49 protein-coding genes, 1 tRNA gene, 3 rRNA genes and 1 pseudogene (2 of these 54 cut by a window edge) are annotated in these 57,671 nt (G+C 72.0%); 20 read left to right on the forward strand and 34 right to left on the reverse strand.

Going from position 1 to position 57,671, the window contains the following annotated elements; translation table 11 throughout:
• The 5 genes from IG63_RS0111445 to IG63_RS21535 all read left to right on the forward strand — a co-directional run.
• A protein-coding gene (locus IG63_RS0111445; protein ID WP_051706625.1) for a GAF and ANTAR domain-containing protein crosses the window boundary here: on the forward strand, positions 1-641 show its 3' portion. Its footprint begins 70 nt before the window's first position; 641 of the gene's 711 nt are visible here — the last part of the coding sequence; its start codon lies beyond the left edge, outside the window; it ends in the stop codon at positions 639-641.
• A gap of 103 nt (positions 642-744) precedes the next feature.
• Complete coding sequence (locus IG63_RS0111450; protein ID WP_051706627.1) at positions 745-1,476, forward strand: GAF and ANTAR domain-containing protein; 732 nt, start codon at positions 745-747, stop codon at positions 1,474-1,476.
• A 76-nt stretch (positions 1,477-1,552) separates the two neighbouring features.
• Entirely contained in the window at positions 1,553-2,218 is a 666-nt protein-coding gene (locus tag IG63_RS0111455; protein ID WP_030484505.1) for an endonuclease, read from the forward strand.
• Positions 2,215-2,901 (forward strand): HAD family hydrolase, encoded by a 687-nt coding sequence (locus IG63_RS0111460; RefSeq protein WP_030484506.1) that lies wholly within the window; start codon positions 2,215-2,217, stop codon positions 2,899-2,901. Before IG63_RS0111455 ends, IG63_RS0111460 begins: the two co-directional genes overlap by 4 nt.
• Positions 2,902-3,130: 229 nt before the next feature.
• Positions 3,131-4,144, forward strand: a complete 1,014-nt coding sequence (locus IG63_RS21535) for an aromatic acid exporter family protein (protein WP_051706629.1) — start codon at positions 3,131-3,133, stop codon at positions 4,142-4,144.
• Between the two features lie 47 nt (positions 4,145-4,191).
• On the opposite strand, the gene IG63_RS0111470 is transcribed toward IG63_RS21535, so the two are convergent.
• Positions 4,192-4,464, reverse strand: a complete 273-nt coding sequence (locus tag IG63_RS0111470) for a DUF7218 family protein (protein ID WP_030484508.1) — start codon at positions 4,462-4,464, stop codon at positions 4,192-4,194.
• Between the two features lie 70 nt (positions 4,465-4,534).
• Positions 4,535-4,945 carry a BLUF domain-containing protein gene (locus tag IG63_RS0111475; protein ID WP_169741789.1) on the reverse strand — a complete coding sequence of 137 codons (411 nt, stop codon included), beginning with the start codon at positions 4,943-4,945 and terminating at the stop codon, positions 4,535-4,537.
• A 551-nt stretch (positions 4,946-5,496) separates the two neighbouring features.
• On the opposite strand from IG63_RS0111475, the gene IG63_RS0111480 reads away from it, so the two are divergent.
• The 7 genes and pseudogenes from IG63_RS0111480 to IG63_RS0111505 all read left to right on the forward strand — a co-directional run bounded on the left by IG63_RS0111480 (position 5,497) and on the right by IG63_RS0111505 (position 12,941).
• Positions 5,497-5,570 (forward strand) — tRNA-Pro (locus IG63_RS0111480).
• Between the two features lie 896 nt (positions 5,571-6,466).
• A pseudogene (locus IG63_RS23840) lies at positions 6,467-6,736 on the forward strand (GAF domain-containing protein); the annotation flags it as partial.
• A 141-nt stretch (positions 6,737-6,877) separates the two neighbouring features.
• Positions 6,878-7,888, forward strand: coding sequence for a sensor histidine kinase (locus tag IG63_RS23845; RefSeq protein WP_342665958.1), 1,011 nt, complete (start codon positions 6,878-6,880; stop codon positions 7,886-7,888).
• A 157-nt stretch (positions 7,889-8,045) separates the two neighbouring features.
• Entirely contained in the window at positions 8,046-9,791 is a 1,746-nt protein-coding gene (locus IG63_RS21540; RefSeq protein WP_157210140.1) for a sensor histidine kinase, read from the forward strand.
• A 128-nt stretch (positions 9,792-9,919) separates the two neighbouring features.
• Positions 9,920-11,269, forward strand: a complete 1,350-nt coding sequence (locus tag IG63_RS0111495) for an ABC transporter substrate-binding protein (RefSeq protein WP_051706632.1) — start codon at positions 9,920-9,922, stop codon at positions 11,267-11,269.
• Positions 11,266-12,135: a carbohydrate ABC transporter permease gene (locus IG63_RS0111500; protein WP_036195269.1), complete on the forward strand. Its 870-nt coding sequence runs from the start codon at positions 11,266-11,268 to the stop codon at positions 12,133-12,135. Before IG63_RS0111495 ends, IG63_RS0111500 begins: the two co-directional genes overlap by 4 nt.
• Positions 12,135-12,941, forward strand: coding sequence for a carbohydrate ABC transporter permease (locus IG63_RS0111505; RefSeq protein ID WP_030484514.1), 807 nt, complete (start codon positions 12,135-12,137; stop codon positions 12,939-12,941). Before IG63_RS0111500 ends, IG63_RS0111505 begins: the two co-directional genes overlap by 1 nt.
• Before the next feature lie 12 nt (positions 12,942-12,953).
• On the opposite strand, the gene IG63_RS0111510 is transcribed toward IG63_RS0111505, so the two are convergent.
• Positions 12,954-13,406 (reverse strand): MarR family winged helix-turn-helix transcriptional regulator, encoded by a 453-nt coding sequence (locus IG63_RS0111510; protein WP_030484515.1) that lies wholly within the window; start codon positions 13,404-13,406, stop codon positions 12,954-12,956.
• A 52-nt stretch (positions 13,407-13,458) separates the two neighbouring features.
• Between IG63_RS0111510 and IG63_RS0111515 the strand changes: the two genes are divergently transcribed.
• Entirely contained in the window at positions 13,459-15,543 is a 2,085-nt protein-coding gene (locus IG63_RS0111515; RefSeq protein WP_051706634.1) for an MMPL family transporter, read from the forward strand.
• Here the strand turns inward: IG63_RS0111515 and IG63_RS0111520 are convergent.
• The 26 genes from IG63_RS0111520 to tyrS all read right to left on the reverse strand — a co-directional run bounded on the left by IG63_RS0111520 (position 15,530) and on the right by tyrS (position 42,786).
• On the reverse strand, positions 15,530-15,817 hold the full coding sequence (locus IG63_RS0111520; protein WP_030484517.1) for a DUF1905 domain-containing protein: 288 nt from the start codon (positions 15,815-15,817) through the stop codon (positions 15,530-15,532). The two genes, IG63_RS0111515 and IG63_RS0111520, sit on opposite strands and share 14 nt — an antisense overlap.
• Positions 15,818-15,855: 38 nt before the next feature.
• A complete protein-coding gene (der, locus tag IG63_RS0111525) occupies positions 15,856-17,229 on the reverse strand; it encodes a ribosome biogenesis GTPase Der (protein ID WP_030484518.1) in 1,374 nt (457 codons plus the stop codon).
• Between the two features lie 2 nt (positions 17,230-17,231).
• Entirely contained in the window at positions 17,232-17,957 is a 726-nt protein-coding gene (locus IG63_RS0111530; protein WP_051706636.1) for a lysophospholipid acyltransferase family protein, read from the reverse strand.
• Positions 17,954-18,628 carry a (d)CMP kinase gene (gene cmk / locus IG63_RS0111535; RefSeq protein ID WP_245604411.1) on the reverse strand — a complete coding sequence of 225 codons (675 nt, stop codon included), beginning with the start codon at positions 18,626-18,628 and terminating at the stop codon, positions 17,954-17,956. The genes IG63_RS0111530 and cmk overlap by 4 nt, the downstream gene beginning before the upstream one ends.
• Before the next feature lie 46 nt (positions 18,629-18,674).
• Positions 18,675-19,754, reverse strand: a complete 1,080-nt coding sequence (locus tag IG63_RS0111540) for a prephenate dehydrogenase (protein WP_051706638.1) — start codon at positions 19,752-19,754, stop codon at positions 18,675-18,677.
• A complete protein-coding gene (gene aroH / locus IG63_RS0111545) occupies positions 19,751-20,128 on the reverse strand; it encodes a chorismate mutase (RefSeq protein WP_245604412.1) in 378 nt (125 codons plus the stop codon). Before aroH ends, IG63_RS0111540 begins: the two co-directional genes overlap by 4 nt.
• Positions 20,129-20,184: 56 nt before the next feature.
• Positions 20,185-20,937 carry a pseudouridine synthase gene (locus IG63_RS0111550; RefSeq protein ID WP_030484523.1) on the reverse strand — a complete coding sequence of 251 codons (753 nt, stop codon included), beginning with the start codon at positions 20,935-20,937 and terminating at the stop codon, positions 20,185-20,187.
• Complete coding sequence (scpB, locus tag IG63_RS20680) at positions 20,934-21,758, reverse strand: SMC-Scp complex subunit ScpB (RefSeq protein ID WP_084597019.1); 825 nt, start codon at positions 21,756-21,758, stop codon at positions 20,934-20,936. The genes IG63_RS0111550 and scpB overlap by 4 nt, the downstream gene beginning before the upstream one ends.
• Positions 21,742-22,653, reverse strand: a complete 912-nt coding sequence (locus IG63_RS0111560; RefSeq protein WP_030484525.1) for a segregation and condensation protein A — start codon at positions 22,651-22,653, stop codon at positions 21,742-21,744. The genes scpB and IG63_RS0111560 overlap by 17 nt, the downstream gene beginning before the upstream one ends.
• An 18-nt stretch (positions 22,654-22,671) precedes the next feature.
• Positions 22,672-22,944, reverse strand: coding sequence for a hypothetical protein (locus IG63_RS23290; RefSeq protein WP_425411791.1), 273 nt, complete (start codon positions 22,942-22,944; stop codon positions 22,672-22,674).
• A gap of 68 nt (positions 22,945-23,012) precedes the next feature.
• Positions 23,013-23,849: a ParA family protein gene (locus tag IG63_RS0111570; protein WP_030484527.1), complete on the reverse strand. Its 837-nt coding sequence runs from the start codon at positions 23,847-23,849 to the stop codon at positions 23,013-23,015.
• Positions 23,850-24,421: 572 nt separating this feature from the next.
• The gene (locus IG63_RS0111575) at positions 24,422-25,384 is read right to left on the reverse strand and encodes a site-specific tyrosine recombinase XerD (RefSeq protein WP_051706640.1); all 963 of its coding nucleotides are present in this window, start codon (positions 25,382-25,384) and stop codon (positions 24,422-24,424) included.
• Positions 25,385-25,397: 13 nt separating this feature from the next.
• Positions 25,398-26,513: an alanine dehydrogenase gene (ald, locus tag IG63_RS0111580; protein ID WP_030484529.1), complete on the reverse strand. Its 1,116-nt coding sequence runs from the start codon at positions 26,511-26,513 to the stop codon at positions 25,398-25,400.
• Positions 26,514-26,579: 66 nt separating this feature from the next.
• Positions 26,580-27,701 (reverse strand): dipeptidase, encoded by a 1,122-nt coding sequence (locus IG63_RS0111585; RefSeq protein ID WP_030484530.1) that lies wholly within the window; start codon positions 27,699-27,701, stop codon positions 26,580-26,582.
• Positions 27,698-28,309, reverse strand: a complete 612-nt coding sequence (locus tag IG63_RS0111590) for an NUDIX domain-containing protein (RefSeq protein ID WP_036195272.1) — start codon at positions 28,307-28,309, stop codon at positions 27,698-27,700. Before IG63_RS0111590 ends, IG63_RS0111585 begins: the two co-directional genes overlap by 4 nt.
• Entirely contained in the window at positions 28,310-30,016 is a 1,707-nt protein-coding gene (locus IG63_RS0111595; protein ID WP_425411788.1) for a CTP synthase, read from the reverse strand. It lies immediately after the preceding gene.
• Between the two features lie 118 nt (positions 30,017-30,134).
• Positions 30,135-31,844: a DNA repair protein RecN gene (gene recN / locus IG63_RS0111600; protein ID WP_030484533.1), complete on the reverse strand. Its 1,710-nt coding sequence runs from the start codon at positions 31,842-31,844 to the stop codon at positions 30,135-30,137.
• Positions 31,841-32,806: an NAD kinase gene (locus IG63_RS0111605; RefSeq protein ID WP_084597056.1), complete on the reverse strand. Its 966-nt coding sequence runs from the start codon at positions 32,804-32,806 to the stop codon at positions 31,841-31,843. The genes recN and IG63_RS0111605 overlap by 4 nt, the downstream gene beginning before the upstream one ends.
• A 2-nt stretch (positions 32,807-32,808) precedes the next feature.
• Positions 32,809-33,642 (reverse strand): TlyA family RNA methyltransferase, encoded by an 834-nt coding sequence (locus IG63_RS0111610; RefSeq protein ID WP_030484535.1) that lies wholly within the window; start codon positions 33,640-33,642, stop codon positions 32,809-32,811.
• Between the two features lie 3 nt (positions 33,643-33,645).
• Positions 33,646-33,822, reverse strand: a complete 177-nt coding sequence (locus IG63_RS22670; protein WP_157210141.1) for a hypothetical protein — start codon at positions 33,820-33,822, stop codon at positions 33,646-33,648.
• Between the two features lie 9 nt (positions 33,823-33,831).
• Positions 33,832-34,836 (reverse strand): HAD-IIA family hydrolase, encoded by a 1,005-nt coding sequence (locus tag IG63_RS0111620; RefSeq protein ID WP_030484536.1) that lies wholly within the window; start codon positions 34,834-34,836, stop codon positions 33,832-33,834.
• Positions 34,833-35,714, reverse strand: coding sequence for a tetratricopeptide repeat protein (locus IG63_RS0111625; protein ID WP_157210142.1), 882 nt, complete (start codon positions 35,712-35,714; stop codon positions 34,833-34,835). The genes IG63_RS0111620 and IG63_RS0111625 overlap by 4 nt, the downstream gene beginning before the upstream one ends.
• 93 nt (positions 35,715-35,807) lie before the next feature.
• Positions 35,808-35,924: ribosomal RNA gene (rrf, locus tag IG63_RS0111630) — 5S ribosomal RNA — on the reverse strand.
• Positions 35,925-36,018: 94 nt separating this feature from the next.
• Positions 36,019-39,117 (reverse strand): 23S ribosomal RNA (locus tag IG63_RS0111635).
• A 347-nt stretch (positions 39,118-39,464) separates the two neighbouring features.
• Positions 39,465-40,983, reverse strand: a 16S ribosomal RNA gene (locus tag IG63_RS0111640).
• Together the 16S, 23S and 5S rRNA genes form the textbook arrangement of a ribosomal RNA operon.
• 555 nt (positions 40,984-41,538) lie before the next feature.
• Entirely contained in the window at positions 41,539-42,786 is a 1,248-nt protein-coding gene (gene tyrS, locus IG63_RS0111645) for a tyrosine--tRNA ligase (protein WP_030484538.1), read from the reverse strand.
• A 192-nt stretch (positions 42,787-42,978) separates the two neighbouring features.
• Between tyrS and IG63_RS0111650 the strand changes: the two genes are divergently transcribed.
• From IG63_RS0111650 to IG63_RS0111665, 4 genes are read left to right on the forward strand one after another with little or no spacing between them, the layout of a single operon-like run.
• The gene (locus tag IG63_RS0111650; protein WP_051706644.1) at positions 42,979-44,472 is read left to right on the forward strand and encodes a pyridoxal phosphate-dependent decarboxylase family protein; all 1,494 of its coding nucleotides are present in this window, start codon (positions 42,979-42,981) and stop codon (positions 44,470-44,472) included.
• The gene (locus tag IG63_RS0111655) at positions 44,469-45,821 is read left to right on the forward strand and encodes a lysine N(6)-hydroxylase/L-ornithine N(5)-oxygenase family protein (RefSeq protein WP_036195275.1); all 1,353 of its coding nucleotides are present in this window, start codon (positions 44,469-44,471) and stop codon (positions 45,819-45,821) included. Before IG63_RS0111650 ends, IG63_RS0111655 begins: the two co-directional genes overlap by 4 nt.
• Positions 45,818-46,357 carry a GNAT family N-acetyltransferase gene (locus tag IG63_RS23045; protein WP_030484541.1) on the forward strand — a complete coding sequence of 180 codons (540 nt, stop codon included), beginning with the start codon at positions 45,818-45,820 and terminating at the stop codon, positions 46,355-46,357. The genes IG63_RS0111655 and IG63_RS23045 overlap by 4 nt, the downstream gene beginning before the upstream one ends.
• The gene (locus IG63_RS0111665) at positions 46,354-48,189 is read left to right on the forward strand and encodes an IucA/IucC family protein (RefSeq protein ID WP_084597027.1); all 1,836 of its coding nucleotides are present in this window, start codon (positions 46,354-46,356) and stop codon (positions 48,187-48,189) included. Before IG63_RS23045 ends, IG63_RS0111665 begins: the two co-directional genes overlap by 4 nt.
• Here IG63_RS0111665 and IG63_RS0111670 read toward each other — a convergent pair.
• Positions 48,186-48,758, reverse strand: coding sequence for a TIGR03086 family metal-binding protein (locus tag IG63_RS0111670; protein ID WP_051706646.1), 573 nt, complete (start codon positions 48,756-48,758; stop codon positions 48,186-48,188). The genes IG63_RS0111665 and IG63_RS0111670 overlap by 4 nt on opposite strands.
• A 67-nt stretch (positions 48,759-48,825) precedes the next feature.
• Between IG63_RS0111670 and IG63_RS0111675 the strand changes: the two genes are divergently transcribed.
• Positions 48,826-50,307 (forward strand): M1 family metallopeptidase, encoded by a 1,482-nt coding sequence (locus IG63_RS0111675; protein ID WP_211249301.1) that lies wholly within the window; start codon positions 48,826-48,828, stop codon positions 50,305-50,307.
• Between the two features lie 11 nt (positions 50,308-50,318).
• Here IG63_RS0111675 and IG63_RS0111680 read toward each other — a convergent pair whose 3' ends face one another.
• From IG63_RS0111680 to IG63_RS0111690, 3 genes are all read right to left on the reverse strand, one after another.
• Positions 50,319-50,870 (reverse strand): DNA-3-methyladenine glycosylase, encoded by a 552-nt coding sequence (locus tag IG63_RS0111680; RefSeq protein WP_030484545.1) that lies wholly within the window; start codon positions 50,868-50,870, stop codon positions 50,319-50,321.
• The gene (gene argH / locus IG63_RS0111685; RefSeq protein WP_030484546.1) at positions 50,861-52,282 is read right to left on the reverse strand and encodes an argininosuccinate lyase; all 1,422 of its coding nucleotides are present in this window, start codon (positions 52,280-52,282) and stop codon (positions 50,861-50,863) included. Before argH ends, IG63_RS0111680 begins: the two co-directional genes overlap by 10 nt.
• 137 nt (positions 52,283-52,419) lie before the next feature.
• Positions 52,420-54,138: a glycerol-3-phosphate dehydrogenase/oxidase gene (locus IG63_RS0111690; protein WP_030484547.1), complete on the reverse strand. Its 1,719-nt coding sequence runs from the start codon at positions 54,136-54,138 to the stop codon at positions 52,420-52,422.
• Positions 54,139-54,302: 164 nt separating this feature from the next.
• Here IG63_RS0111690 and IG63_RS0111695 point away from each other — a divergent pair, with 164 nt between their 5' ends.
• Positions 54,303-55,022 (forward strand): MIP/aquaporin family protein, encoded by a 720-nt coding sequence (locus IG63_RS0111695; protein WP_030484548.1) that lies wholly within the window; start codon positions 54,303-54,305, stop codon positions 55,020-55,022.
• Positions 55,023-55,100: 78 nt separating this feature from the next.
• Complete coding sequence (glpK, locus tag IG63_RS0111700; RefSeq protein WP_030484549.1) at positions 55,101-56,615, forward strand: glycerol kinase GlpK; 1,515 nt, start codon at positions 55,101-55,103, stop codon at positions 56,613-56,615.
• A 325-nt stretch (positions 56,616-56,940) separates the two neighbouring features.
• On the opposite strand, the gene argG is transcribed toward glpK, so the two are convergent.
• Positions 56,941-57,671: the 3' portion of an argininosuccinate synthase gene (gene argG, locus IG63_RS0111710; RefSeq protein WP_030484550.1), read on the reverse strand. It continues 703 nt past the right edge of the window; only the last 731 of its 1,434 coding nucleotides appear in the window; its start codon lies beyond the right edge, outside the window; the stop codon is at positions 56,941-56,943.

Here is a 57,671-nt window from a genome sequence, read left to right on the forward strand (position 1 = left end):
CCGAGGCGGGCTCCGGGAAGTTCGACGCCGACACGCTCGTGGCCCAGACGCTCAGCGTCATCAGTGCCGCCGACCACGTCAGCCTCACCGTCCGCGACGGCAGTGGCTACCGCTCGCTGGCGGCGTCCTCCGACCTCGCCGCCGACGCCGACGCGCTCCAGTACGACCTGCGCGAGGGTCCCTGCCTCGAGGCGGCCGAGGAGGGCGACTGGTACGTCAGCGGCGACGTCGCCCAGGACCCGCGCTGGCCCCGGTGGGGACCGAGAGCGGCACAGGCGGGGGTGGGCTCCCTGCTCAGCGCCCGGCTGGTCTCCGACGGGAAGCCCTTCGGTGCGCTCAACATGTACGCCGACCGGCCCGGCGCCTTCAGCGACCGGGACGACGTCGACCTCGCGCTGGTCTGGACGACCCACGCGGCGTACACGCTGGCGGCGGCGCGCGAGGTCGAGGGGCTCGAGACCGCGCTGGCCTCGCGGCACACCATCGGCATGGCGCAGGGCATCCTGATGGAGCGCTACGGGCTCGACGAGACCGGCTCCTTCCTGCTGCTGCGCCGGCTCTCCTCGCACAGCAACACCAAGCTTCGCGACCTGGCCGCCACGCTCGTGTCGACCGGGACGCTGCCCGACGTACCTCGCTGATCCGCGTCCCGCCCACCCGCCTGCGGGCGCGCGCCGGCGCTGGGTAGCATCGCGTCCGCGGTCGAGCCGACGCCGCTTCGGACCCCGGACGAAGGCACTCCCCATGCCCCCCGCGGACGACGCGCCCCTGCTCGCCCACCTCGCCTCCGCGCTCCACCACGAGCGCGACCACCAGGCTGCCCTTCGCACGGTCGTGACGCAGGCGGTCGTGGTGCTCCCCGACGCCGAGCACGTCAGCGTGACCGTGCGCGAGGGGCGCGGCTGGCGCACCGCCGAGTCGACCTCCGAGCTCGCCCTGCGGGTCGACGAGCTGCAGTACGCGCTCGAGGAGGGGCCGTGCGTCGACTCCACGATCGCCGGGCCGTGGCGCCGCAGCGGGGACCTCGCGCGCGACGACCGGTGGCCGGCGTGGGCGCCCCGGGCGGCCGGGCTCGGCGTGGGGTCGCTCGTCAGCGTCGGGCTGAGCGACGGGAGGCGCCCCTTCGGCGCCGTCAACCTCTACGCCACCCGGACCGGGAGGTTCGTCGACCCGCGTCACGTGGAGCGCACCGCGCTGTGGGCCACCCACGTCTCCGCCGCGCTGTGCGCCGTGGAGGAGGTGTCCGGGCTGCGCGCGGCGATGGCCTCACGCCACGCCATCGGCGTCGCCCAGGGGCTGCTCATGGCGCGCTACGACCTCGACCAGGAGCAGGCCTTCCGCCTGCTGTGCCGGCTCTCGTCGCACCGCAACCAGAAGGTCCGCGACCTCGCGGTCCACATCGCCGCCACCCGTGAGCTCCCCGACTCCGACGAGTCGCTGGTGACGGCGCCACCGTCGCCGTCACCCGAGGACTGAGGGGCGTCACGCCCGCCGCCCGCACCTGCGGGCCGCGCCGAGGCCTCGACCACGCCCGGCTGGGTATCGGCTGACCATGGCGACGCGACGAGTCCAGACCGTGGTCGAGGTGGCGCTCCACCGGCACGGCCGCACGCTCGCCGAGGAGGCGGGCATCACCCTGCGGGACACCCCGGCACCGCTGTGGCAGCTGCTCGTGCTCAGCCTGCTGCTCTCGGCCCGGATCCGCTCCTCGATCGCCGTCACGACGGCCCGGGAGCTCTTCCGCGACGGCTGCCGCACCCCGGCGGGCACCGCCGGGACCACCTGGCAGCAACGGGTCGACGCCCTGGGCCGCGGGGGCTACCGCCGCTACGACGAGCGCACCTCCACCCAGCTCGGCGAGCTGGCGCAGCGCGTGCTGGGCGACCACGGCGGCGACCTGCGCCGGATGCGCGACCGGGCGGGCTCCGTGCGGAGCCTGGAGGAGTCGCTGCGGTCCTTCACCGGCATCGGGCCCGCCGGCGCCGCGATCTTCTGCCGGGAGGTGCAGGGGGTGTGGCCGCAGGTGGCGCCGTACGTCGACGACCTGGTCGCCGAGGGAGCCCGTCGGCTCGGGCTGCCCGACTCCCCCGCGGGGCTGAGCGGACTGGTGCCACCCGAGGACCTGCCCCGGCTCGCGGCGGCGTGCGTCCGAGCGGCGCGCGACGAGGCCGTGGTCGACGACGTGCGCACCGCCACGGCTGGTAGGAACGACGCGTGACCTCCTCCGAGACCGCCGTCCTGCTCGACATCGACGGCACGCTCGTCGACTCCACCTACCACCACGCGCTCGCCTGGCAGCGGGCCTTCGGCGGCGTCGGCCTCGACGTGCCGCTGTGGCGCATCCACCGCACGGTCGGCATGGGCGGCGACAAGCTCGTCGCCGCCGTGACCGGCGACGAGGTGGAGCGGCGCCACGGCGACGAGCTGCGCGACCGCTGGCGCGAGCTGTACGCCGAGATGCGCCACGAGGTCACCGCCCTGCCCGGCGCCGCCGACCTCGTCCGCGACCTCGACTCCCGCGGTCACGTCGTCGCGCTGGCGTCCTCCGGCGACCCGCAGTTCGCGCAGGAGGCGGTCGCGCTGCTCGGCGTCGAGGACCAGGTGCAGGCGCTGACCACGACCGACGACGCCGAGGAGTCCAAGCCGCACCCCTCACTCGTCGAGGAGACGCTGCGGCGGCTGCCTGGCACACGCCGCGCGGTGCTGGTCGGGGACACGCCGTACGACGTGGAGTCGGCGGCCCATGCCGGCCTGGCCTGCGTCGGCCTGCTCTGCGGCGGCTACAGCCGCGCCGAGCTCGAGGAGGCCGGCGCGGTCCTCGTCGTGGAGTCGCCGGGCGACCTCGTGGGGCTCGACTGGGACCAGCACCTGCGACCGGTCGGCGGCTCCTCCAACGGGTGAGCCCTCGCCCGCATGAACGACGCAGCGGCGGGCACACGAGTGGCACTCCGGGGGCCGAGCCGGCTCGGTACCCGGTCGAGGCCCCGGTTGTTCAGCCACGTGCGGCCGGGGCCGCCAGACCTACCGCACCTCTCGATCGCGCCCAGGAGGACGCGTGTCGGCTGCACCTCCCCGCGCGTTGCGGCGGCGCCTGCGGGACGCCCTGCCGCACCCGGGATGGCGTGGACCGGTGCTGCTGCGCGCGGTCGACGCCGCGCTCGCGGCGTCCATCGCCTGGCTGCTGGTCCAGCCCCTCGGGGGGCTGAGCGACCGGTACCCCTACCTCGCGCCTCTCGGAGCGGTCATCACCGTCTCGGAGTCGGTGGCGGCCTCGGCGCGGGAGGGCGCCGCCGTGATCCGCAACCTGGTGCTGGGGGCCCTGCTCGGGACGGCCGTGCTGCAAGCGGGCCTGCCGATGACGCTGGCGCTCGCCGTCGTGATCGGGGTCGGCACGCTGCTGCAGGGCTTCCGCCCGGTGGCACGGGGCTCCTCCTGGATCTCCTACAGCGCCGTCTTCGTCCTCGTGGTCGGGAGCGAGGATCCGCTCGGGTACGGCCTCGCCTACGCCGGCCTGACCTCGCTGGGCGCCCTGGTCGCCCTGGGCGTCATGACGGCGCTGCCGCCGCTGCTGGTCGGGTCGGGCTCCCAGGTCATCGCCGAGGCCGGCGACGTCCTGGGAGGTCAGCTCGACGACCTGGCCGAGGGACTGGCGCACGACGAGGCACTCACCGAGGATGAGTGGCTGCCCCGGCGGCACGCGCTCGCCCCGGAGTGGCGACACCTCAGCGACACGGTACAGGCGGCAGCGCTGGCGAGACGAGGCAACTGGCGGGCCGCCTGGTGGTCGTCACGGGCCGAGCAGCAGGAGCGGTTGGCGCACCTGGTCGAGGGCACCTTCCCGCTCGTGCAGCACCTGGTGCTGCTGCTCACTCACGACGAGCGGGCCGACCGTACCTCCCTCGCGCTCGGCCCGGAGCTGCGGCCCGTCACCGCCACCGTGCTCCGCGCCTGGGCCGACCTCGTCCGCGTGGCGACCAGGGGCGACGACCTGGGCGAGGCTACGGCCCATCTCTCCAGCTGCCTCGACCAGCTCGCCGAGCGGCTGCGGACGGCCCGTCGCTCGACGGACGCCGACACCTTCACCGCCGGCGCCGTCGTCAGCACCGTGCGCCGGGGTCTCGACCTGCTGACCGGTGCCGCCTGAGACGACTCCCCCGGGCTCGGGACGACGTGCGACTGCGCAGCAGGCCCTCAGCGGTCTCGCAGCGCCTCGACCAGCTCGTCCTTGGTCATGGTCGAGCGGCCCTCGACGTCGAGCTCGCGGGCCCGCTGCATCAGGTCCTGCTTGCTCCACTCGTCGTACGACGGCGACGAGCCGCCCTTGCGACCCACCGCGCTGCGCGAGCTGTTGGCGGCCGCGTTGGCGATCCTGGCGGCCTTCTCCTTGCTCGCTCCGTCGCGGCGCAGGGCCTCGTAGGTCTTGTCGTCCTTGACCGACGGTCCGGGCGTCTTCTTCTCGGGCACGGAGGGCTCCTCGACTGGCAGGGAGTGTCGCCGTGGACTTACCCGCGTCGACGCGCCGCCATGCGCGGGCTCACCGCATCCGGTCCCGGAAGACCCGGTGGAAGACACCCGCGCGGCCGAGGTGCTCGGCCAGCCGCTCACGCTCGGTCGGGGCTGCCAGGAAGTCGCTGTAGCCGGGCACCGCAGCCGCCTCGTCGCGGGTGAGCTCCTCGAAGCCCATCGACCAGTCGCCGAAGGCGCGCTCCTCCACCTCCTCGCGCAGCGCCACGATGACGTCGCGGTGGCGCGGGTCGGCGGAGATCCGCACGAAGGCGTGGTCCACGTCCGTGGCCGGCCCCTCGAGGGTCTGCACGAAGTGCCCGCCGGCGAAGAGCAGCATGCCGCTGAGCCCCTGCGCGTGGTTGTTGCGGCGCGACACCTCCAGCAGCTCCCGCAGCGCGGGCTCGTCGAAGTCGACGGTGGCGGTGCTCAGGTAGGTCAACGAGATCACAGGATCGCTCTCCCTCGGTGTGCGCGGCGATCCACTCGCGAGTACCCCGTCCGTCCCGGTCCACTAGCAGCGGCGCCCCCGGCTGGGCAGAGGGTCCGGCGAGCGGTCTAGTCGTCGCGACCGAGCGCCGTGAGATCGGCGCCGACACGTCCTACTCTTCTGCTCGACGCCCTCGCCCGGGGCGTCGGACACCACGGGGGATCTGCACATGCACTCGAGCCTGCCACCAGCACGACCTGCGGCCTTCGCGCTCCTGGCGCGCTCGGTGCTGCGGCTCCGCTAGGCGGTCCTCAACCACGAGACCTCCTCGCCGCAGGAGCGCCTCGGGCCACCTCAGACGGTGCCGGCACACGTCCCGTGCCCACCGTTGCTGGTCCGGAGCCACCGCGCAGCGGGGGGCAACGGGCCCGCGTCGCCATCCCCTCCACATGTGTGGCGGCGCGGGTCTCCGTGGTGCCCCGTCCGCACTCCCCCGGTGACAGCGGGCGCGGACGGTTGCGGTAGTCTCGCCGAGGCTCCGACGCCGAGAGGCACGGTGCCATCGGGCTGTGGCGCAGCTTGGTAGCGCACTTGACTGGGGGTCAAGGGGTCGCAGGTTCAAATCCTGTCAGCCCGACCGAGAAACCGCAGGTCAGAGGCCAGTTCACCGCTCGACGGTGACGGTCTCCGACCTGCGGTTAGTCATGTGACCACCAGTCCGACCACCACCTGGTCGTGATGGCGCGAGGGGGTGCACTCGCCCCAGGCCCTCGGTGACCACGTCCTGGAGGCGCTCGCGGCACGACGCAGCCGGCGGCCCGGCTCGCGACGACGATCAGCCCCGGTCGAGGAGCGCGGTGGCTGCAGCGTCGAACCGCGCAGGTGCCGTCCGAACGACGGGGGCGCAGCGTCACGCCGGGTCGGGCGAGCGGTAGGGGTGCAGGGCCTCCCCTCGTGCGAGGTCCTGCACTAGCCGAACAGCGCCGTCGCCTGGCCGATGTGCGCCGCGTCTCGACGAAGGAGAGTCGGCGCGCCCTGGTCACGGTCACACTCGGTCAGGGTGCTCGTCCCGACAGTCCGCGTGCCGCACAGGATGCGTCTCGCGAGTGCCCGAGGACCAAGCCCGGCGCTCTCGGAGCAGCGGGCTCCGAACCACCTGCGGAGGGGACCTGATGTCGGACGGTCGTTGGCAAGCCCTGAGGCACCTCGACGCCGCCTCCGTGCCCGACGAGGGCACGGTGCGGTTGCGGCACGGAGGTGGGGGCGCCACGGGCGCATCCTCCCTCGCCCTGGCAGGTGCACGGTGATCGCGGCTCCGCCGTCCTCCGACGGTGGTTCCTTTAGCTTCGAGGATCCCCAGCTCGCGTTGGCCGAGCCAGGACGGCTGGAGCTGCTGCGCAACACCGGGCTGCTGCAGGCCCGCCACCGCCCCGCGCTCGACGTGGTCACCCGGCTCGCCGCCAACCTCACCGGCGCGACGGCTGCCGTGGCGTTGGTCGAGGTCGACCGCCAGGTCTTCCCCAGCCTCCAGGGCCCCGAGGGCGGGCCACAGAACGCGCCGACTCGCCGATCTCGCACTCGCTGTGCCAGTACGTGGTCGCCAACGACGACGTGCTCGTGGTCGAGGACGCGCGGGCCCACCCGGTGCTCGCCTCCCACCTCGCGGTCACGCGGGACGACGTCGTCGCCTACGTCGGGATCCCGGTGCACGCCCCCACCGGGGAGACCCTGGGGGCGCTCTGCGTCTTCGACTCGGTCCCTCGCGAGTGGACCCGGGACCAGGTCGCCGCGCTGCAGGACCTGGCGACCTCCGTCGACACGAAGATCGCCCTCCGGTTGGCCATGCGCCAGACACACCTGGACCACGAGCGTCTCGGCCGGGTCCTGGACGGCGCGGCCAACACCCTCATCATCACCACGGACGCCGCGGGGGTCGTCACCACGATGAACCCGACTGCCCAGGAGGCCTGCACCTCGGTCGTCGCTCCGAGGTTCGGGACGCTGACGCTCGACGACCTCGGGCTGGACGTCACCGCCCATGCGCCTGGTGGCGGGCTCGGAGAGGCTCGCTACTGGGTGCTGCGCTCGTCGACCGGCGAGTCGCGGATCATCTCCGTGCGCGTGAGCGCACTGCACGACAACCAGGGACGGATGGACGGCTACGTCATCATCGGCGACGACGTCAGCGCCCGTCGCAGGTCCGAGGCCGCGACCCGGGACGCCCTGGAGAAGCGGGCCGAGGCGGTGCGCCGTCTCGAAGCCCTCGAAGCCCAACGGCAGGACTTCATCGCCACCGCCAGTCACGAGCTGCGGACGCCGGTCACCAGCATCGTCGGGTACGCCGAGCTGCTGCTGGACCACGAGGGAGACAATCTCGACCGCGTCCAGACAGATCTGGTCAGGAAGGTGGACCGCAACGGCCGACGACTGCTCAACCTGGTGGAGGACCTGCTGACCCTGACCCGCATCGAGTCCCGGGAGGTGACGCTGGTCCGTCGGCCCACCGACCTCACCGAGCTCGCCCAACGCGCCTTCTACGACCTCATCATCCTCACGGCCGGCCGTGACCTGGACCTCCTCCTGGATCTCCCGCCCGACCCGTGCGTGGTCCCGGCAGACCCGACGCAGCTCGACCGAGCGCTGCAGAACGTCCTGATGAACGCCGCGAAGTTCACCCCTGACGGGGGGACCGTGGCGTTGGCGCTCGCCCCGGGCGAGGGATCGGCCCTCCTCCAGGTCACCGACACCGGGCCTGGGATCGCCGAGAGCGAGCTCGAGGCCGTCCTCCAGCCGTTCTACCGCACGCAGGAGGCCCAGATGAACGCCGTTCCAGGGTCCGGCATCGGACTCACGGTCGCCGACCGCGTGCTGCGCGCCCACGGTGGGGACGTCCGGATCACCTCCACCCCGGGAAGCGGCACCACGGTGTCGCTGGCCGTCCCGCGGGAGCACTGACCCGTCGAGTCTCCACGCCCGCGCCCTGGCCACCGCGCCGGACGTCGGGCTGCCTCCGACGTGGTCGCCCACAGAGACCTGCACCGGTGCCGGAGCACCCGGGAGCGCGTTTCGCAAACTGGTCCAAAAGTGTCATCTGCGCCTTACCGTTGGCTGCGTGACCGCAGCGCCTCGCCCCGCGACCGCTGCGGCGACGCTGGTGGTCCTGGGGGCCGTGGTGCTCTACGCCACCACCGACGCGCCCCTCGTCGCCCACACCACCTACCTCGCCGTCCTGGTCGGGGCCAGTGTCGGCGCGTGGGTGGGAGCCGAGCGTGCTCCCCGGGGTCGGCGGATGCTCCCGCGACTCATCGCCCTGGGAGTGTCGCTCTCCGCCCTGGGTGACACGCTCTGGACGGCGCTGGACGTCGCCGGCGCCGCCACGGACGTGTCGGTGGCCGACCCACCGTGGTTCGCGAGCTACACCGTCCTGTGCGTGGCGCTGTGGCTCGCGCTGCGCCACTGCGGCGCCGTCGGGACCGGCTTCGTCATCGACGCCGCGACCATCGCCACCGTCAGCCTCCTCCTCTTCTGGCAGGTCTCGATCGAGTCCATCGTGGCCGACGACGGTCTCTCGCCCCTCGTGCGTGCCGTCTGGTCCGCCTACCCCGTCGCCGACGCCGTCCTGCTGGCCCTCATCGTGCGCATCGCCCTGACTCCCGCGGCGCGACGGTCGGTCGGTGGCTCCCTCGCCGTGGGCGTGTGCCTCTGGCTCGCCGCCGACATCACCTACCTCTACGCGCCCACCGACGAGACGGTGGTCGTCCTCATGGACGCCGCGTGGATGATCGCGCCGGTGTGGCTCGCGCGTGCCGCGTGGCGCGCCCATCGCGTGGGGGACGACGCCTCCCCCGCCGAGCCCGGTGGCGGACGGGCTGCGGAGCTGGCGATCGCCATCGGGCCGCTCCTGGTGCCCGCCGCCCTCGAGCTGGTCGCCGACGTCAGGGGCGACCCCGACCGACCCCTGCAGCTGCTCGTCGGCACCGCGGTGCTCGTCGCTCTCGCCCTGGTGCGGACCACACGACTGCTGCGCGTCGAGCAGCTGGCCCACCGCGAGCTCGCAGCGGCGCGCGACCTGGCGCTCGACGCCTCCCGCGCCAAGTCGATGTTCCTGGCCAACGTCAGTCACGAGATCCGGACCCCGCTCACGACCGTGCTGGCGACGGCCGAGCTGCTCGAGGACAGCGAGCTCGACGACACCCAGCGCATGCTGCTGACGAAGATGCAGCGCTCCGGGGGCATGCTCCGGTCCCTCGTCGAGCAGATCCTGGACTTCTCCCGCATCGAGGCCGGCGAGCTGGTCCTGAGCTCGGTCGACTTCGACCTGCACGCCGTCGTGGCGGAGGCAGCCGACGTGCACCGGTCGCGCGCGGTGCGCGCCGGGCTGCGCTTCCGGACGGAGGTCGACCCCCAGGTCCCGCGCGAGGTCGTCGGCGACCCGGGCAGGCTGTTCCAGGTCCTCTCCAACCTGCTGGACAACGCCGTCAAGTTCACCCACGAGGGCGAGGTGCTGCTCGCCGTGCGGCCCTCGGGCGACGACGAGCTGGAGTTCGTCGTCGTCGACACCGGCATCGGCATCCGTGCGCAGGACCAGCGCGTGGTCTTCGACTCCTTCCGGCAGGTCGACGGCTCGTCGACGAGGCGCTACGGCGGCAGTGGTCTGGGGCTCGCCATCTGTCGCGAGCTGACCGTGCTCATGGGTGGCTCGCTGAGCCTCCGCAGCGCACCGGGCGCGGGCAGCACCTTCGTGGCACGACTGCCCCTGCCGACGGCCCGGGCCTTGTCGCGACCGCCCCGGCCGGCTCTCGTCGCGGCCTCGACCGGGGCCTCGGTCGGGCCCCACCTGTCGCCGCACACGGGCTGACCCGCCTCCCGTGCGGCTCGACCCCGTGGTCGGGCCCGCGGCGGGAACCCGCCGCATGGGGCGATCGGAGCGGGGGCACCCCGGACCAGGACGTGCGGCGGGCGCCGAGTCCGTGAGGAGTCCGTGCCGTGCGCAGCCAGAGCCGGGGCAGCAGTCCCGGTCCCAGCCTGGGACGCCGGGCCCTGCTGGGCGCCGCCGCCGGCGTGCCGCTGCTGGCGGCGTGCGACGGACTGACCCGCCGGGTGTCGACCACGCGCGGCAGCCGCGACCGGTTGACGGTGCAGGTCTACGGCACCGCGGTGGAGACCGACTCCTACGACGCGCTCGCGCGGCGCTTCGAGTCCGAGCGCCGGGGCGTCACCATCGACCTGACGGTCGTGCCCTTCGCCGAGGCCTCCACCGGGGTCGACGCCGGGCTGGCCGCGGGCACGGCGCCCGACGTCTTCCGGGTCGACTACCCCACGATGGGCGTCTACGCCGCCACCGACCAGCTGCTCGACCTGACCGACCCCCTGGACGAGCTCGTCAACGACGTCGCCCCCGCCTTCCGCGAGGCCGTCGACCTCGACGGACGGGTCTACGGTGTGCCGCAGCACGTCGACACGACCGCGCTCGTCTACCGCCCCGACGTCCTGCGCGACGCGGGCGTGAGCTCGGTGCCCGACCGGCCGCAGGACGCGTGGAGCTGGGAGGAGTTCGGCGAGGTCGCCGACCGCCTGACCGACCGCGCCCCCGACGGCGGCGCGGCGTTCGCCGTCAACTGGCAGGCGCTCGGCGCCTTCCGCTGGCTCACCTGGCTCTTCGCCGCGGGTGGCCACGTCTACGACGAGGAGCTCGCGGCCGCCACGCTGGACTCCGAGCCCGGTCGTCGTGCGCTCGACTTCACCCGCTCCTTCTTCGAGCGCGGCTGGGTGCCGGCCTCGACCTCGCCGAAGGCCGCGACCTTCGCCGACTCGCTCTTCACCTCCGGACAGCTCGGCATGGTCTTCGCCGGCAACTTCCTGCTCCCCGCCTTCGCCGAGACCATCGCCGACCGCTTCGAGTACGCCGTCACCTTCCAGCCCCGCGACCGGCGCAGGGCGAGCGAGATCGGCGGCAACGCGCTGGTCGCCAGCCGCGAGGCGGCCAACCCCGAGCTCGCCGCCGACTTCCTCGACTTCATGGGACGTCCCCGGCAGATGGCCGACTTCTGCGCCGCCTCCGTGCTGCTCCCGACGCGCACGTCGCTCCTCGAGCGCGACCTCGACTTCGCCGTCGCCGCCGACCTCATGGGCGTGTACGCCGACCAGGTCACCACCATCGAGCCGCGCGACGTCGCCGACGTCACGACGCCGACCTTCGCCGAGGTCAACGACGCCCTCGCGGACGAGCTCGACCTGTGCTTCCTCGGCGGCCGTGGCACCCCCGAGACGCTGCGCGCCCTGGCCGACCAGATCGACGAGTCGGCCGCCCTCAACGCCGCGGGGAGCGGGTCGTGAGCAGCGCCCGCCGGGCCAACCCGGCGTACGCCCTGCTCGCCCCCAACCTGCTGCTGATCGTGGTCTTCCTGCTGGTGCCGCTGGTGTGGGCGCTGGTCATGTCGCTGCAGGCCAAGCGCTCCTTCGGTCCCGGCCGCTGGGTCGGCCTCGACAACTTCTCGCGCCTGCTGGGCGACGAGGTCTTCTGGCGCGCCTTGGCCAACACCGCGGCGTTCACCGTGCTCACGGTGCCGCTCAGCGTCGGCCTGGGGCTCGCCCTGGCCCTGCTGATGGACCGCGCGCTGCCCGGCCGCGCGGTCTTCCGCACCATCGTCTACCTCCCCATCGCCGTCAGCACGTTGGTCACCTCGCTCGTGGGGCTGCTGCTCTTCGACGAGTCCGTGGGCATCGTCAACGGCGTGCTGCGCGACCTGGGCGTGGGCCCGGTCTCCTGGCAGACCGACGGCACCCTGGCGATGCTCTCGGTGGCGGTGATGACCCTCTGGACGCGCGTCGGCTTCGGCATGCTGGTCTACCTCGCCGCCCTGCAGGACGTCGACCGTGACGTGCTCGCGGCGGCCGAGGTCGACGGTGCGGGCGCCTTTGCTCGGGTCCGCCACGTGATCGTGCCCTGGCTGCGCCCGACGACCTTCTTCCTCGTCGTGATCAACCTGATCTGGTCCTTCCAGGTCTTCGACGTGGTCTACGTGATGACCAACGGCGGCCCGGGCTACGCCACCACGATGCTCGTGACCTACGCCTACGACGAGGGCTTCGGCCCGGCTCGCAACTTCGGGTACGGCGCCACGGTGGGGCTGGTCCTCTTCGTGCTCACCCTGCTGGTCACCGTGGCGCAGCTGGTCGTGCAGCGACGGAGGGACGCCTGATGCCGCGCTGGGCCCGGCTGGTCGCCTGCGTGCTGGTCAGCGCCGTCTTCGTGCTGCCGCTGTGGGCCATGCTCGTCGTGGCGCTGACGCCGCGCGAGCTGCTCTTCGACGGCGGGGCGGGGCTGTGGCCCTCGGCGTGGACGCTGCAGAACTTCACCGACCTCGCCTCCAGCTTCCCGGTGTGGCGATGGTTCGGCAACGCGCTGCTCGTCGCGGGCCTGACCACGGTGCTCTCGGTGACGGTCAACCTCGCGGCCGGCTTCGCGCTGGCCAAGCTGCGCTTCCGCGGTCGCACCGTCGTCTTCGTGCTCGTGCTCAGCACCCTGATGGTGCCGACCCAGGCCGTGATGATCCCGCAGTTCGAGCTGGTCGCACGGCTGGGACTGGTCGGTCTCTTCTGGGCGGTGATCCTGCCCTCGGCCTCGACGGCGCTCGGCGTCTTCCTCGCGCGCCAGTTCTTCGTCTCGGTGCCCGACGAGCTGCTCGACGCCGCCCGCATCGACGGCTGCAGCACCCTCGCGACGCTGTGGCACGTGGTGCTGCCCCTCGCCCGCCCGCTCGTGGCGGTGATGTCGCTGCTCGCCTTCATGACGCAGTGGAACGACTTCCTCTGGCCGCTGATCGTGCTGCGCGACCCCGACCTCTACACCCTGCCGGTGGCGCTGCGCTTCCTGCAGGGGCAGTTCGACACCGACTACGGCGGCCTGATGGCCATGGCGCTGCTCGCGAGCGTGCCGCTGCTGGTGGTCTTCGTGGCGCTGCAGCGCTTCTTCGTGGCGGGCTTCGCGCGCTCCGGGGTCAAGTGAGCGGGCGCCTCCTCAGGTGACCGTGCCGATCGCCTCGATGGCCCCCCGCAGGTAGCGCGTCACGACGGCCCGCTCGTCGTCGGTCAGGCCCGCGTCGAGCTCGGCGAGCGCCCGGAACATCGGCATCAGGTGCCCGACCACCTCCTCGCGTCCCGAGTCGCTGATGGTGACCGACGTACGCCGCCCGTCGTGCTCGTCGCTGACCCGCGTGGCGTGACCGCGGCGCTCGAGCCGGTCGATGATGCCCGACGACGCGGCGGAGCTGACGCCGAGCAGCCGGCCGAGCTCGCCCGGGCCGACGGGACGGTCGACCAGGTGCTCCAGGGTGCGCAGCTCGTTGTGGGTGAGACCGGCGCGGTTGGCGACCGCGGGAGCCACCTGCTCGCCACGGCGCAGCAGCTCGCGCAGCGCCAGGAGCGAGGACGTCTGCTCCCAGTCGTCGGTCCACCTGCTATGTTCGCTCAATTAGTTACTCACCTACTTAGCAAAGTTGCTGAGACGACAGGAGCATACGACCGTGCACCACCTGACCCGGCTGCTCGTCAGCCGCGCCTCCTTCGCCCTCGGTCTGGTGCTGCTGCTCCTCGGGGGTCTCAGCATCGTCGGCTGGGGGCAGGCGACCCGTGACGCCCAGGTCGACGACGCCCTCCCCCGCGGCGTCGACAGCACGCGGGCGGCGCAGCTGCTCGCCGAGCTGCCCCAGGCCGACGGGTCGACCGCGCTGGTCCTGGTCACCCGCGACGACGACGGCGAGCTGGGCGAGCGCGCACTGGCCCAGGCCGCGCAGGCGGTGCAGGGCCTCGACGTGCCCGACGTCGGCGCTCCCGCTGGTCCCCCGCTGCTCCCGAGCGACGACGGCACCGCGGCGATCTCGGTCCTGCCGGTGACGGCCAGCTCCTCCAGCGACAACGCCGAGGCGGTGACCGGCCTGCGCGAGCAGCTCGACGCCGCCCTCCCGGACGACCTCGTGGCCCAGGTGACCGGACCGGCCGGCATCGAGGCCGACCTCGCCGCCGTCTTCGAGGGCGCCGACGTGCGGCTGCTGGCCGTGACCGCCACCGTCGTGGCCATCCTGCTCGTGGTGACCTACCGCAGCCCGGTGCTGTGGCTGGTGCCGCTGCTCGTCGTCGCCGTGGCCGACCGCACGGCGGTCACCGTGGCCACGCGCGTGCTCGAGCGCGTCGGCGTGCCGTGGGACGAGTCGACGACGGGCATTCTCTCCGTGCTCGTCTTCGGGGCCGGCACCAACTACGCCCTGCTGCTCATCTCCCGCTACCGCGACGAGCTGCGGCTGCAGGAGGACCGCTACGAGGCCATGCGGCTCGCCCTCGGACGCGCCGCCGAGGCGGTGGTCGCCAGCGCCGTCACGGTCTTCGTGGGGGTGATGTGCCTCGCGCTCTCCCTCGTGCCGACCACGCGCGGCCTCGGCATCGCCTGCGCCGTCGGGGTCCTGGTCGCGATGGCCTTCGTGCTGCTCGCCCTGCCCGGGCTGCTCGTCAGCCTCGGCCGCTGGGTCTTCTGGCCGCGCGTCCCTCGCGCCGGCGGCAGCACGCCGAGCGAGACCCGCTCGGTCTGGCGTCGGGTCGGCGACACGGTCGCCCGTCGTCCGGCCACGTGGGCCGGGGTGGTGCTCGCCGCCCTCGCCGTGCTGGCGGTCGGGCTGGTCCCCACCAGGCTCGGCCTCCCCACCGCCGAGCAGTTCCTCGAGCAGCCCGAGGCCATCGCCGCGAGCGAGCGTCTGGCCGAGTCCTTCCCCGCGGGCAGCAACCAGCCCGCCTCGGTGCTGACCCGCGACGCCGAGGGAGCCGCCCGCGCTCTGGACGGGCTCGACGGCGTCGCCGAGGTGCGCGAGGGCGCCCGCGGCGACGACTGGGCCGAGCTCCAGGTCGTGCTGGCCGACGACCCCGACTCCGGGGCCGCCACGTCGACGGTGGAGCGCATGCGCGCCGCGCTCGACGACGCCGGACTCGGCAGCGCCGACGACGCGTCGTACGTCGGTGGCGCCACGGCCGAGTCCCTCGACCTCGCCGACGCGTCGGCCCGTGACCGGCTGGTGATCTTCCCGCTCGTCTTCGCGCTCGTGCTCGGTGCGCTGGTCCTGCTGCTGCGCTCGCTGGTGGCGCCGCTGCTCCTGGTGCTGACGGTGCTCGGCACGTACGTCGCCGCGCTCGGCGCGAGCTGGTGGCTCTTCACCGGCGTCTTCGGCTTCTCCGCCCTCGACGAGTCGGTGCCGCTGCTGTCGTTCCTCTTCCTCGTCGCGCTGGGCGTCGACTACAACATCTTCCTGGTCACCCGCACCCGCGAGGAGGCGACGGAGCACGGGCCCCGGGAGGGGATGCTCCGGGCGCTGGCCGCGACCGGCGGGGTCATCACCAGCGCGGGCATCCTGCTCGCCGCGGTCTTCGCCGTGCTCGGCGTGCTGCCCCTGGTGGTGCTCGCCCAGGTCGGCACGGTCATCTGCCTCGGCGTGCTGCTCGACACGCTCGTGGTGCGCACGGTGCTGGTGCCGGCGCTCGCCCTGCGCCTGGGTCCGGCCTTCTGGTGGCCGCGGCGGGTGGGCGCCGAGGAGACCGCACCGGAGCGCGTGCTCACTCCTCGATGAGGAGCCGCAGCGGCACCTCCTCGCCCACCTCGAGCCCCTCCGAGCGCCGCACGGCGTCCTTCACGGGCACGTAGTAGCCGCCGTCCTTGGGCCACATCGCCGTGGTGAAGCGGGTCTCCCCCACCCAGCCGACGACGGGGATCATGCCCCAGCCGTAGGTGAGGTGGCCGGCCTCCGCCTTGACGTCGTCGGCCAGGTCGTCGGGCAGCGCGACGAAGTGGAAGGGCGCCGGCCCGCGCCAGGTGAACATGACTCCGCTGAACTCCAGCTCCACGCCGGCACCGTACGCCGCGACGCCGACAGCGGGCAGGCTCAGCGCCGCTTGCGCTTCTCCCGCGGCCGCTGGGTGAGGTGGATCGGGGTGCCGACGAAGCCGTAGTCCTCGCGCAGCCGCCGCTCGACGTAGCGCAGGTAGCCGTCGTCGAGCTTGCCGGAGGTGAAGAGCACGAAGGTCGGCGGGCCGACGGCGGTCTGGGTGCCGAAGAGGATCTTGGGCTGCTTGCCGCCCCGCACCGGGTGCGGGTGCTCGGCGACGAGCCGGCCGAGGAAGTTGTTGAGCTGGCCGGTCCCGACACGGGTCTCCCAGCCCTCCAGCGCCCGCTCCAGGGCAGGCACCAGCCGGTCGACGTGGCGACCGGTGCGCGCGGTCAGGTTGACCCTCGGGGCCCACTGCAGCTGCACCAGGTCGCGCTCGATCTCGCGCTCCAGGTAGTACTGCCGCTCCTCGTCGACGAGGTCCCACTTGTTGTAGCCGATCACCAGGGCGCGTCCGGAGTCGCGGATCACCTGGATCAGGCGGAGGTCCTGGTCGCTGACCGACTGGGAGGCGTCGACCATGAGGACCACCACCTCGGCCCGCTCGATCGCGGTCTCGGTGCGCAGGGAGGCGTAGTACTCGTGCCCGGAGGCCTGCTTGACCCGCTTGCGGATCCCGGCCGTGTCGACGAAGCGCCACGGCTTGCCCCCGAGCGTGACGAGCTCGTCGACGGGGTCGACCGTGGTGCCCGAGGCGTCGTCGACGACCACCCGCTCCTCGCCGGCCAGCCGGTTGAGCAGCGAGGACTTGCCCACGTTGGGGCGACCCACGATCGCCACGCGGCGCGGGCCGCGCACCTCCTCGAAGCGCTCCGCCGGCGTCTCGGGGAGCGCCTCCAGCACGGCGTCGAGCAGGTCGCCGGAGCCGCGGCCGTGCAGCGCCGAGACGGGCATCGGCTCGCCGAGCCCGAGGTTCCACAGCGCGTAGGCCTCGGCCTCGGCCCGCTCGTCGTCGACCTTGTTGGCCGCCAACACCACCGGTCGTCCGGAGGCGCGGAGGATCCGCACCACGGCCTCGTCGGCGTCGGTGATGCCGACGCCGGCGTCGACCACGAAGAGCACGGCGTCGGCCGCCGTGACCGCGATCTCCGCCTGGGCGGCGATGCGCTCGGCCAGGCCCCGCGCGTCGGGGTCCCAGCCGCCGGTGTCGACGACGGTGAAGGCGCGACCGTTCCACACCGCGTCGTAGGAGACCCGGTCGCGGGTCACCCCGGGCCGGTCCTCCACGACCGCCTCGCGGCGGCCGATGATGCGGTTGACCAGGGTCGACTTGCCCACGTTGGGGCGGCCCACGACCGCCAGCACCGGGGTGCGGACGCCCTCGGCTGTGCCGTCCAGGGGCCCGTCGGGGCTCGCTGTGTCTTCGCTCATGCTCACTTCTCGTCTGGTCGGGGGGCGGGCGGCCCGGGGAGCCGCAGGCCGGTGCGGCGCTCGGCCGCGCCGATGGTCTGGAGGATCGCGGCGGTGACCAGTGCGGCCGACTGTGCCACGGCCGCCTGCGTGCGCGGCCACGGCACCCGCCCCAGCTGCAGCGGGGGGCCGAAGGTCATCGCCATCCGCGTCCCGCGCGGCGGGACCGAGTCGGCGTGCCCACCGGGCTCGCGGGTCCCGAGGAATGCCACCGGCACCACGGGCGCTCCGCTCACCATGGCGAGGTACGCCGCTCCCGAGCGCACGGTGACCAGGTCACCCGCGCCGCGGTTGCCCTCGGGGAACACCCCGACCACGCCTGCTTGTTCCAGCACCCCGCGCGCGGTGCGCACGGCCCGCGGGTCGGCCCGGTCACGGTGCACCGGGATCTGCCCGGCAGCCAGCAGGAAGGGACCGAGGGGACCGACGAACAGCTCCGCCTTGGTGAGGGCGTGCACGGGTCGCGGGGAGCAGATGGCGAGGAGCGGGCCGTCGAGCCAGCCCACGTGGTTGGCCGCCAGCACGAGGGGTCCGGCGACCGGCACGTGCTCCGCGCCGTGGACCTCCAGGTCCCACCACGCGGAGACCACGCGCTGCGCGACGGGACGCGCTCGCGCCAGCAGCGCCGTCCGCGGTGCCTCGTCCACCTGGCGCTCGAGGGTCGCGCCGCGGTGCGCGGCCACGCTCACGGGGAGCCGGTGGCGGCGTGCACCAGGTCGACGACCTGCGCCACGACCTCCTCCAGCGTGTAGGGCGTGGTGTCGAGGTGCAGCGCGCCGTCGGGCATCACCGCCGGTGCCGTCGCTCGACCCGAGTCGAGGGCGTCCCGCCGGAGCAGGTCGACCTCGGTGGCCGCCACCGACTCGGCGTCGTCGGCGCCCCGCTCGGCCGTGCGACGCAGCGCCCGCGCCGCGGGGTCGGCGGTGAGGTAGAGCTTCAGCGTCGCGTCGGGAGCGACCACGGAGCCGATGTCACGGCCCTCGACGACGATCCCGCCCTCGCCGATGATCTCGCGCTGCAGCCGCAGCAGCCGGGCGCGCACCTCGGGCACGGCCGCGACCGCGCTCACGTGGTCGGTGACCTCCTGGGTGCGGATCCGCTCCGCGACGTCGGTGCCGTCGACCACGATCGTCGGCGCGGTCGGGTCGGTGCCCGACTCCAGGGTGGGCTCCTCGGCGCGCGCCGCGACGGCGCTGGCCGAGGCCGTGTCGACGCCCTGGTCGAGCATCCAGGCGGTCAGAGCACGGAACTGCGCCCCGGTGTCGAGGTAGCGCAGCCCCAGCCGGGCGGCCACCCCCCGGGCGGTGCTCGACTTGCCGGACCCCGAGGGGCCGTCCATCGCCACCACGACCGTGCTCACGTGCCACTCCTCCATCGCCGACCGGTGCCTGCGGACCGCGCAGATCCTACCGGTGGATGGTCCAGCTCCTGGCGGCGAGCGCCGTGCGCAGCGACTCCGCGGCGTCGTCGCGGACCACCAGCTCGACCAGGCCGACCGGACGGGCCGGGTCGTGGTCGATGTAGAGGTCCTCGATGTTGACGCCGATCTCGCCGACGTCGGCGAAGAGCCGCGCCAGCTCGCCCGGGTGGTCGGGCACGGCGACGTACACCGAGGCCATCGGCAGCACCGGGCCGCCGTGCTTGCCGGGGATCGCCTCGGTGCCGGCCACCCCACGGGCCAGGATCTCACCCACCCCGTCGTCGTCGCCCCCGGTGACCGCCTCGAGCAGCCGGCCGAGGTCGCCCTGCACGTCGATCAGCAGCTCGGCCACCGCCACTCGGTTGGCGCCCAGGATCTGCCGCCACAGCGCGGGGTCGCTCGCCGCCACCCGCGTCACGTCGCGCACCCCCTGGCCCGAGAGCGCCAGGTGGTCGGTGCTGGCACCGGCGAGCCGGCCGGCGGTCAGCACCGCCAGCAGGTGCGGCACGTGCGAGACCCGGGCGACGGCCCGGTCGTGGTCGTGCGGGGAGAGCCGCACCGGCTCGGCCCCGCAGACCCGCGCCAGCGCCTCGACCAGGGCGGTGGCCTCGGGCGCGCTGCTCGCGTGGGGGGTGACCGCCCAGGGGCGACCGTCGAAGATCGCGGCCGAGGCGGCCAGCGGTCCGGACCGCTCGCTGCCCGCCATCGGGTGGCTGCCGACGTACGCCGCCAGCAGCTCGGGCACCAGGCCGGCGAGCTGCTCCAGCGGCTGCCCCTTCACGCTGCCGACGTCGGTGACCACGCCGCCTCGGCGCAGCGCCTCCGCCACGGCGCCGGCGATCGCCGCGGGCGGCACCGCGACCACGGTCAGCTGGGCGACGCCCCCCTCGGGCACGGGCGTGCCGGCCCCGAGACCGCTCGCCGTGCGCAGGTGCTCCGGGCTCGCGTCGCTGAGCCACACCTCGAGGCCGGCCCTGCGGGCGGCCAGCGCCACGGAGGTGCCGAGCAGTCCGGTGCCGACGACGTGCACCGGACCCGTCAGGTCGGTGCCGGGCCCCGCGGTCACGCGTCGGGCACCGCGCGCACGCGGGTGAGGTCGCGGCGCAGCGCGGCCGCTCCGTGCAGGTAGACGTGCGTGATCTCCTCGCGGCCGAGCTGGGTCTCCACGTGCGCCATCAGGCGCACCACCCGCGGCATCGACCCCTCGATCTCGAGCTCCCTGGCGCAGATCAGCGGCACGTCGTCGAAGCCCAGCTGGCGCGCGGCGTACGCCGGGAACTCCGAGTGCAGGTCGGAGGTCGCGGTGAAGATGATGCTGACGAAGTCGTGCACCTCGAGGTGGTTGACCTCCATGACGGTGCGCACCATCTCCGCGACGCGGTCGAGCATGTGCTCGCGGTCGTCGGCGTCGAGCTGGGTGGCGCCACGGACGGCTCGCACGTGCACAGGTCCTCCTCGTTGCTCTCCGACGCCCGAGCCTAGCGGGGCCGGGCGGGTCAGAGTCCGCCCGCCTCCAGCAGGGCGCCGAGCTCCTCCGTGGTGAGCTCGCGCAGCTCGCCCCGTCGGAGGCGGCGCAGCACCACCGGGCCGATCGCGGTGCGGGTGAGGCGGCGTACGGGGTGACCCACGTGCTCCAGCAGTCGGCGCACGATCCGGTTGCGGCCCTCGTGGATGACCAGCTCGACGACGGCCTTGTCGGGCCGGCTGGTGATGATCCGCACCTGTGAGACCTGCACCGGACCGTCGTCGAGCTCGACGCCGTCGCGCAGCTGCTGCAGCGTGGCGCGCTCGGGCACGCCGGCGACCTCCGCGACGTAGGTCTTGTCGACCTCGTACGACGGGTGGGCCAGTCGCTGGGCGAAGTCACCGTCGTTGGTGAGCAGGATCAGGCCGTCGGTGTCGGTGTCGAGGCGACCCACGTGGAAGAGCCGCTCGGGCCGCTCGGCGACCAGGTCGCCGAGCGAGCGGCGTCCCTCGGGGTCGGACATCGTCGAGACCACGCCGCGGGGCTTGTTGAGCGCCAGGTAGACGTGGTCGCTGACCGGCGGCAGCCGTCGGCCGTCGACACGGATCACGGCCGTGCGCGGGTCGACCTTGGTGCCCAGCCGCGTCACCACCTCGCCGTCGACCTCGACCAGCCCGTCGAGCATCAGCTCCTCGCACTTGCGGCGGCTGGCGACCCCCGACTGGGCCAGCAGCTTCTGCAGCCGGATCAGGCCCTCGTCGTCGACCTCGACCTCGCGGCTCACTCCCTGCCCTCGTCGCCGTCGGTCGATCCGACCTCGTCGGTCGAGCCACCCTCGCCGGTCGAGCCTGTCGAGACCTCCTGCTCGCCGGTCGAGCCTGTCGAGACCCCCTGCTCGGCGGTCGAGCCTGTCGAGACCCCCTGCTCGCCGGTCGAGCCTGTCGAGACCCCCTGCTCGGCGGTCGAGCCTGTCGAGACCTCCTGCGCCAGCAGCTCGGCCTCCATGTCCTCCAGCTCCGGCAGGAAGGGCGCCAGCTCGGGCAGCTCCTCGATCGACGTCACGCCGATCCGCTCCAGGAAGTAGCTGGTGGTGCGGTAGAGGTGCGCGCCGCTCTCGACGTCGTTGCCGGCCTCCTCGACGAGTCCGCGGGTGAGCAGCGTGCGCATCACGCCGTCGACGTTGACACCGCGCACGGCGCTGACGCGGCTGCGGCTCACCGGCTGCTGGTAGGCCACGACCGCCAGGGTCTCCAGGGCGGCCTGGGTCAGCCGGGCCTGCTGGCCGTCGAGCACGAAGCGCTCGACGACGGGCGCCAGCTCCTCACGGGTGTAGTAGCGCCAGCCGCCCGCGACGTTGCGCAGCTCGAAGCCGCGCCCTGCCTCGTCGTACTCCGCCACCAGCGCGGCCAGCGCCTCGCGCACCTCGGCGACCGGGTGGCCGACGGCGCTGGCGAGCGTGGACTCGTCGAGCGGCTGGTCGGCGACCATGAGCACCGCCTCCAGGGCGGGACGCAACGGCGCCAGCGGCACGTCGAGCAGGTCCTCGACCTCCGCTGCGGCCTCGTCTGCGGTGTCGCCGGCGGTCTGGTCAAGCGTCTCGGTCATCGTCGTCCTCCTGCGGTGACGGCTGCGGTGACGGCTGCGGTGGCGCGCCGTCGAACTCGTCCTCGATGTCGACCTGCGTGGTCTCGTCGCCGGTCCAGCGGATCGACAGCTCGCTGAGCGCGGTGGCCTGCTCGAAGGCGACCACGCCCTCACGGAAGAGCTCGAGCAGCGCCAGGAAGCGCGCCACCCGGGTCATGGTGTCGGGGGCGTCGGCGGCGAGCGCCCGGAAGGTCAGCGTGCCCGACTGCCGGAGCCGGTCCTGCACGTGCACCGCCTGCTCGCGCACGCTCACGGCCGGCGCGTGGATGTGCTGCAGCATCAGCTGCGGCTCGGGCTTGGGGGCCAGGGCGCCCGCGGCGAGGCGGGCGAACTCCTCGAGCCCGAGCCCGATGAGCACCTCCGGCAGCAGCGTCGCGAAGCGCTCCTCCATGCCGACCGCCCGGGGGTGGCGGCGCTCCTCGGTCACCATGCGCTGCTCCAGGACCGAGGCGACCTGCTTGTAGGCGCGGTACTGCAGCAGCCGCGCGAAGAGCAGGTCGCGTGCCTCGAGCAGCGCCAGGTCCTCCTCGTCCTCCACGTCGCCCTGGGGCAGCAGCCGGGCTGCCTTGAGGTCGAGCAGGGTCGAGGCGACGAGCAGGAAGGAGGTCGTCTGCTCCAGGTCCCACCGCTCCCCCGCGGCCTTGATGTGAGCGATGAACTCGTCGGTGACCCGCGAGAGCGCGACCTCGGTGATGTCGAGCTTGTGCTTGCCGATCAGCGAGAGCAGCAGGTCGAAGGGACCCTCGAAGTTGTCGAGGTGCACCGAGAAGGCCGCGCTCGGGCCGCCCTCGGTCTCCGGGGCCTCCACGGCGTCCGCGGCCTCCGTGCCGGCCGACGGCGCCAGGGTCTCGGTCACCGGGGACTCACCCGGCCCTCACCGGGCGAGCAGACGGCGCACGATCTCGCTGTCCTCGCCGTTGCTCTCGAGGTCGGCGAGCGCCATCGCCACGGCCTCGCGCACCAGGCGCCCGCGGTCGACGGCGAGACCCTGGTCGCGCCGCAGCGTCAGCCGGGCGTGCTCGAGGTCGAGCAGCTCCTCGGCGGTGACGTAGACGGTCATCTTCTCGTCGTGGCGCACGCGGCCGCTCGAGCGCCGGGGGGCCGGCTCCTCGGCCGCCTGCACGACCCGGGACGGCTCGTCCGGCACGGCCCGCACCTCGCGCTGCTGCTGCTGCGGCGCACTCGGACGGAAGAGGTCGTCGGCGGCCGGCAGGCTCACGCGTCGGGGCACCGGACGAGCACCTCCCGGGCGAGCTGGCGGTAGGACTCCGCGGCCGGGGTGCTGCCGGCGTACGTCGTGATGGGCTCGCCGGCCACGGTCGAGTCGCTGAACTTCACGGTGCGCCGGATCACGGTGTGGAAGACGGTGTCGCCCCACGCCTCGACGAGCCGCTGCATGACCTCGCGACCGTGCAGGGTGCGGCCGTCGTACATGGTGCCGAGCACGCCGTCGACCTGCAGCCGCGGGTTGAGCCGCTCGCGCACCTTGTCGATGGTGGTCTTGAGCAGCGCGACCCCGCGCAGCGCGAAGTACTCGCACTCCAGCGGCACGATCACGCCGTCGGAGGCGGTCAGCGCGTTGACGGTGAGCAGGCCCAGCGACGGCTGGCAGTCGATGAGCACGACGTCGTAGTGCTCCAGCGCCGGCGCCAGCACCCGCTGCAGCGTCTGCTCGCGACCGACCTCGTGCACGAGCTGCACCTCGGCCGCGGAGAGGTCGATGTTGGAGGGCAGCAGGTCCATGCCGGGGACGCCGCTGGGCACGACGACCTCGTCGAGGGCGACGTCGCGCTGCATCAGCAGGTTGTAGACCGTGAGGTCCATGGTGTGGGGGTTCATGCCCAGGCCTACCGACAGCGAGCCCTGCGGGTCGAAGTCGACCAGCAGCACCTTGCGGCCGTACTCCGCCAGCGAGGCACCCAGGTTGATCGTGGTCGTCGTCTTGCCGACGCCGCCCTTCTGGTTGCACATCGAGATCACGCGCGCCCGGTCGTGCGCGGCCCGCGGACCCGGCGTCGGCAGCTGCGGCATGGGGCGCCCCGTCGGCCCCATCACGACCTCCGGCTGCTCGACGGGCTGCTCCACGGTCGTCTCCACGACCGGCTGCTCCACTGCGGGCTCGACCTCGGGCTGGGCCTCGCGCTGCCGGAAGGGCAGCACCCTCTCCTGGGGCGTCGCGCCGAGTGGCGGTCTCACCGACGGGGGCATCTGCGAGGCTGACGTGCCGTACGACCCGTATCCGTCGGGACCACTCATCTGCTCACTCCTCCTGGCGAGGCTTCCCCACCCCACCGGTCACGCCGACTCGACCACCCGGACCCGGGGACTCTAGGAGCGCCCACCGGAGGCCACAAGTCGACATTTGTTGTCCACACCATCGTCGGCCCGCTGGGGATCCGATGTGGGTCGCGGCACGCCGTGGACCCCCATATTCCTCATCACCTGTGGACAGACCTGTGCACCCGCACTGGCCCACCTCTGGGCCCACCTCCCCGCCGATCCGCCCCACATGCACGCCCACCCGCCCCACATGCACGCCGATCCGCCTCGTATGCCGGCATCTCAGGCGGATCGGCGCGCATCTCAGGCGGGTGGGCGCAGCAGAGACGGGGACGACGCTGGGGTCAGCCGAGGGCGCGGGGGTGGGAGGCGGCGTACACCTCGCGCAGGGAGTCGACCGTGACGAGCGTGTAGACCTGGGTCGTGGTCACCGAGGCGTGGCCGAGCAGCTCCTGCACCACGCGGACGTCGGCCCCGCCCTCCAGGAGGTGGGTGGCGAAGGAGTGGCGCAGCGTGTGGGGGCTGATCTCGGCGGTGACGCCGGCCCGGTCGGCGGCCTTGACGAGCACCGACCACGCGCTCTGCCGCGAGAGCCGGCCACCCCGCGCGTTGAGGAACATCGCGCCCCGCGCGCCGCCCGACTCCGCCAGCGCCGGCCGCCCCCGGGTGAGGTACGCCGCCACGGCCTCGCGGGCGTAGCGCCCCACGGGCACCACCCGCTCCTTCGACCCCTTGCCGCGCAGCAGCACGGTGTGGTCGGCGGGGTCGTCGGAGGCCAGGTCGAGGTCGTCGACGTCGAGCCCGACGGCCTCCGAGATCCGGGCGCCGGTGCCGTAGAGCACCTCCAGCAGGGCGCGGTCGCGCAGCGCCAGCGGGGTGCCCGGCGCCCCGGCCGCCTCGAGCAGCTGCTCGACGACCCCGAGCGGGACGGCCTTGGGGAGCCGCTTGGTCGGGCTGGGTGGCCGGACCGCGGCCGACGGGTCGTGGGTCGCCAGACCGTCGGCCAGCGCGAACTTGTGGAAGCCGCGGACCGCGACCACCGTGCGGGCCGCCGAGGTCGCCGACAGTGGCTGGTGCTCCGCGTCGCCCTCGCGCAGCGCCACCAGGAAGCCGGTGACGGTCTGCTCGGTGACCTCGTCGAGCGAGCCGACGCCCTGGGCGTCGAGGTGCCCGAGGTAGCGCCGCAGGTCGCGCTTGTAGGAGCTGACCGAGTTGGGCGCCAGGCCGCGCTCGACGACGAGGTGGTCGAGGTAGGTGCGCACGGCCCGCACCAGCGGGCCCGGCCCCGGGGCGGCTGCCTGGCTCACGTCGGCTCGGACCTCAGGCCAGCACCTCGTCCAGCGAGACCGACGGCATCCCGTGCGCCGTGCCCACGGGCTCGTTGGTCACCTGACCGGCGTGGGTGTTGAGCCCCAGCGCCAGCGAGGCGTCGGCGCGGCAGGCGTCGGCCCAGCCCTTGTCGGCCAGCGCGACGGTGTAGGGCAGCGTGGCGTTGGTCAGGGCGTACGTCGAGGTGTTGGGCACGGCGCCGGGCATGTTGGCCACGCAGTAGAAGACCGTGTCGTGCACCGGGAAGGTGGGGTCGGCGTGGGTGGTGGGCCGGGTGTCCTCGAAGCAGCCGCCCTGGTCGACGGCGATGTCGACCAGCACCGCGCCGGGCTTCATCCGCGAGACCAGGTCGTTGCTGACCAGCTTGGGCGCCTTGGCGCCGGGGATCAGCACGGCACCGATGACGAGGTCGGCCTCCAGCACCTGCTGCTCGATCGCGAGCTTGGACGACGCCAGCCCGCGCACCCGGTTGTCGTAGCGCCAGAACGACATCCGCAGCTTGTCGAGGTCGGTGTCGAGGAGCGTGACGTCGGCGCCCATGCCCAGCGCGATGTTGGCGGCGTTCTGGCCCGAGACCCCGGCCCCGATGACGACGACCTTCGCGTTGGCGACGCCGCCTACGCCCCCGAGCAGGACGCCGCGTCCGCCCTGGGCCTTCATCAGCGAGTGCGCGCCGACCTGCGGCGCGAGGCAGCCCGCCACCTCCGACATCGGGTAGAGCAGCGGCAGCGACCCCGAGGGCAGCTGCACGGTCTCGTAGGCGATGCCGGTGACGCGGCGCTCGACCAGCTCGCGGGTCAAGGGCTCGTCGGCGGCGAGGTGGAGGAAGGTGAAGAGCGTCAGCCCCTCGCGCATGCGGTGGTACTCCTCGGCGACCGGCTCCTTGACCTTGAGCACCATCTCGGCCCCGCCCCAGACGTCGTCCGCGGAGTCGATGATGGTGGCGCCCGCGGCGCGGTAGTCGTCGTCGGAGATCTGGGAGCCGACGCCGGCGTCCTTCTCGACGGTGACCTCGTGGCCGTGGGAGACCAGCTCGTGGACGCCGATCGGCGTGATGGCCACGCGGTACTCGTGGTTCTTGACTTCCTTGGGCACACCGATGCGCAACGTGGGCTCCTCCCCTGGGGCGGTGCCGGTGAGTCTATGCCGGGGTGACCCTGCTCACGGATCGGGTCACGACAAGCCGGCGTCGCCCATCGCGCGCAGCACGTTGCGGCACGTCAGGGCGGCCAGGTCGTCCCGGCTCCAGCCCCGGTCGGCGAGCGCCTGCAGCAGCCGCGGGTAGCCGGTGACGTCGTCGAGACCGGCGGGCAGCGTCTCGACGCCGTCGTAGTCGCCGCCCAGCCCGACGTGCTCGATGCCGGCCACCTCGCGCACGTGCTCGAGGTGTGCGACCACGTCGGCGAGGGTGCTGACGGGCTCGGGATGCGTGGCGGCGTACGCGCTCTGGAAGGGGTGGTACGCCGTCAGGTCGGTGTGGCGGATCCCCTCGGCCAGCGCGGCCCGCTGCACCTCCTCGTCCCACTGCGCCACGGCGTTGCTGACGAAACGGGGCACGAAGGTGACCATGCAGACCCCACCGTTGTGCGGCAGCCGGGCGAGCACGTCGTCGGGCACGTTGCGCGGGTGCTCGGTGACGGCGCGTGCCGAGGAGTGGCTGAAGATCACCGGCACCGAGGTCGTGTCGAGGGCGTCGCGCATGGTGCCGTCGCTGACGTGGCTGAGGTCGACCAGCATGCCGATGCGGTTCATCTCGCGCACCACCTCGCGGCCGAAGTCGGAGAGACCTCCCAGCACGGGCTCGTCGGTGGCGGAGTCGGCCCACGCGACGTTGTCGTTGTGGGTCAGCGTCAGGTAGCGCACGCCCAAGCGGTGGAGCATCCGCAGGGTGCCGAGCGACCCGCCGATCTGGTGGCCGCCCTCGGCACCCATCAGGCTCGCGAGCCGTCCCTGCGCCCAGGCACGCTCGACGTCGGCCACCCCCGTCGCCGGGGCGAGCCGGTCGGCGTAGCGGGCCAGCATCGCGTGCCCGGCGTCGACCTGCTCCAGCGTCGCGGTCAGCACCTCGGCGGGGGCCAGCGTGGAGGGCACGTAGACCGACCAGAACTGCGCGCCTAGGCCGCCGGCGCGCGCCCGCGGCAGGTCGGTGTGCAGCCCGTGGGCCCGGCACGCCTCGGTGTCGGTGAGCTCGGCGCGCGCGAAGTCGTAGCCGACCCGCTCGCGCAGCGCCCAGAGCAGGTCGTTGTGGCCGTCGAGCACCGGATGCTCGTCCAGCAGGGCGCGGACGTCGGTCACAGCCGCCCCCGCCGCCGGAGCGCGTCGTAGGAGAGGACGGCGGTGACCAGGGCGCTGGTGGTGAGCCGCCCGTCGAGCACCGCCTCCACCATGTCGTCGACGGGCGCCCAGAAGACCGACATCTCGGCCTCCTCCGCCTGGAGCTCGAAGTCGCCGCGGTCGACGTGGCTGAGCCCGCGCGCCAGGAAGAGGTGCTGGCGCTCGGCGGTGATGCCGACGCTCGGACGCAGCGTGCCCAGGTCGCGCCACTCGTCGGCGGCGAGCTCGACCTCCTCGCGCAGCTCTCGCCGGGCGGTCTGCAGCGGCGGCTCGGCGCTGTCGAGCACGCCCGCGGGCAGCTCGACGAACCAGCCCGGGCCGGCGTGGCGGTACTGCCGCAGGCAGGCCACCCGCTCGCGGTCGTCGACCGCGAGCACCACCACCGCGCCGGGGTGCTCGAGCACCAGCCGGTCGCGGGCGTCGTCGGGATGACCCGGACGGTGCACCCGGTCCTGTCGCAGGTTCACGATCCACGAGCTGCGGTAGGCGTGCTGCGAGTCCGTGACCGGCCAGCTGCCCGGCTCGTCGGTCAGCTCGGACGCGACGGCCGTGGGAGCGTCGGGGCGCACTCAGGCCTCGACCGCGGCAGGGGCGTCCTCCGCGACGACCTCCGTCTCGTCGGCCACCCAGCGTCGCCGGAGCGCGCTCTCCTCGAGCGGGATCTCCAGCTCGCGCTGCCGCTGGATCGCGGCGCCCACCAGGCCCGCGAAGAGCGGGTGGGGACGGGTCGGGCGTGACCGCAGCTCCGGGTGCGCCTGCGTCGAGACGTAGTAGGGGTGCACCTCGCCCGGCAGCTCGACGAACTCGACGAGCTCGTCGTCCGGGGAGGTGCCCGAGAAGACCAGGCCCGCCGACGCGAGCTGCTCGCGGTAGGCGTTGTTGACCTCGTAGCGGTGCCGGTGGCGCTCCTCGACCCGTGCCTCGCCGTACGCCGCCCGCACCACGCTGCCCTCGGCCAGGTCGGCGGGGTAGAGCCCCAGCCGCATGGTGCCGCCCAGGTCGCCGGCGCCTTCGACGAAGGCCTTCTGCTCGGCCATCGTCGCGACCACCGGCTCGGGCGCCTCGGCGTCGAACTCGGTCGAGGCGGCCTTCTCCAGGCCCGCGACGTTGCGCGCGAACTCGATCACCATGCACTGCAGGCCCAGGCACAGGCCCAGCGTGGGGATCTTGTGGGTGCGGGCGTAGGTCAGGGCGCCGAGCTTGCCCTCGATGCCGCGGATGCCGAAGCCGCCGGGCACGCAGACCGCGTCGACGTCGCCGAGGCGGCGGGCCGCCCCCTCGGGGGTGGCGCACTCGTCGGAGGGCACCCAGGAGATGTTGACCTTCGCCTCGTGGGCGAAGCCGCCGGCGCGCAGCGCCTCCACCACCGAGAGGTAGGCGTCGGGCAGGTCGACGTACTTGCCGACGAGCGCGACCGTCACCTCCTCGTTGGGGTGGTGCACCCGGCGCAGCAGGTCGTCCCACAGCGTCCAGTCGACGTCGCGGAAGGGCAGGTTGAGCCGGCGCACGAGGTAGGCGTCGAGTCCCTCGCGGTGCAGCACCTTGGGGATGTCGTAGATCGACGGCGCGTCGGCCGCCGTGACGACGGCCTCCTGGTCGACGTCGCACATCAGCGAGATCTTCTTCTTCACCGAGACGGGCAGCTCGCGGTCGGCGCGGCACACCACCGCGTCGGGCTGGATGCCGATCGAGCGCAGCGCCGCCACCGAGTGCTGCGTGGGCTTGGTCTTCAGCTCCTGGCTCGGACCGATCCACGGCACCAGCGAGACGTGCAGGAAGAAGACGTTGTCGCGGCCCACGTCGTGGCGCACCTGACGGGCCGCCTCGAGGAAGGGCAGCGACTCGATGTCGCCGACGGTGCCGCCCACCTCGGTGATGACGACGTCGACGTCGTCACCGCCCATGGCGAGCACGCGGTCCTTGATCTCGTTGGTGATGTGCGGGATCACCTGCACCGTGTCACCGAGGTAGTCGCCACGTCGCTCGCGTGCGATCACCGAGCTGTAGACCTGCCCGGTGGTGACGTTGGCGATCTGGCCGAGGTCGGTGTCGAGGAAGCGCTCGTAGTGACCCACGTCGAGGTCGGTCTCCGCCCCGTCGTTGGTGACGAAGACCTCACCGTGCTGGAAGGGGTTCATCGTCCCCGGATCCACGTTGAGGTAGGGATCCAGCTTCTGCATGGTCACGCGCAGGCCACGGGAGCGAAGCAGTCGACCCAGGCTCGAGGCGGTCAGCCCCTTGCCGAGGGACGAGGCGACGCCTCCGGTCACGAACACGTGCTTGGTCGGCTGCGCGGCTACCAACGAGGCTCCCCGTGGGCTCGATCTGCGTCCATCTCCACGGGGTTCGAGCCTAACAGGGATTTCGACCGAGCACGTACGCCGACCCGCCCACCTAGGCGCGTCGTGCCATCTCGAGGAGCTCCTCGGCGTGGGCCATGGCCGAGTCGGATGCCTCGAGGCCGGCCAGCATGCGGGAGAGCTCGCGCACCCGGCCGGCGTCGTCGAGCAGCTCGAGCCCGGAGGTCGTGACCGAGCCGTCGCTCGACTTGCGCACCACCACGTGGCGGTCGGCGAAGGCGGCCACCTGGGGCAGGTGGGTGACCACCAGCACCTGGGAGTGCCGCGCCAGCGCGGCGAGCCGGCGTCCGATCTCGACGGCGGCCTTGCCGCCCACCCCGGCGTCGACCTCGTCGAAGACGAAGGTGGGCACCGGGCGCGTCTCGGCCAGGCAGACCTCCACGGCCAGCATCACCCGCGAGAGCTCACCACCCGAGGCGCCTTTGCCGAGGGCGCGCAGGTCGGAGCCCGTGTTGGCGGCCAGCAGCAGCTCGACCTCGTCGACGCCGTGGGGCCCGAAGGCGACGGTCTCGCCGTCGATCTCCAGACCGCGCTCGTCGAGGCTGCGCGAGACCCGGGCCTCCACCTGGGCGTGCGGCATGGACAGGCTGTGCAGCTCGGTGGTCACCCGGTCGCCCAGCCTCGCCGCCGCGTCGCGACGCAGCGCGAAGAGCGCGGCGGCGTCGTTCGCCAGCGCCGAGCGCAGGTCGCGGCGCTCGGCGCGCAGTCCCTCGACCCGCTCGTCGCTGGTGTCGAGCTGCAGCAGCCGGCGAGCGGCGTCCTCGGCCCAGGCCAGCACCTCGTCGATCGTCTCGCCGTACTTGCGCTGCAGGGCGGTCAGCGCCGCTCGGCGCTCGGAGACCCCCGCCAGGCGCGCCGGGTCGGTGTCGACGGACGTGGCGTAGGACGCCACGTCGGCGGCCACGTCGGAGAGCAGGTAGCTCACCTCGGCCACGCGGTCGGAGAGCTCGGCCACCCGCGGGTCGTGCTCGCGCACGGACTCCAGCGCCCGGCGGGCCGCCGAGACGGTCGCCAGGGCGTCGGGGCTGCCGTCCTCGGCGGAGAGCGACTCGCGCGCCGTCTCCGCAGCGGCACGCAGGGCGTCGGCGAAGCCGAGACGGGCCTCCTCCGCCGCGAGCTCGGCGTCCTCGCCGGGTCGCGGCTCGACGGCCTCGATCTCCTGGAGGCCCAGCCGGAGCACGTCGGCCTCGCGGGCCCGCTCCCGGGCGGAGCCGAGCACGTCGCGCAGCTCCTGCTCCACCTCGCGCAGCCGCACGTACGCCGCGCGGTAGCGCTCGGCGACCGGGACCAGCGGCGCGCCGGCGAAGGCGTCGAGCGCCTCGCGCTGGGCCTCGGGACGCAGCAGGCGGTGCTGGTCGGACTGTCCGTGGACGGCGACCAGGGTCTCCCCCGCGGTCGCGAGCACCCCGGCCGGCACCGCGACACCGCCGAGGTAGGCGCGGGAGCGGCCCTCGGCCGAGACCTGCCGGGCGAGCAGCACCGAGCCGGCCTCCGCCTCGGCGCCGTGCTCCTCGACCAGCGCCTCGAGCGGACCAGCGGCGACCACGCCCTCCACGCGCGCCGCCCGGCTCCCGCTGCGCACGCGCCCGGAGTCGGCACGACCGCCGAGCAGCAGCCCGAGGGCCGTCACGAGCATCGTCTTGCCGGCGCCGGTCTCGCCGGTGATCACGCTCAGACCGGGGCCGAGCTCCAGGACGGACTCGTCGATCACCCCGAGCGAGCTGATCCGGATCTCCTCGATCACGGCTCCACCTCGGCCTCCTGCTGGCGCCGACGACGCTCCGCGGCGCCTCGCCAGCCCTCGACGGAGAGACCGAACTTGGCGACGAGCCGGTCGGTGAAGGGCGCCGTGTGGAGCCGTGCCAGCCGCAGCGGCACCGTCCCGCGGCGCACCTCGATGCGGGCACCGGGCGGCAGGTCGACCGTGCGGCGGCCGTCGGCCCAGAGCACGCCGGCACCCTCGTTGCGGGGAAGCACCTCGACGGCCAGCGTCGACGACGGCGCCACCACCATGGGGCGCGCGAAGAGCGCGTGGGCGCTGATGGGCACCATGAGCAGGGCCTCGACCTCGGGCCAGACCACGGGGCCGCCCGCGCTGAAGTTGTAGGCGGTGGAGCCCGTGGGGGTGGCGCACACGATGCCGTCGCACCCGAAGCGGCTCACCGGCCGGCCGTCGACCTCGACGACGACCTCGAGCATCCGCGAGCGGGCGGCCTTCTCGACACTGGCCTCGTTGAGCGCCCAGGTGGTCTCGAGGAGCTCCTTGTCGCGGAAGACCGACACCTCGAGGGTGAGCCGGTCCTCGCTGGTCCACTCCCGCGCCACGACGCGCTCGATGACGGTGTCGACCTCCTCGCTCTCGGCCTCCGCGAGGAAGCCGACGTGACCGAGGTTGAGGCCCAGCACCGGGGTGCGGGTGCCGTGGATCAGCTCACCGGCACGCAGGATGGTGCCGTCGCCACCGATCACGAGCGCCAGCTCGCACTCCTCCGCGCCCACGGCGTCGGCCGTGACCGTCTCGACGAGCGCGCCGGAGGGCAGGTCGACCTCCTTGGCCTCGTCCTCGAGCATCCGCACGACCAGGCCGTGACCCAGCAGCGAGGTCACGACGTCGCGGGCGACGTCTCGCGCCTCCGCGCGTCCGGCGTGCGCGACGACCAGGATGCGGCGCAGCTCCTGGTCGGGGTCGGCCGGCGTCGTCGTCACGCTCACACCCTCTCACCCGGGTCCGTCAACGAGGCGGAGCGCGCCACCCCCGCCGCGATGTCGGCGTCGGTGAGGCTGCGCGGCCCCTGGCGCAGCCACACGAAGAACTCCACGTTGCCCGAGGGGCCCGGCAGCGGGCTGGTCGCCACGGCGCGGGCACCCCAGCCGGCGGCGGCGGCCACGCCGACGACGGTGCGCACGGCCTCCGCCCGCAGCCCGGGGTCGCGCACGACGCCGCCCCGGCCGAGCCGCTCCTTCCCGACCTCGAACTGCGGCTTGACCATCAGCGCCAGGTCGCCGTCGGGACGGACCACCCCCAGCAGCGCGGGCAGGACGAGGGTGAGCGAGATGAAGGACAGGTCGCCGACGACGACGTCCACGGGACCGCCGGTGAGCTCGAGGTCGAGGTCGCGCACGTTGGTGCGGTCGACGACCCGCACCCGCGGGTCGTCCTGCAGCCGCCACACCAGCTGGCCGTAGCCCACGTCGACGGCGACCACCTCGCGCGCGCCGGCGCGGAGCAGCACGTCGGTGAAGCCACCGGTGGAGGCGCCCGCGTCGAGGCAGCGTCGTCCGTCGACCGCCAGGCCGAGCGGGCCGAAGGCCTCCAGGGCCCCCGCCAGCTTGTGGCCGCCCCGGCTGGCGTAGTCGGGCGCGGTAGCATCGGGGCGCACCACGAGGTCGGCATCGGTGGTGACGGCGGTGGCCGCCTTGCGGGCGACCTCCTTGTTGACCGTCACCCGTCCGGCGGCGATCAGCTGTGAGGCGTGCTCGCGCGAGCGCGCGAGCCCGCGGCGGACGAGCTCGGCGTCGAGCCGCAGCCGACGAGGCGCCACGCCTCAGCCCTGCGGGTCGTCCTCGCCCGCGAGCACCCGCCGCAGGCCGGCGTGGACCGACTCGTAGGCGGCCACGTGCTCGGCGACCGGCCGCTCCTCGAGGTCCTGCAGCGGCCGCAGCAGCTCGGCGAGGTCGTCGCCGGGGACGGCGGCCGGGCGGTCGGAGGGCAGCTCGCTCATGGGCTCACGCTACCCGGGAGGGCGTACGCCGTCGGTCGCGACAGGCTCGTCGTGCGTGTCGAGGTGGTGCCAGGCGACCTCGGCCACGACCCGCCACCAGTCGGCCACCTCCCCGTCACCCTCGACCACCAGGTGAGCCTCCTCGACCCGGGCGGTCCAGCCACCGAGGGAGGCGACGCCGTCGCTCCCCTCGGGGGCCGGCTGGGGATCGGCCAGCGCCCGGAGGTCGGCGCCGACGTACGTCGGGCGCTGCGCGGGCGACGCGGCGACGAGCTCCGGCAGGCCGGTGACCCCGGTGAGCACGAGCAGGCTCGGCCAGCCCAGCGTCACCGCACCCTCGATGTCGGTGTCGAGGCGGTCACCGACCACGAGGGGTCGCTCTCCGCCCACCCTGGCCAGCGTCTCCTCGAAGAGCGGTCGCTGGGGCTTGCCCGCCACCACCGGCTCGCGGCCCGCGAAGCGCGCGACCATCTCGACCGCCGCGCCGTTGCCGGGAGCGAGGCCCCGTGCCGTGGGGACCGTGAGGTCGGTGTTGCTCGCCACCCACGGCAGTCCCTCGGCCACGAGCTGGGCGCCGAGCGACATCCGGCTCCACGGGACGTCCGGTCCGTAACCCTGCGCCACGGCGACCGGATCGTCGTCGAGGGAGGTCACGGGTCGCAGCCCACGCTCCCGCAGCGCGTGGTCGAGACCGTCGCCGCCCAGCAGCAGCACCGCGCTGCCTGCCGGCAGCTCGCGCGCCAGCAACGAGGCCGCCGCCTGCGCGCTCGTCACGACGTCGTCGTCGGAGGCCTCGACGCCGAGGGAGCGCAGGTGCTCGCCCACCGTGCTGGGCGTGCGGGAGGCGTTGTTGGTGACGAAGGCGAGGTGCATCCCCTGCGCCTGGGCCTCGTTGAGCGACTCAGCGGCGTGGGGCACCGCCTCACGGCTGCGGTAGACCACGCCGTCGAGGTCGAGCACCGCGACGTCGTGCACCTCGCGCAGCGGTCGAGAGGAGGCGCCGAGACGACTCACGCCTGCGGCTCCTCGCGCTCCAGCTGTCGGGCGCGGTCGCCCGCGTCGGTCGCTCGCTCGGGGTCGACGGCCTCCGTGCGGTGGAACCAGGTCAGGGCGTCCGACGTGCGGCCCGCCTCGACGAGCGCGTCGGCGTACGCGTAGCGCAGCCGCGCCACCCAGGGCTCCCGCGACTTCGACATCAGCGGCGCGTTCTCGAGCGTGCGCAGGGCGGCGTCGAGCTCGCCGCGGTCACGCCGGGCACCGGCCTCGACGATGGTGAGCTCGGCCAACAGCGGCGGCGCCAGCTTGTCGCGGGGTGCGTTGCGCACCGTGGCGAGCGCCTTGTCGGGCTTGCCGAGCGCGCGCTCGCAGTCGGCGATGATGGCGACGTAGTCCTGGGCGCCGTTCATCCGCTTGGCGGCCCGCAGCTCGGTGAGCGCCTCCGCGTACTCGCCGGCGGCGTAGGCCGCCTCCCCCACGGCCTCACGCACCACGGCCAGCCGGCTGGCGCGAGCCCGCGCCGCCAGGGTGTGCTCGTACGCCGTGCGCGGGTCGCGGTCGATCAGCTCCCCCGCAGCCACGAGGTGACGGGCCACCCGCAGCGCCAGCTTGTCGGGCAGCGAGCGGAGCTGGGCCGAGATCGAGCGGTCCAGCTCCTTGCCCGTGACGTGCTCGGGGATCTCGGGTCCGTCGTAGCGCTGCTGCGACTGGGTGCGCGCCGCGGCGTCGTCGCCACCCCGACCCTTCCAGTCACCGCGGCGATCACCACGGCCCCGCTCGGGCGGACCGCTGCGTCCTCCCCGGTCACGACCTCGCCGCTCACCGTCACGGCTGCCACGGGAGTCGCGACCTCCCTGACCGCCACGCTGCTGACCTGAGCCTCGGGACTCCGCCACGACCTGCACCTCTCCTGCTCCGCACTACTGCTCGACAAACACAAAAACGACTGAGGGCCGCTCCTTGACGGAACGGCCCTCAGCCTAAGAATTGTCCGGCGACGTCCTACTCTCCCACGACCTCCCGGTCGCAGTACCATCGGCGCTGAAAGGCTTGACTTCCGGGTTCGGAATGGAGCCGGGTATTTCCCTTTCGCTATGGCCGCCGAAACTCTATGGAGTTAGATCTCGACAGTCCCCTGATGAGGGGGACTGGCTCCCGACCGTAACTCGGGAACCACACAGTGGACGCGCAACATCTTTGAGGGACAAGCCCTCGGCCTATTAGTACCGGTCGGCTGGGCATTACTGCTGTACACCTCCGGCCTATCAACCCAGTAGTCTGCTGGGGGCCTTACCCGGTTACCCGGTGGGAAACCTCATCTTGAAACGTGCTTCCCGCTTAGATGCTTTCAGCGGTTATCACTTCCGAACGTAGCTAACCAGCCGTGCTCTTGGCAGAACAACTGGCACACCAGAGGTTCGTCCATCCCGGTCCTCTCGTACTAGGGACAGCCTTTCTCAAGTTTCCTGCGCGCGCGGCGGATAGGGACCGAACTGTCTCACGACGTTCTAAACCCAGCTCGCGTGCCGCTTTAATGGGCGAACAGCCCAACCCTTGGGACCTACTCCGGCCCCAGGATGCGACGAGCCGACATCGAGGTGCCAAACCATCCCGTCGATATGGACTCTTGGGGAAGATCAGCCTGTTATCCCCGGGGTACCTTTTATCCGTTGAGCGACGCCGCTTCCACATGCCAGCGCCGGATCACTAGTTCCGACTTTCGTCCCTGCTCGAGTTGTCACTCTCACAGTCAAGCTCCCTTGTGCACTTACACTCGAAACCTGATTGCCAACCAGGCTGAGGGAACCTTTGAGCGCCTCCGTTACATTTTAGGAGGCAACCGCCCCAGTTAAACTACCCATCAGGCACTGTCCCTGATCCGGATCACGGACCTAGGTTAGATATCTAATACGACCAGAGTGGTATTTCAACGGCGACTCCACCCTCACTGGCGTGAAGGTTTCACAGTCTCCCACCTATCCTACACAAGTCGAACCAAACACCAATACCAAACTATAGTAAAGGTCCCGGGGTCTTTCCGTCCTGCCGCGCGTAACGAGCATCTTTACTCGTAGTGCAATTTCGCCGAGTCCATGGTTGAGACAGCGCCCAAGTCGTTACTCCATTCGTGCAGGTCGGAACTTACCCGACAAGGAATTTCGCTACCTTAGGATGGTTATAGTTACCACCGCCGTTTACTGGGGCTTAAGTTCTGCGCTTCGCTGGCGAACCAACTAACACGTCCCCTTAACCTTCCAGCACCGGGCAGGAGTCAGTCCGTATACGTCGTCTTTCGACTTAGCACGGACCTGTGTTTTTAGTAAACAGTCGCTTGGGCCTGGTCTCTGCGGCCATCATTGCTTCATGTAGCAAGTACACTGACAAATCCGGCCCCCCTTCTCCCGAAGTTACGGGGGCATTTTGCCGAGTTCCTTAACCATGGTTCACTCGATCGCCTTAGTATTCTCTACCTGATCACCTGAGTCGGTTTGGGGTACGGGCGGCGCACAGCTCGCTAGAGGTTTTTCTCGACAGCATAGGATCATCCACTTCACATACGTTCCCCATCGAGTCTCAGGCATGAAGACGGCGGATTTGCCTACCGTCAGCCCTACACTCTTGGCCCGGGACTACCATCGCCCGGGTTGGACTACCTTCCTGCGTCACCCCATCGCTTGACTACTACCGGTTCGGGTCGTGCGCTCCGCCTTCATCGTCCCGAAGGATCCCGAAGGTTTTGGGCACTTAGCATCACCGGGTTCGTCATGGGCGCTGTTTTGCCGGTACGGGAATATCAACCCGTTGTCCATCGACTACGCCTGTCGGCCTCGCCTTAGGTCCCGACTTACCCAGGGCAGATTAGCTTGACCCTGGAACCCTTGATCATTCGGCGGAAGAGTTTCTCACTCTTCTTTCGCTACTCATGCCTGCATTCTCACTCGTGTGGCATCCACGGCTGGTTCACACCGCCGCTTCGCTCGCCACACGACGCTCCCCTACCCATCCATGCTCCTGGACCACGAAGGCCTGGATACGTGCATGAATGCCATAGCTTCGGCGGGTGACTTGAGCCCCGCTACATTGTCGGCGCGAAATCACTTGACCAGTGAGCTATTACGCACTCTTTCAAGGGTGGCTGCTTCTAAGCCAACCTCCTGGTTGTCTCTGCGACTTCACATCCTTTTCCACTTAGTCACCGCTTAGGGGCCTTAGCTGATGGTCTGGGCTGTTTCCCTTTCGACTACGGAGCTTATCCCCCGCAGTCTCACTGCCGCGCTCTCACTTTCCGGCATTCGGAGTTTGGTTGATTTCGGTAAGCTTGTGGGCCCCCTAGACCATCCAGTGCTCTACCTCCGGAAAGAAACACGCGACGCTGCACCTAAATGCATTTCGGGGAGAACCAGCTATCACGAAGTTTGATTGGCCTTTCACCCCTATCCACAGGTCATCCCCTCAGTTTTCAACCTAAGTGGGTTCGGTCCTCCACGCGGTCTTACCCGCGCTTCAACCTGCCCATGGATAGATCACTTCGCTTCGGGTCTTGATCGTGCCACTCAGTCGCCCTATTCGGACTCGCTTTCGCTACGGCTTCCCCACACGGGTTAACCTTGCGACACGACGCAAACTCGCAGGCTCATTCTTCAAAAGGCACGCTGTCACAGATCCAAAAGATCCGCTCCAACGGATTGTAGGCACATGGTTTCAGGTACTATTTCACTCCCCGCCAGGGGTACTTTTCACCTTTCCCTCACGGTACTTGTCCGCTATCGGTCACCAAGGAGTATTTAGGCTTAACGGGTGGTCCCGCCAGATTCACACGGAATTTCAGGGGTTCCGTGTTACTTGGGGTGACGCTTCAGAGCCATGGTCTTACGTGTACGGGGGTATCACCCTCTATGCCGGGACTTTCCAGTCCACTTCGACTTCAACCATGGTTTATGACTCTGTGTTGGTTCGGCAGAACCAACCAAACGGCCCCACAACCCTCAACTCGCAACGCCTGCCGGCTATCACACGAGATGAGTTTGGCCTCTTCCGATTTCGCTCGCCACTACTCTCGGAATCACTTTTGTTTTCTCTTCCTGTGGGTACTGAGATGTTTCACTTCCCCACGTTCCCTCCAACTGCCCTATGTGTTCAGGCAGAGGTAACTGGACATGACTCCAGCTGGGTTTCCCCATTCGGAAATCCCCGGATCACAGCTCGGTTGCCAACTTCCCGGGGCTTATCGCAGGCTCCTACGTCCTTCATCGGCTCTTGGTGCCAAGGCATCCACCATGTGCCCTTAGTAGCTTGTCTTGCTACAAAGATGCTCGCGTCCACTGTGTAGTTCTCAAGCGACGGGCGGGCCCCCTGACTGTGATCCACGCTTGCGAGGGTGAGACACCCAGGCAGTTCGCGGAGTCAGAGGTCCGTCGGAGATCGATCACTCGATCCCTCAGGACCCAACAGTGTGCCTGACTCGCGCTCTCGTCACGACTCGGTGTTCCACGCGCCGGCGAACCGGTGCAGTACTAGCGAGCCCATCGGAGGGCACGGGCCAAATAGTCGACGTTCCACTAGTGAGCGTGTCCGGCCGAGGAACGAACGTCCTCGAAACCGAACGCCCTGGACAGCGCTGTGCACTGCCAGTGATTGCTCCTTAGAAAGGAGGTGATCCAGCCGCACCTTCCGGTACGGCTACCTTGTTACGACTTCGTCCCAATCGCTCGCCCCACCTTCGACAGCTCCCCCCACAAGGGTTGGGCCACTGGCTTCGGGTGTTGCCAACTTTCGTGACGTGACGGGCGGTGTGTACAAGGCCCGGGAACGTATTCACCGCAGCGTTGCTGATCTGCGATTACTAGCGACTCCGACTTCATGGGGTCGAGTTGCAGACCCCAATCCGAACTGAGACCGGCTTTTTGGGATTCGCTCCACCTTGCGGTATCGCAGCCCTTTGTACCGGCCATTGTAGCATGCGTGAAGCCCTAGGCATAAGGGGCATGATGACTTGACGTCATCCCCACCTTCCTCCGAGTTGACCCCGGCAGTCTCTTATGAGTCCCCACCATGACGTGCTGGCAACATAAGACGAGGGTTGCGCTCGTTGCGGGACTTAACCCAACATCTCACGACACGAGCTGACGACAGCCATGCACCACCTGTATACGAGTGTCCAAAGAGGCCTCTGTCTCCAGAGGATTCTCGCATATGTCAAACCTAGGTAAGGTTCTTCGCGTTGCATCGAATTAATCCGCATGCTCCGCCGCTTGTGCGGGCCCCCGTCAATTCCTTTGAGTTTTAGCCTTGCGGCCGTACTCCCCAGGCGGGGCGCTTAATGCGTTAGCTGCGGCACGGAACTCGTGGAATGAGTCCCACACCTAGCGCCCAACGTTTACGGTGTGGACTACCAGGGTATCTAATCCTGTTCGCTCCCCACACTTTCGCTCCTCAGCGTCAGGTAATGCCCAGAGAACCGCCTTCGCCACCGGTGTTCCTCCTGATATCTGCGCATTTCACCGCTACACCAGGAATTCCGTTCTCCCCTGCATACCTCTAGTCTGCCCGTATCAGAAGCAGGCTCGGGGTTGAGCCCCGAGTTTTCACTCCTGACGTGACAAACCGCCTACGAGCCCTTTACGCCCAATAATTCCGGACAACGCTCGCACCCTACGTATTACCGCGGCTGCTGGCACGTAGTTGGCCGGTGCTTCTTCTGCGCATACCGTCACTTTCGCTTCGTCTGCGCTGAAAGAGGTTTACAACCCGAAGGCCGTCATCCCTCACGCGGCGTTGCTGGATCAGGCTTTCGCCCATTGTCCAATATTCCCCACTGCTGCCTCCCGTAGGAGTCTGGGCCGTGTCTCAGTCCCAGTGTGGCCGGTCACCCTCTCAGGCCGGCTACCCGTCGAAGCCTTGGTGGGCCGTTACCCCACCAACAAGCTGATAGGCCGCGAGCTCATCCTTCACCGCCAGAACTTTCCACCACCATCAGATGTCTGAAGTGGTCGTATCCGGTATTAGCTCCCGTTTCCGGGGGTTATCCCAGAGTGAAGGGCAGATTGCTCACGTGTTACTCACCCGTTCGCCGCTCGTGTACCCCGAAGGGCCTTACCGCTCGACTTGCATGTGTTAAGCACGCCGCCAGCGTTCGTCCTGAGCCAGGATCAAACTCTCCGTTGAAATCTTGCAGACAACCTCGCTTGCGCGTGGCTGCCAAGAGTTTCCCGAAGGATCCCGGCAAGGGAAAAACCCTGACATGATTGTCAGAATTATTGTCCTTACCAAAGGAACCGCCGACTCGTGACCCGAAGGTCACTGCTGAGTCGGACGGGTAATTAATTCGTCGACTTTTGGCACACTGTTGAGTTCTCAAGGATCAAGCGCGCACCGCTTTGGGCCTCTCGGCCGGCTGCGGGGCAACCTGATGAAACTTACCGGCTGCTCGGACCTGAGTCAAACTCAGCTCCGGGGCACTCCGACTCGCTCCGGTCCCGGTCGATCGTCCTTGCGTCTGGCTCTGGTCTCTCGGCTCTCAGATGAGCACTGGACCGGCCTCGTGAGGCGATCTGTCGGGCTGGTCTCCGGGGGCCGTCCGCCCGGCCTCTCGGCCTTGCGTCCCGCCGCTCCCTGGCGACAGATGGAACATTAGACCGGGCTCGGCGGCGCATGCAAATCGGCTGCGGGTGGCCCCGGTCACAGCGCCGTCTAACGCAGGTCAGCGGGGATCCGAGGCCCTCAGGACGCCAGCTCGACGCCTGCGATGCGCTTCTTCCCGCGCCGCAGCACCAGCCAGGAGCCCGCCAGCAGGTCCGCGTCGCCGGGCACGAGCTCGGGGTCACCCACGCGCTCGTTGTTGAGGTAGGCGCCGCCCTCGGCGACCGTCCTGCGCGCCTCGCCCTTGCTCGAGGCGAGGCCGGCTGCCACCAGGAGCTCCACGACGGTGCTGCCCCGAGGCGCCGTCGCCGCCCCGGCACCCTGCAGCGCCGCCCGCAGCGTCGAGGGCGCGAGGTCGCTCAGGTCGCCGCCGCCGAAGAGCGCCGCAGCCGCCGCCTTCGCCTGGCGCGTCTCCTCGGCTCCGTGCACCAGCGTCGTCACCTCGTCGGCCAGCCGCCGCTGGGCCTCCCGGCGCCACGGCTCCTCCCGCGTGGCCCGGTCGAGCTCCTCGATCTCCGCGCGCGGCAGGAAGGTGAAGATCCGCAGCAGCTCCCCCGCCTTCTCGTCCTCGACGTTGAGCCAGAACTGGTGGAAGGCGTACGGCGACATCATCTCGGCGTCGAGCCAGAGAGCGCCGCCCTCGGTCTTGCCGTACTTGGTCCCGTCGGCCTTCGTCACCAGGGGCGTGGCGAAGGCGTGCGCGTGCCCGCCGTCGGCGCGTCGGATGAGCTCCACGCCGCCCGTCAGGTTGCCCCACTGGTCGCTCCCCCCGAACTGCAGCGTCACCCCGTGGTCCCGGTAGAGGTTCAGGAAGTCCATCGACTGCAGCAGGACGTAGCTGAACTCGGTGTAGCTGATCCCGCTCTCGAGCCGGCTCCTGACCACCTCGCGGGCGAGCATCCGGTTGACCGGGAAGTGCTTGCCGACGTCGCGCAGGAAGTCGATGGTCGAGAGGCTCGCCGTCCAGTCGTAGTTGTTGACGACGGTCGCTGCGCGGTCGCCCGTGAAGTCGAGGAAGGGCTCGATCTGGGCGCGCACCCGCTCCACCCAGTCCTTGACGGTGTCGAGGCTGTTGAGCGTGCGCTCCCCCGAGTCGCGCGGGTCGCCGATCATGCCCGTCGCCCCGCCGACCAGGGCGTACGGCACGTGGCCCGCCTGCTGCAGCCGCATCGCGGTCACCAGCTGCACGAGGTTGCCCATGTGCAGGCTCGGCGCCGTCGGGTCGAAGCCGACGTAGTAGCGCACCGGCCCCGCGGTGAACGCCTCGCGCAGGGCGTCGCGGTCGGTGGAGTGCGCGAGCAGGCCCCGCCACTCGAGCTCGTCCAGCAGGTCGGGGGTCGTCGCTGGGTCCGTCGCTGGGTCCGTCGCGGGGTCGGTCCCGGGTGTCGTCTCGTCCACGTCACCAGTCTGCCTGTCGCGCCCGTGAGCGACCGGCGTGGCCCGGGCCACGGTGCGCCCGGCGCCCACGTGCTCTACGGTCACTTAGGCAAGGCTCACCTAACTCAACGTAGGAGCGTCTCCATGTCGTGGACATCTCGGGACCACACGACCCCTCCCCCGCATCCCGGCGCGAGCGGCCTGCTCGACGCCGGCTCGACCGCCGACCTCGCGCGGCAGCTCGACCTGGCGCGCGACCTCGTGACCACCGCCGTAGACCGGGCCGAGCGACCGTACTCCGGCGCCACCGTCGACCAGCTGCGCCGCGTGGTCGACGCGGTCGACCTCGACTCCCCGCTCGCGAGCACCGACGAGGCGCTCGACGAGCTGCGCCGCGTCTACCTCGACCACGCGGTGTGGTTCCACCACCCCCGCTACCAGGCGCACCTGAACTGCCCGGTCGCCGTGCCCGCGGTCGTGGCCGACGTCGTCGCGTCGGCGGTGAACACCTCGGTGGACACCTGGGACCAGAGCGGGGCCGCCACGCTGGTCGAGCAGCGGCTCGTGGCGTGGCTCGCCGACCGTGTGGGCTTCGACTCCGCCGCCAACGGGCTCTTCACCAGCGGGGGCACGCAGTCGAACCTGCACGGCCTGCTGCTGGCACGCGAGCGCGCTGCCGCGGACGGCGTGCCTCGTGAGCGCTGGTGCGTCGTGGTCTCCGAGCGCGCCCACTTCAGCGCCCGGCGTGCGGCCCACCTGCTGGGCATCGCGCTGGACGCGCACGGTGACGGCGTGCTCGAGGTCCCGACGGACGGGCAGGGTCGGATGGTGCCCCGGGCACTCGGGCGCACCCTGCAGTCGGCCCGGCTGCGGGGGCTGCACGCGGTGGCGGTCGTGGCGACCGCGGGCACGACCGACCACGGGGCGGTCGACCCCCTGGAGGAGACCGCCGGGCTCGCTCGCGCGCACGGCGCCTGGGTGCACGTCGACGCCGCGTACGGCGGAGGGCTGCTGCTCTCCCCCACGCGGCGGCACCTGCTCCGTGGCCTCGAGCTGGCCGACTCGGTGACCGTCGACTTCCACAAGAGCTGGTTCCAGCCCGTGGCCTGCAGCGCGCTCGTCGTCCGCGACCGCGAGCTGCTCGCCCTCGGCCGCCACCACGCCGACTACCTCAACCCCGAGGACGACGGAGCCGAGCCCAACCTGGTCGACCACAGCCTGCAGACCACGAGGCGCTTCGACGCGCTGAAGCTCTGGCTGACGCTGCGCACCCTCGGCGCCGCCCACCTGGGCGGGCTGCTCGACCGCGTCTGCGACCTGGCCGCGGCGACCCGCGAGGACCTGGCCGGCGACCCGGACTTCGAGGTGGTGGGCGGCACCGACCTCTCCACCGTGCTCTTCCGGTACGTCGCGTGCGCGCCGGGCCTGGCCGACGACGTCAACGACGCGGCCCGCGCCCGCCTCGTCGCCGACGGGGCCGCCAGCGTCGCCCGCACCCGTCTCGACGGCCGCACCTGGCTCAAGCTGACCCTGCTCAACCCGGCGACCACGCGCGAGGACACCCGCCACGTCGTCGACCTGGTACGCCGCCTGGCCGCCGACGCGACCGCCTCCCGCACCCTGGAGGACGCGCGATGACCGCCCACCGAACCGACGACCACGTGCACGACCTGCTCGGCATCGGCGTGGGCCCCTTCAACCTCGGCCTGGCCTGCCTGGCCGAGCCGCTCGGTCTCGACGCCGTCTTCCTCGAGCGCCGGGGCGAGCTGCGCTGGCACCCGGGGATGATGCTCGACGACGCCGTGCTCCAGGTGCCCTTCCTGGCCGACCTCGTGACGATGGCCGACCCGACCTCGCGCTTCAGCTTCCTCAGCTACCTCAAGCAGCGCGGCCGGCTCTACCCCTTCTACGTGCGTGAGTCCTTCTACCCGCTGCGGCGCGAGTTCGACGACTACTGCCGCTGGGCCGCCGACGAGGTCGGCACCGTGGCCTACCACCGCGAGGCGGTGGCGGTGACCCGCACGCACGACGCCACGGGACCCGTCTACGTCGTGGCGTGCCGCGACCCCCGCGACGGGTCGCGCTCCACCTACCGCGCCCGGCACCTCGTGCTCGGCGTGGGCTCCGAGCCGCACCGTCCCGAGGCGCTCGCCGGGCTCACCGGCGCGGTCTGGCACAGCAGCGACTACCTGCACGTCCGCGACCGGCTGCTCGGCGCCGACGACGTGACGGTGGTCGGCAGCGGCCAGAGCGCCGCCGAGGTGGTCAGCGACCTGCTGGCCGCCGACGGTCACGGACGGCAGCGGCTGCAGTGGCTGACCCGGTCGCCGCGCTTCTTCCCGCTGGAGTACACCAAGCTGACCCTCGAGCTGACCTCGCCGGAGTACAGCCGCCACTTCCGCCGGCTGGACGCCGACCGGCGTGACGCCCTGCTGCGGGAGCAGGCCGGCCTCTACAAGGGCATCAGCGCACCCCTCGTCGACCAGATCCACGAGCAGCTCTACCGCCGCAGCCTCGACGCGGTGCCGCAGCCGCGGCTCGCGGCCTGTGCCGAGGTCGTCGACGGACGCACCGAGGAGACGCCCCGCGGGTCCCGCCACACCCTGCGGCTGCGACAGACCGAGACCGGCGAGGAGTACGAGGTCGAGACCTCCGCCGTGGTGCTGGCGACCGGCTACGCCCGTGCCACGCCACGCTTCCTCGACGGCGTCCGCGACCGGCTGCGGCTCGACGGGCACGGCCGGCTCGACGCCCGCGAGGACTTCTCGGTCGACCGCGAGGGGGGCGAGGTCTTCGTCCAGAACGCCGAGATCCACACCCACGGCTTCGTCGCTCCCGACCTGGGCATGGGCGCCTGGCGCAACGCGGCGATCCTCGAGCGGGTGCTCGGCGAGGCGCCGTACGAGGTGGAGCGCCGGGTGATGTTCCAGGACTTCGGGGTCCCCGAGGGTGCCCGCCGGGTCGTGCCGGCCGGGGCGGCCAGGTGAGCGCCGCGCGGGTCGGGCGCCTGACGCACCGCGCCCTCGACCTCGAGACCGACCTGGCGCTGCTGCACCACTGGGTCACGCACCCGAGGTCGGCCTTCTGGATGATGCAGGACGCCTCGCCGGACGACGTGCGCGCGGCGTACGCCGCCATCGCCCGCTCGGCCCACCACCACGCGCACCTCGGCCTGCACGACGGCCAGCCGGCCTTCCTGATGGAGCGCTACGACCCGGCGCACGACCCGGTCGGCGCCCACCTCGACGGGCGCCCGGGCGACCTCGGCATGCACCTGCTGGTGGCGCCCACCGACCGCCCGGTGCGCGGCTTCACCCGGGCCGTCATGCGTCACGTGATGGCGACCTGCTTCGCCGACCCGGCCGTGCGGCGCGTCGTCGTCGAGCCCGACGTGCGCAACACCGCCGTGCAGCGGCTCAACCGCGAGGTCGGCTTCGTCGAGCACGGCGTGGTCGACCTGCCCGGCAAGCAGGCGCTGCTCTGCACCTGCCTGCGCCGCGACTTCGAGAGGAGCCCCTCATGACCACGACCACGACCGCGACCACTTCCGCGACCGCGAGCACGGCCCCGGCACCGCTCTCCCCCGGCCTGCTCGACCACCTGACCCCCGACCGGATGGCACGCGCCCAGGCCGCGCAGTGCGCCAAGACGCTGGCGGAGCTGGCGCACGAGCGCGTGCTCGCGCCGGTGCACCGGGGCGACGACCGCTGGGAGGTGGCCGCCGACGACCCCGAGGTGGTGTGGCGCTTCCGCGCCCGGGTGCTGCCCGGCGACCACTGGCTCGTCCGCCCGGGCTCGGTGCGCCGCGTCGCCGGCGGTCGTGAGCAGCCGCCCGACGCGCAGCGGCTGGTGCTGGACCTGCGCGCGGCCCTCGGGCTGACCGACCGGGTGCTGCCCACCTACCTCGAGGAGGTGGCGAGCACCCTGGCCGGCCGCTGCCGCAAGGACTCGCCCGACGCCCCCACCGCCGCCGAACTGGTGCACGCCGACTTCCAGGCGATCGAGGGGGCGATGACCGAGGGGCACCCCTGCTTCGTCGCCAACAACGGCCGGGTGGGCTTCGACGTCGCCGACGTGGCGGCGTACGCACCGGAGACCGCGCCGTCGCTGCGGCTGCAGTGGCTGGCCGCCCACCGCGACCACACCGGCTTCAGCGCCATGCCCGGCCTCGACGCCGAGCGGCTCTACGCCGGGGAGCTCGACGCCCCCGTGCGCGACGGGATGGAGCAGCGGCTGCGCGACCGCGGCCTGGACCCGGCGGCGTACCTGCTGCTGCCCTGTCACCCCTGGCAGTGGCGGCACAAGGTGGCCGTGACCTTCGCCCCGGAGGTGGCCGCCGGGCTGCTGGTGCCGCTCGGCGAGGGTCCCGACGACTACCAGCCGCAGCAGTCGATCCGCACCTACTTCAACCTCGACCGGCCCGACCGGCGCTACGTGAAGACCGCGCTGTCGGTGCTCAACATGGGCTTCATGCGGGGACTGTCGGCGGCGTACATGGAGGCGACCCCGGCCATCAACGTGGTAGTCGACGACCTGGTGCGCTCCGACGCGACCCTGCGCGCCTGCGGCTTCGAGGTGCTGCGGGAGGTGGCGGCCGTCGGCTTCCGGCCGCCCGCGCAGACCGAGGCCGGGCCCTCGGCGTACACCAAGATGCTCGCGGCGCTGTGGCGCGAGAGCCCGGCCGACCGGGTGGTCGACGGTGAGCGCCTGGCGAGCATGACCTCCCTCCTCCACGTCGACCGCCACGGCACCCCGCTCGTCGCCGAGCTGGTGCGCGCCTCCGGGATCCCGGCCCGGGAGTGGGTCACGTCGTACCTGCGGGCCTACCTGGTGCCCGTCGTCCACTGCCTCTTCGCCCACGGGCTGGTCTTCATGCCGCACGGGGAGAACGTGATCCTGGTGCTGCGGGACCACGTGCCGACGCGGGTGCTGATGAAGGACATCGGCGAGGAGGTGGCGATCTGCTCCCGCGAGACGCCGGTGCCGGAGGCGGCCTCGCGGATCCGTCACGACGTGCCGCCCGAGCAGCTCGTCCTGGCCGTGCACGGCGACGTGGTCGACGGCTACCTCCGCCACCTCGCCGGCCTGCTGGACGACGCCGGCGTGCTGCCGGCCGCGGACTTCTGGGCCACCGCCCACGGGGTGCTGACCGACTACCAGGACGCGCACCCCGAGCTCGCGGAGCGCTTCGCCGAGCTCGACCTGCTGACCGAGGAGGTGCCGCTGATGTGCCTCAACCGGCTGCAGCTGCGCGACAACCAGCAGATGGTCGACCTCGCCGACCCCGACAGCGCGATCGTGCTGGCCGGGACGATGGCCAACCCGCTCGCACCGTCCGGGGGCCCGCCCGGCTAGGCGGACCAGTCGGGGTCGCGCCCGGAGGCGCCGAGGACCTTGTCGATGGTCGGGGCGTCGTCGGGGACCCGCACCTCGGGGCCGAAGGCGCCCTGGCTGCGCGCGGCCTCCGCGTCGGAGCGCATCACGGCCATCGCCTCGTCGATCTGCGGTCGGGTCAGCTCCAGGCCCTGGTCGGTGGCGACCGCGAGGTCCCAGCCGTGCAGCAGCACCTCGCCGTACGCCATCCGGCCCAGCATCTCGCGCGGCAGCGCACCGTCGAGCGCGTCGCCCTCCCACGCCTCGGCCTGCGCCCAGGCGTCGGCGAGCGCGGTGAGGCGCCCGCTGAGCCGGTCGCGCCAGTCGTCGGTCAGCGCCACACCCCGGGTGCCCCAGGGGTCGTCGGGGTCCGGCGGCTCGCCGGCGCCGTACGCGCGCAGCGCCTCGGTCGTGCCCAGCAGGTGGCTCACCAGCGCGCGGACGTCGTACTCCGCACAGGGGGTGGGGGCCGACAGCGCGCCCTCCGGCACGCCGTGGACGACGGGGTGGAGGGCCGCGACGACCCCGTGCAGGTGCTCTCGTGCCGACATCCTGGTCCTCTCCTCGGCTCGGGTGGCTCGTACCCGGCCGGCGCCGTCACGCACCGCCGAGCCCGAAATGCCGCTCGCGACGCGCGGCGGCGACTACCGTCGCCCGGTCGACCCCACCACACCGGACCCCGGAGGCACCATGCCCGTACGCCGCTGGCGGACCGCCGTGGTCGGCGGTGTCGCGACCGCGACCCTGCTCGCCGGAGCAGCGGTCGCGGCGCCCTCGAGCGGGGCGGGCACCGTCGGCAGCGAGGGCGCCGGCGACCCGTACTTCCCCCGCGCGGGCAACGGCGGCATCGACGTGGTGCGCTACGACCTGCGGCTCGACTACGACCCCCCGTCGTCGCCCCGCCGCCTGGTGGGCCGCCTCGACGGCGTCGCGGTGATCACGCTGCGCACCACGCAGCGGCTCACCCGCTTCGATCTCGACCTCCGCGGGCTGCGGGCCGAGCGGGTGCGCGTCGACGGCCGGCTCGCCCGCTTCTCCCACGGGCGGGGCGAGCTGCGCATCCGCCCCGCCCGCACCCTCCCCGCCGGGGAGGTGGTCGAGGTGCGGATCGCCTACGGCGGGCGCACCGGCCGGCCGCGCGACCTCGGCGGCGCCCTCTACGGGTGGGTCACCACCGCTGACGGCGCCATGGTGGCGAGCCAGCCCGACGGGTCGTCGACGTGGTTCCCGGTGAGCGACCACCCGACCGACAAGGCGCGCTTCCGCTTCCGCGTCCGGGTCCCGGAGGGGCTGGTCGCCGTCGCCAACGGCCTGCCCGTGGACCGCACGACTCGGCGTGGCCACACCGCCTGGTCGTGGCACGCGGCCGACCCGATGGCGCCGTACCTCGCGACGGTGACGGTCGGGAACTTCCGCCTCGACCGCTACCGCGACCGCAGCACGGGGGTGCTGGTGGTTGACGCCGTCGACCGCGACCTGCCCCGCTCGGCCGCTGCCGGCCTCGCGGCGACGGGCGACATGCTGGACTTCTTCGAGCGCCGCTTCGGCCCCTACCCCTTCGCCGCCTACGGCGCCATCGTCGACGACGACGACCTCGGCTACGCCCTGGAGACCCAGACGCGCTCGCTCTTCTCGGGTGCGGCCGAGGAGGAGGTCGTCGCCCACGAGCTGGCCCACCAGTGGCTGGGCAACCACGTCAGCGTGGAGCGCTGGGCCGACATCTGGCTCAACGAGGGCTGGGCGACCTACGCCACCTGGCTCTGGGCCGAGCACGCCCACGGCCGGCCGGCGCGCCGCGCCTACGACGCGGTGCGCGCGATCCCCGCCTCCGACCCCTTCTGGCACACCGTGCTGGCCGACCCGGGCCCCCGGGGCCTCTTCGACGCCCCCGTCTACGACCGCGGCGCGGCCACCCTGCACGCCCTGCGCACCCGCCTCGGCGACCGCGACTTCCTCCGCCTCGCCCGGCTCTGGGTCTGGCGCCACGGGGGTGGCAACGCCGGCACCGCCGTCTTCCAGGCCCTGGCCGAGGAGGTCTCCGGCACCGACCTGTCCGGCTTCTTCGACGCCTGGGTGCGGACGCCGCGCAAGCCGGCGTAGCGGCTGGGCGCTCAGGCGCGGGGAGACCGGACGTAGCGGCTGACGGTGGGGTCGCCGGTGGCCCAAAAGCGCCAGGGACGGTCGGCGGCGAGCCGGAGCCCGACGCGCGGGCCGGTGCTCACCTCGGCGGGGGGCTCCCCCGGCTCGAGCAGCCCGGCGAGGTCGAGCCCGTCGTGGCCCAGGTCGAGGGCGAGCGCGCGGCACAGGCAGGCAGGACCGCGGGCGAGGTCGCGGTCGCGCACGCCCGGACGCCGCTCGCGCGCGAGCTCGTGGCCGGCGACGACCTCGCCGGCACGCAGCAGCACCGCGCCGGGCTCCGTGCCGCAGACGACGTTGGCACAGTGGTGCATCCCGTAGCTGAAGTAGACGTAGAGCCGACCGGGCGGGCCGAACATGGTGGCGTTGCGGCGGGTCCTCGAGCGGTGCGCGTGCGAGCCGGGGTCGTCGGCGCCGCCGTACGCCTCGACCTCGGTGAGCCGCACCGTGACGCCCGCGTGCGTCAGCCGCGCGCCCAGCAGCGTGGGCGCGACGTCGCGCGGGTGCGCCTCGAGCGCTAGAGCCACGCGCGGAGGTCGGCGGCGCGGGCGCGCAGCTCGGCCAGCTGCTCGGTGACGCGCACCGGGGCGGTGCCGCCGCGGGAGTCGCGGGAGGAGACCGAGCCCTCGACGGTGAGCACCTCGCGCACCGCCGGCGTGAGGCGCGGGTCGATGGCCGCGAGGTCGTCGTCGGAGAGCTCGTCGAGCTCGCAGCCCAGCGCCTCGCAGCGGCGTACGCAGGCGCCGGCCAGCTCGTGCGCCTCGCGGAAGGGCACCCCCTCGCGCACCAGCCACTCGGCCACGTCGGTGGCCAGGCTGAAGCCGCGCGGGGCGAGCGAGGCGAGCCGCTCGGTGTCGAAGACCAGGGTCGCCGCCTGTCCGGTGACCGCGGGGAGCAGCACCTCGAGGGTGTCGACGGCGTCGAAGACCGGCTCCTTGTCCTCCTGCAGGTCGCGGTTGTAGGCCAGCGGCAGCGCCTTCAGCGTGGCGAGGAGGCCGGTGAGGTCGCCGATCAGCCGGCCCGACTTGCCGCGGGCGAGCTCGGCGATGTCGGGGTTCTTCTTCTGCGGCATGATGCTCGACCCGGTCGAGTAGCCGTCGTGGAGCCGCACGAAGCCGAACTCGTGGGTGGCCCAGAGGATGACCTCCTCCGCGTGGCGGCTCACGTCGACGCCGATCATCGCCAGCACGAAGGCCAGCTCGGCGACGAAGTCGCGCGCGGCGGTGCCGTCGATCGAGTTCGCGACCGAGCCGGTGAAGCCCAGGTCGCGCGCGACCGCCTCGGGGTCGAGCCCGAGGCTGGAGCCGGCCAGTGCGCCCGCGCCGTACGGCGACTCGGCGGCGACGCGGTCGTCCCAGTCGCGGAGCCGGTCGACGTCGCGCAGCAGCGGCCAGGCGTGCGCCATCAGGTGGTGGCTGAGCAGCACCGGCTGCGCGTGCTGCAGGTGGGTGCGACCCGGCATCACGGCGCCGAGGTGGGCCTCCGCCTGACCCGCGAGCGCGTCGACGAGGTCGAGCACCTGGGCGGCGACGATCCTCGCGTGGTCGCGCAGGAAGACCTTGAAGAGCGTGGCGATCTGGTCGTTGCGGCTGCGCCCGGCACGCAGCCGGCCGCCCAGCTCGGGGCCGACGACCTCGAGCAGCGCCGACTCCAGCGCGCCGTGCACGTCCTCGTCCTCCGGCCGCGGCCGGAGCGTGCCGTCGGCCACCCGGCGGTCGAGCTCGTCGAGCCCGTCGAGCAGGCCCTGCAGCGCCTGGTCGTCGAGCAGCCCGGCCGCGCGCAGGACCCGGGCGTGGGCGCGCGAGCCCGCGAGGTCGTACGGCGCCAGCCGCCAGTCGAAGTGGGTGCTGCGCGAGAGCGCCTCGAGCTCGGGGCTCGGTCCGTCGGCGAAGCGACCGCCCCACAGGCTGCCCTGGTTGGTACCCCTCTGCTCGGTCACGGGCTCATGGTGTCAGCCGACCGCCGCGGGGGTCTCGACAGGCTCGACCGACCACGCGCCGCGGGGGTCTCGACAGGCTCGACCGACGACCCGCCGCGAGGGTCTCGACAGGCTCGACCGGCGACGCCGCGTCCCCGTCAGTCGAGGGCGCGGCCCACGGCGCGGGCGCGGATGTCCGGGGCGGCGGTGCGGGCGGCGGTGGCCGCGAGGTCGTCGGCCTCGGTCTGGCTCTCGATCTCGGCGGCGACCCGGGCGCGGTAGGCGGCGACCTCGTCGGAGATGCGCTGCTCGTCCCAGCCCAGCACCGGCGCCACCAGCTCGGCCACGTCGTCGGCGCAAGCCTCGCCCCGGTCGTCGGTCTCGATGGAGATCCGGGTGCGCCGCGAGAGCAGGTCGTCGAGGTGGAGGGCGCCCTCGTGGGAGGCGGCGTACCGGACCTCGACCTTGAGGTACTCCTCGGCGTCCGGCAGGGGCTCGAGCAGCGTGGGGTCCTCGTCGGCCAGGCGCAGCACCTCCTGGGTCAGGGCGCCGTAGCGGTCGAGCAGGTGCGTCACCCGCCACGTCGGCAGCCCGCGCTCGCGGGCGATCCGCTCGACCTGGTTGGTGAGCGCCTGGTAGCCCTCGGCGCCGACCAGCGGGATGTGGTCGGTGACGCTGTCGGGGACGCCCGCGGGCAGGTCGACCCGGGCGGCGTCGATGGCGTCCTCGGCCATGACGCGGTAGGTCGTGTACTTGCCGCCGGCGATCGAGATCAGGCCGGGCTGGGGCCGCGCCACGGCGTGCTCGCGCGACAGGCTCGAGGTGGCCTCGCTCTCGCCGGCGAGCAGCGGACGCAGGCCGGCGTAGACGCCCTCGATGTCGTCGCGGGTCAGCGGCGTGACCAGGACGCTGTTGACGTGCTCGAGGATGTAGTCGATGTCGGCGCTGCTGGCCGCCGGGTGGGCCCGGTCGAGCTCCCAGTCGGTGTCGGTCGTGCCGATGATCCAGTGGGTGCCCCACGGGATCACGAAGAGCACGGACTTCTCGGTGCGCAGGATGACGCCGGTCTCCGCGTTGATGCGGTCGCGCGGGACCACGATGTGCACGCCCTTCGACGCGCGCACGTGGAAGCGCCCGCGCCCGCCCGCCATGGTCTGCACGTCGTCGGTCCAGACGCCGGTGCAGTTGATGACCACGCGCGAGGAGACCTCGACCTCCTCGCCCGACTCGACGTCGGTGATCGTGGCGCCGGTGATGCGCTCCCCCGCCCGGCTCAGCGAGGTGACCTTGGCGCTCGCGAGCACGGTGGCGCCGTACGTCGCCGCGGTGCGCGCCAGCATCATCGTGTGGCGCGCGTCGTCGGCCTGGGCGTCGTAGTAGAGCAGCGCGCCGGTCAGCGCGCCCTTGCGCATGCCGGGGAAGAGCTGGAGCGCCTTGGTGCGGCTGAGCTGCTTGTGGCGCGGCACCGACCGGGCGCCACCCATCGAGTCGTAGAGGGTGAGCCCGGCCGTGACGTACGGCCGCTCCCAGACCCGGTGCGTCAGTGGGTAGAGGAAGGACACCGGCTTGACCAGGTGCGGGGCGATGCGGGTCAGCATCAGCTCGCGCTCGCGCAGCGCCTCGCGCACCAGCGAGAAGTTGAGCTGCTCGAGGTAGCGCAGCCCGCCGTGGAAGAGCTTCGAGCTGCGCGAGGAGGTGCCCGAGGCGAAGTCGCGCTGCTCCACGAGCGCCACCTTCAGGCCGCGGGTGGCGGCGTCGAGGGCGACGCCGGCTCCCGTCACGCCACCGCCGATGACGAGGACGTCGAGGTCCGCGTCGCGCAGCGAGCGCCAGGCCTCCGCGCGCTCGTCGGGTCCGAGTCGGGCGGGCTCCAGCATGATGTGGCTCCTCCACGTCGAGGTCGTGATCTCCCCACCCACAGGGGCGGATGCCCCCACTCTAGGGACTCCCCGAGGGCCACGACATGTGCAAGAGTGCCAGCCGGGGAGCCCAGTGTCTCCCGTCACATTCGAAGTCAACGGCGACGGCGAAAGGGCACGTCATGCTCACTGACATCTTCATCCCCGAGGTGCTCGGCACCGCAACACTGCTGCTGCTCGGTTGTGGCGTCGTCGCCAACGCGGTGCTGCCGAAGACCAACGGCAACGGCGGCGGCTTCCTGATGATCAACTTCGGCTGGGGCATCGCGGTCTTCGCCGGTGTCTACGTCGCCTTCAAGTCGGGCGCCCACATCAACCCGGCGGTCACCTTCGGGCTGCTGGCCAGCGGCGTCGACTTCACCGTGGGCGAGATCGCCACCTACCTCGTCGCCCAGCTCATCGGTGCCTTCCTGGGCGCGGTGCTGGCGTGGGCGGCGTACAAGAAGCACTTCGACGACCCCGAGGCAGACGAGGGCTCCAAGCTCGGCGTCTTCAGCACCGGCCCCGGCATCCACGCGCCGGCGTGGAACGTCGTGACCGAGGTGATCGGCACCTTCGTGCTGGTCTACGTGATCGTCGCCTTCGGCAGCACCCCCAGCGGGCTCGGCCCGCTCGCCGTCGCGCTGCTCGTCGTCGGCATCGGCGCCAGCCTCGGTGGCCCCACGGGGTACGCCATCAACCCGGCGCGCGACCTGGGCCCGCGCATCGCCCACGCCCTGCTGCCGATCCCCGGCAAGGGCAGCAGCAACTGGGCCTACTCGTGGGTGCCGATCGTCGGTCCGCTCGTCGGCGGGGTCCTCGGCGGCTTCGTCGCCGCCGCCGTCGGCTACCCCGCCGCCTGACCCCGCCGCCTGACCCCGCCGCCTGACCCTGACCGACCTGCCCGACCTGCCCGACCACCACCTGGAGGAACCACCAGCATGGCCACCTACATCCTGTCCATCGACCAGGGCACGACCAGCACCCGCGCGATGATCTTCGACAAGAGCGGCTCCGTGGTCTCGGTCGACCAGGTCGAGCACGAGCAGATCTTCCCGCGCGCCGGATGGGTCGAGCACGACCCGATCGAGATCTGGGAGAACACCCGCAAGGTCATCGGCGGCGCGCTCGCCAAGGCCAACCTCAACAGCAAGAACATCGAGGCCGTCGGCATCACCAACCAGCGCGAGACGGCGGTGGTGTGGGACAGGACGACCGGCCAGCCGGTCTACAACGCGATCGTCTGGCAGGACACCCGCACGCAGAAGATCGTCGACGAGCTGGCCGGCGACGAGGGCACCGACCGCTACAAGGAGACCGTCGGCCTGCCGCTGGCGACGTACTTCTCCGGGCCCAAGGTGAAGTGGATCCTCGACAACGTCGACGGGGCGCGCGAGAAGGCCGAGGCCGGTGACCTGCTCTTCGGCAACACCGACAGCTGGGTGGTGTGGAACCTCAGCGGCGGCGCCGAGAACGACGGCGTCCACATCACCGACGTCACCAACGCCAGCCGCACGATGCTGATGAACCTCTCCGACCTCACCTGGAACGAGGACATCGCCGCCGACATGGGCATCCCGATGTCGATGCTGCCCGAGATCAAGTCCAGCTCCGAGGTCTACGGCGAGTGCAAGCCCGGCGTCATCAACGGCACGCCCATCGCCGGCATCCTCGGCGACCAGCAGGCCGCGACCTTCGGCCAGGCGTGCCTGGAGAAGGGCACGGCCAAGAACACCTACGGCACCGGCAACTTCATGCTGCTCAACACCGGCACCGAGCAGGTGCCGTCGGAGAACGGGCTGCTGACGACGATCTGCTACAAGATCGGCGAGGAGGAGACGGTCTACGCTCTCGAGGGCTCGATCGCGGTCACGGGCTCGCTGGTGCAGTGGATCCGCGACAACCTCGGCATGATCTCCTCCGCGCCGGAGATCGAGGACCTCGCCAAGGGCGTCGACGACAACGGCGGCGCCTACTTCGTGCCGGCCTTCTCCGGCCTCTTCGCCCCGCACTGGCGCCCCGACGCCCGCGGCGCGCTGGTCGGCCTCACCCGCTACGTCAACAAGGGCCACATCGCCCGGGCGGTGCTGGAGTCGACCGCCTTCCAGACCCGCGAGGTGCTCGACGCGATGAACGCCGACTCCGGGGTGCCGCTCACCGAGCTGCGCGTCGACGGCGGCATGGTCGTCAACGAGACGCTGATGCAGTTCCAGGCCGACATCCTGGGCGTCGACGTGGTGCGGCCTAAGGTCGCCGAGACTACCGCGCTGGGGGCGGCGTACGCCGCGGGCCTGGCGGTCGGCTACTGGGAGAACACCGACGACATCACCGCCAACTGGGGCGAGGACAAGCGCTGGAGCCCGCAGATGGACGACGCCGAGCGCGAGCGCCTCTACCGCAACTGGAAGAAGGCCGTCACCAAGACCCTCGACTGGGTCGACGACGACGTCGAGTGATCACGGCCCGCTGTCCGAGCCTGCGAGACAGCGAGCGGCCGGGAGGTCGAGGAGAGAGGACCCCGAGGCTGAGGGACGAAGCCTCGGAGCAGGTCCGAAGGTCGAGGAGAGGACCCCGAGGCTGAGGCACGAAGCCTCGGAGCAGGTCCGAAGGTCGAGGAGCCGGAGCCAGACCCGACGGAGGAGGGCCTGGATCCGGCGTCACGAGACCCGGTGAGACGAAGGGACGGCCGTGAGCACGGTCGTCCCTTCGTCGTACGAGGTCTCGAGACGGTCGCTGCGCGACCTCCTCGACCACCCGGAGGTCAGGTCGGCCACCCGGAGGTCAGTCGGTGCCGACCTCCATGGCGGCGTCGTCGAGGAGGCGGTCGGACGCGTCGCCCTCGGCCTGGGGGTTCTTGGCGATCCGGTCGTAACCGCCGGGCTCGAGCTCGCCGTAGAGCGTGCCGTGCTCGACGAGCACCTGGCCCTGGTCGAGGGGCTGGGAGGCGTACTGCTCGAGCTTGTCGCGCGAGTCGGCGATGTCGAGGTTGCGCATGGTGAGCTGCCCGATGCGGTCGGTGGGGCCGAAGGCGGCGTTGTCGGTGCGCTCCATGGAGAGCTTGTCGGGGTGGTAGGAGAAGTTCTCCCCCGACGTGGCGAGCACGGTGTAGTCCTCGCCGCGCCGCAACCGCAGCGTCACCTCGCCGGTGACCAGCGAGGCGATCCAGCGCTGGATGCCCTCGCGGATCATCAGCGCCTGCGGGTCGAGCCAGCGGCCCTCGTAGAGCAGCCGGCCGAGCTTGCGGCCCTCGGTGTGGTACTGCGCGATGGTGTCCTCGTTGTGCACCGCGTTGAGCAGCCGCTCGTACGCCGCCCAGAGCAGCGCCATGCCGGGCGCCTCGTAGATGCCGCGCGACTTGGCCTCGATGATGCGGTTCTCGATCTGGTCGCTCATGCCGAGCCCGTGGCGCCCGCCGACGGCGTTGGCCTGCATGACCAGGGCGACGGCGTCGTCGAAGCGCTCGCCGTCGATGGCGACGGGACGGCCCTGCTCGAAGCGCACGGTGACGTCCT

The sequence above is a fragment of the Nocardioides aequoreus genome (genome assembly GCF_000720335.1).
Classification (GTDB): Bacteria; Actinomycetota; Actinomycetes; order Propionibacteriales; family Nocardioidaceae; genus Marmoricola; species Marmoricola aequoreus.

Bases quoted from the DNA above. Each gene is read 5' to 3' on its own strand.
- IG63_RS0111650 (WP_051706644.1), top strand. From the start codon at position 42,979: ATGTCGTGGACATCTCGGGACCACACGACCCCTCCCCCGCATCCCGGC.
- scpB (WP_084597019.1), bottom strand. From the start codon at position 21,758: ATGACCGAGACGCTTGACCAGACCGCCGGCGACACCGCAGACGAGGCC.
- IG63_RS0111505 (WP_030484514.1), top strand. From the start codon at position 12,135: ATGCCGCGCTGGGCCCGGCTGGTCGCCTGCGTGCTGGTCAGCGCCGTC.
- glpK (WP_030484549.1), top strand. From the start codon at position 55,101: ATGGCCACCTACATCCTGTCCATCGACCAGGGCACGACCAGCACCCGC.
- der (WP_030484518.1), bottom strand. From the start codon at position 17,229: ATGAGCGAAGACACAGCGAGCCCCGACGGGCCCCTGGACGGCACAGCC.
- IG63_RS0111690 (WP_030484547.1), bottom strand. From the start codon at position 54,138: ATGCTGGAGCCCGCCCGACTCGGACCCGACGAGCGCGCGGAGGCCTGG.
- IG63_RS0111695 (WP_030484548.1), top strand. From the start codon at position 54,303: ATGCTCACTGACATCTTCATCCCCGAGGTGCTCGGCACCGCAACACTG.
- IG63_RS23845 (WP_342665958.1), top strand. From the start codon at position 6,878: ATGAACCCGACTGCCCAGGAGGCCTGCACCTCGGTCGTCGCTCCGAGG.
- IG63_RS0111570 (WP_030484527.1), bottom strand. From the start codon at position 23,849: ATGGGGCCGACGGGGCGCCCCATGCCGCAGCTGCCGACGCCGGGTCCG.
- IG63_RS0111665 (WP_084597027.1), top strand. From the start codon at position 46,354: ATGACCACGACCACGACCGCGACCACTTCCGCGACCGCGAGCACGGCC.
- IG63_RS0111450 (WP_051706627.1), top strand. From the start codon at position 745: ATGCCCCCCGCGGACGACGCGCCCCTGCTCGCCCACCTCGCCTCCGCG.
- IG63_RS0111655 (WP_036195275.1), top strand. From the start codon at position 44,469: ATGACCGCCCACCGAACCGACGACCACGTGCACGACCTGCTCGGCATC.
- IG63_RS0111455 (WP_030484505.1), top strand. From the start codon at position 1,553: ATGGCGACGCGACGAGTCCAGACCGTGGTCGAGGTGGCGCTCCACCGG.
- IG63_RS0111675 (WP_211249301.1), top strand. From the start codon at position 48,826: ATGCCGCTCGCGACGCGCGGCGGCGACTACCGTCGCCCGGTCGACCCC.
- IG63_RS22670 (WP_157210141.1), bottom strand. From the start codon at position 33,822: ATGAGCGAGCTGCCCTCCGACCGCCCGGCCGCCGTCCCCGGCGACGAC.
- IG63_RS0111670 (WP_051706646.1), bottom strand. From the start codon at position 48,758: ATGTCGGCACGAGAGCACCTGCACGGGGTCGTCGCGGCCCTCCACCCC.